The 54,403-nt window shown below is 71.8% G+C and carries 54 protein-coding genes and 2 pseudogenes (1 of these 56 only partly in view); 29 read left to right on the top strand and 27 right to left on the bottom strand.

The features are described 5' to 3' along the window. Positions 1–8: 8 nt before the first annotated feature. Positions 9–710, top strand: a complete 702-nt coding sequence (locus ACFYO9_RS30440; protein ID WP_358776524.1) for an RDD family protein — start codon at positions 9–11, stop codon at positions 708–710. Positions 711–837: 127 nt separating this feature from the next. Here the strand turns inward: ACFYO9_RS30440 and ACFYO9_RS30435 are convergent, their stop codons facing one another. Further along, entirely contained in the window at positions 838–1,521 is a 684-nt protein-coding gene (locus tag ACFYO9_RS30435) for an ABC transporter ATP-binding protein (RefSeq protein WP_358776522.1), read from the bottom strand. Further along, positions 1,518–2,612, bottom strand: coding sequence for an ABC transporter permease (locus ACFYO9_RS30430; protein ID WP_358776520.1), 1,095 nt, complete (start codon positions 2,610–2,612; stop codon positions 1,518–1,520). Before ACFYO9_RS30430 ends, ACFYO9_RS30435 begins: the two co-directional genes overlap by 4 nt. Before the next feature lie 181 nt (positions 2,613–2,793). Between ACFYO9_RS30430 and ACFYO9_RS30425 the strand changes: the two genes are divergently transcribed. Then, complete coding sequence (locus ACFYO9_RS30425; protein ID WP_358776518.1) at positions 2,794–4,032, top strand: sensor histidine kinase; 1,239 nt, start codon at positions 2,794–2,796, stop codon at positions 4,030–4,032. Continuing rightward, positions 4,029–4,667 (top strand): response regulator transcription factor, encoded by a 639-nt coding sequence (locus ACFYO9_RS30420; RefSeq protein ID WP_358776516.1) that lies wholly within the window; start codon positions 4,029–4,031, stop codon positions 4,665–4,667. Before ACFYO9_RS30425 ends, ACFYO9_RS30420 begins: the two co-directional genes overlap by 4 nt. Here the strand turns inward: ACFYO9_RS30420 and ACFYO9_RS30415 are convergent. Then, positions 4,654–5,760 (bottom strand): alpha/beta hydrolase, encoded by a 1,107-nt coding sequence (locus ACFYO9_RS30415; RefSeq protein WP_358776514.1) that lies wholly within the window; start codon positions 5,758–5,760, stop codon positions 4,654–4,656. The genes ACFYO9_RS30420 and ACFYO9_RS30415 overlap by 14 nt on opposite strands. Positions 5,761–6,438: 678 nt before the next feature. Between ACFYO9_RS30415 and ACFYO9_RS30410 the strand changes: the two genes are divergently transcribed. Further along, complete coding sequence (locus tag ACFYO9_RS30410) at positions 6,439–7,044, top strand: RNA polymerase sigma factor (protein ID WP_388666712.1); 606 nt, start codon at positions 6,439–6,441, stop codon at positions 7,042–7,044. A 363-nt stretch (positions 7,045–7,407) separates the two neighbouring features. On the opposite strand, the gene ACFYO9_RS30405 is transcribed toward ACFYO9_RS30410, so the two are convergent. Further along, on the bottom strand, positions 7,408–7,812 hold the full coding sequence (locus tag ACFYO9_RS30405) for a hypothetical protein (RefSeq protein WP_355815384.1): 405 nt from the start codon (positions 7,810–7,812) through the stop codon (positions 7,408–7,410). A 256-nt stretch (positions 7,813–8,068) separates the two neighbouring features. Here ACFYO9_RS30405 and ACFYO9_RS30400 point away from each other — a divergent pair, with 256 nt between their 5' ends. Both ACFYO9_RS30400 and ACFYO9_RS30395 read left to right on the top strand, forming a co-directional pair. After that, on the top strand, positions 8,069–8,680 hold the full coding sequence (locus ACFYO9_RS30400; RefSeq protein ID WP_355815387.1) for a hypothetical protein: 612 nt from the start codon (positions 8,069–8,071) through the stop codon (positions 8,678–8,680). Between the two features lie 137 nt (positions 8,681–8,817). Beyond that, the gene (locus ACFYO9_RS30395; protein ID WP_358776512.1) at positions 8,818–9,303 is read left to right on the top strand and encodes a hypothetical protein; all 486 of its coding nucleotides are present in this window, start codon (positions 8,818–8,820) and stop codon (positions 9,301–9,303) included. Between the two features lie 4 nt (positions 9,304–9,307). On the opposite strand, the gene ACFYO9_RS30390 is transcribed toward ACFYO9_RS30395, so the two are convergent. After that, the gene (locus ACFYO9_RS30390; RefSeq protein ID WP_358776510.1) at positions 9,308–10,000 is read right to left on the bottom strand and encodes an SMI1/KNR4 family protein; all 693 of its coding nucleotides are present in this window, start codon (positions 9,998–10,000) and stop codon (positions 9,308–9,310) included. A gap of 364 nt (positions 10,001–10,364) precedes the next feature. Here ACFYO9_RS30390 and ACFYO9_RS30385 point away from each other — a divergent pair, with 364 nt between their 5' ends. The 3 genes from ACFYO9_RS30385 (at position 10,365) to ACFYO9_RS30375 (ending at position 13,295) form a co-directional block, all read left to right on the top strand. Then, on the top strand, positions 10,365–11,867 hold the full coding sequence (locus ACFYO9_RS30385) for an MFS transporter (protein WP_358776508.1): 1,503 nt from the start codon (positions 10,365–10,367) through the stop codon (positions 11,865–11,867). 191 nt (positions 11,868–12,058) lie between these two features. Continuing rightward, on the top strand, positions 12,059–12,406 hold the full coding sequence (locus tag ACFYO9_RS30380; RefSeq protein WP_358776506.1) for an EF-hand domain-containing protein: 348 nt from the start codon (positions 12,059–12,061) through the stop codon (positions 12,404–12,406). A gap of 220 nt (positions 12,407–12,626) precedes the next feature. Next, complete coding sequence (locus ACFYO9_RS30375) at positions 12,627–13,295, top strand: hypothetical protein (protein ID WP_355815402.1); 669 nt, start codon at positions 12,627–12,629, stop codon at positions 13,293–13,295. A 37-nt stretch (positions 13,296–13,332) separates the two neighbouring features. Here ACFYO9_RS30375 and ACFYO9_RS30370 read toward each other — a convergent pair whose 3' ends face one another. The 4 genes from ACFYO9_RS30370 to ACFYO9_RS30355 all read right to left on the bottom strand — a co-directional run bounded on the left by ACFYO9_RS30370 (position 13,333) and on the right by ACFYO9_RS30355 (position 16,803). Then, on the bottom strand, positions 13,333–13,959 hold the full coding sequence (locus tag ACFYO9_RS30370) for a TOPRIM nucleotidyl transferase/hydrolase domain-containing protein (RefSeq protein ID WP_358776504.1): 627 nt from the start codon (positions 13,957–13,959) through the stop codon (positions 13,333–13,335). Positions 13,960–14,053: 94 nt separating this feature from the next. Further along, positions 14,054–15,208, bottom strand: a complete 1,155-nt coding sequence (locus tag ACFYO9_RS30365) for a serine hydrolase domain-containing protein (RefSeq protein ID WP_358776502.1) — start codon at positions 15,206–15,208, stop codon at positions 14,054–14,056. 96 nt (positions 15,209–15,304) lie between these two features. Further along, on the bottom strand, positions 15,305–15,871 hold the full coding sequence (locus ACFYO9_RS30360) for a putative immunity protein (RefSeq protein ID WP_358776500.1): 567 nt from the start codon (positions 15,869–15,871) through the stop codon (positions 15,305–15,307). Between the two features lie 110 nt (positions 15,872–15,981). Then, entirely contained in the window at positions 15,982–16,803 is an 822-nt protein-coding gene (locus ACFYO9_RS30355; RefSeq protein ID WP_358776498.1) for a methyltransferase domain-containing protein, read from the bottom strand. A gap of 362 nt (positions 16,804–17,165) precedes the next feature. Between ACFYO9_RS30355 and ACFYO9_RS30350 the strand changes: the two genes are divergently transcribed. The 3 genes and pseudogenes from ACFYO9_RS30350 to ACFYO9_RS30340 form a co-directional block, all read left to right on the top strand. Next, positions 17,166–17,753 carry a hypothetical protein gene (locus tag ACFYO9_RS30350; RefSeq protein WP_388666709.1) on the top strand — a complete coding sequence of 196 codons (588 nt, stop codon included), beginning with the start codon at positions 17,166–17,168 and terminating at the stop codon, positions 17,751–17,753. Continuing rightward, complete coding sequence (locus tag ACFYO9_RS30345) at positions 17,750–18,121, top strand: peptidase inhibitor family I36 protein (RefSeq protein WP_358776495.1); 372 nt, start codon at positions 17,750–17,752, stop codon at positions 18,119–18,121. Before ACFYO9_RS30350 ends, ACFYO9_RS30345 begins: the two co-directional genes overlap by 4 nt. A 6-nt stretch (positions 18,122–18,127) precedes the next feature. Further along, positions 18,128–18,376: pseudogene (locus tag ACFYO9_RS30340) on the top strand (cupin domain-containing protein); the annotation flags it as partial. A gap of 109 nt (positions 18,377–18,485) precedes the next feature. Here the strand turns inward: ACFYO9_RS30340 and ACFYO9_RS30335 are convergent. Beyond that, the gene (locus ACFYO9_RS30335; protein ID WP_358776582.1) at positions 18,486–18,929 is read right to left on the bottom strand and encodes an Lrp/AsnC family transcriptional regulator; all 444 of its coding nucleotides are present in this window, start codon (positions 18,927–18,929) and stop codon (positions 18,486–18,488) included. A gap of 86 nt (positions 18,930–19,015) precedes the next feature. On the opposite strand from ACFYO9_RS30335, the gene ACFYO9_RS30330 reads away from it, so the two are divergent. Beyond that, on the top strand, positions 19,016–19,942 hold the full coding sequence (locus tag ACFYO9_RS30330) for an SMP-30/gluconolactonase/LRE family protein (protein ID WP_358776493.1): 927 nt from the start codon (positions 19,016–19,018) through the stop codon (positions 19,940–19,942). 28 nt (positions 19,943–19,970) lie between these two features. On the opposite strand, the gene ACFYO9_RS30325 is transcribed toward ACFYO9_RS30330, so the two are convergent. Together ACFYO9_RS30325 and ACFYO9_RS30320 are read right to left on the bottom strand one after the other, a co-directional pair. After that, positions 19,971–21,422 carry an MFS transporter gene (locus ACFYO9_RS30325; protein ID WP_355815424.1) on the bottom strand — a complete coding sequence of 484 codons (1,452 nt, stop codon included), beginning with the start codon at positions 21,420–21,422 and terminating at the stop codon, positions 19,971–19,973. Further along, positions 21,419–22,366, bottom strand: coding sequence for a nucleoside hydrolase (locus ACFYO9_RS30320; RefSeq protein WP_355815427.1), 948 nt, complete (start codon positions 22,364–22,366; stop codon positions 21,419–21,421). Before ACFYO9_RS30320 ends, ACFYO9_RS30325 begins: the two co-directional genes overlap by 4 nt. Before the next feature lie 267 nt (positions 22,367–22,633). Between ACFYO9_RS30320 and ACFYO9_RS30315 the strand changes: the two genes are divergently transcribed. Continuing rightward, positions 22,634–23,740, top strand: coding sequence for a LacI family DNA-binding transcriptional regulator (locus ACFYO9_RS30315; protein ID WP_358776491.1), 1,107 nt, complete (start codon positions 22,634–22,636; stop codon positions 23,738–23,740). Positions 23,741–23,869: 129 nt separating this feature from the next. Next, complete coding sequence (locus ACFYO9_RS30310; RefSeq protein ID WP_358776489.1) at positions 23,870–24,403, top strand: DinB family protein; 534 nt, start codon at positions 23,870–23,872, stop codon at positions 24,401–24,403. Positions 24,404–24,471: 68 nt separating this feature from the next. Here the strand turns inward: ACFYO9_RS30310 and ACFYO9_RS30305 are convergent, their stop codons facing one another. Continuing rightward, on the bottom strand, positions 24,472–25,848 hold the full coding sequence (locus ACFYO9_RS30305) for a M64 family metallopeptidase (protein ID WP_355815436.1): 1,377 nt from the start codon (positions 25,846–25,848) through the stop codon (positions 24,472–24,474). Between the two features lie 149 nt (positions 25,849–25,997). On the opposite strand from ACFYO9_RS30305, the gene ACFYO9_RS30300 reads away from it, so the two are divergent. The 4 genes from ACFYO9_RS30300 (at position 25,998) to ACFYO9_RS30285 (ending at position 31,938) form a co-directional block, all read left to right on the top strand. Further along, positions 25,998–27,461, top strand: coding sequence for a helix-turn-helix domain-containing protein (locus tag ACFYO9_RS30300; protein WP_388666707.1), 1,464 nt, complete (start codon positions 25,998–26,000; stop codon positions 27,459–27,461). Between the two features lie 307 nt (positions 27,462–27,768). After that, entirely contained in the window at positions 27,769–28,896 is a 1,128-nt protein-coding gene (locus ACFYO9_RS30295) for an FAD-binding oxidoreductase (RefSeq protein WP_358776487.1), read from the top strand. A 104-nt stretch (positions 28,897–29,000) separates the two neighbouring features. Then, positions 29,001–30,392 (top strand): 2-oxoadipate dioxygenase/decarboxylase family protein, encoded by a 1,392-nt coding sequence (locus ACFYO9_RS30290; protein ID WP_358776580.1) that lies wholly within the window; start codon positions 29,001–29,003, stop codon positions 30,390–30,392. A 19-nt stretch (positions 30,393–30,411) separates the two neighbouring features. Then, the gene (locus tag ACFYO9_RS30285; protein ID WP_358776486.1) at positions 30,412–31,938 is read left to right on the top strand and encodes an aldehyde dehydrogenase family protein; all 1,527 of its coding nucleotides are present in this window, start codon (positions 30,412–30,414) and stop codon (positions 31,936–31,938) included. Positions 31,939–32,019: 81 nt separating this feature from the next. Here the strand turns inward: ACFYO9_RS30285 and ACFYO9_RS30280 are convergent, their stop codons facing one another. From ACFYO9_RS30280 to ACFYO9_RS30270, 3 genes are all read right to left on the bottom strand, one after another. After that, the gene (locus ACFYO9_RS30280; protein ID WP_358776484.1) at positions 32,020–32,397 is read right to left on the bottom strand and encodes a hypothetical protein; all 378 of its coding nucleotides are present in this window, start codon (positions 32,395–32,397) and stop codon (positions 32,020–32,022) included. Between the two features lie 178 nt (positions 32,398–32,575). Then, positions 32,576–34,300 (bottom strand): acyl-CoA dehydrogenase family protein, encoded by a 1,725-nt coding sequence (locus tag ACFYO9_RS30275; RefSeq protein WP_358776579.1) that lies wholly within the window; start codon positions 34,298–34,300, stop codon positions 32,576–32,578. 93 nt (positions 34,301–34,393) lie between these two features. After that, the gene (locus ACFYO9_RS30270; protein WP_358776482.1) at positions 34,394–34,957 is read right to left on the bottom strand and encodes a PadR family transcriptional regulator; all 564 of its coding nucleotides are present in this window, start codon (positions 34,955–34,957) and stop codon (positions 34,394–34,396) included. Between the two features lie 153 nt (positions 34,958–35,110). Between ACFYO9_RS30270 and ACFYO9_RS30265 the strand changes: the two genes are divergently transcribed. Then, on the top strand, positions 35,111–35,848 hold the full coding sequence (locus ACFYO9_RS30265; RefSeq protein ID WP_358776480.1) for an alpha/beta fold hydrolase: 738 nt from the start codon (positions 35,111–35,113) through the stop codon (positions 35,846–35,848). Positions 35,849–35,962: 114 nt separating this feature from the next. On the opposite strand, the gene ACFYO9_RS30260 is transcribed toward ACFYO9_RS30265, so the two are convergent. Beyond that, positions 35,963–36,469, bottom strand: a complete 507-nt coding sequence (locus tag ACFYO9_RS30260; protein ID WP_358776478.1) for an Rrf2 family transcriptional regulator — start codon at positions 36,467–36,469, stop codon at positions 35,963–35,965. Between the two features lie 107 nt (positions 36,470–36,576). On the opposite strand from ACFYO9_RS30260, the gene ACFYO9_RS30255 reads away from it, so the two are divergent. Next, positions 36,577–37,317 carry an NAD(P)H-binding protein gene (locus tag ACFYO9_RS30255; protein ID WP_358776476.1) on the top strand — a complete coding sequence of 247 codons (741 nt, stop codon included), beginning with the start codon at positions 36,577–36,579 and terminating at the stop codon, positions 37,315–37,317. Position 37,318: 1 nt separating this feature from the next. Here ACFYO9_RS30255 and ACFYO9_RS30250 read toward each other — a convergent pair whose 3' ends face one another. Next, a complete protein-coding gene (locus ACFYO9_RS30250; protein WP_355815459.1) occupies positions 37,319–37,789 on the bottom strand; it encodes a peroxiredoxin in 471 nt (156 codons plus the stop codon). Between the two features lie 196 nt (positions 37,790–37,985). On the opposite strand from ACFYO9_RS30250, the gene ACFYO9_RS30245 reads away from it, so the two are divergent. Continuing rightward, a complete protein-coding gene (locus ACFYO9_RS30245; protein WP_388666727.1) occupies positions 37,986–40,265 on the top strand; it encodes an FUSC family protein in 2,280 nt (759 codons plus the stop codon). 78 nt (positions 40,266–40,343) lie between these two features. Here ACFYO9_RS30245 and ACFYO9_RS30240 read toward each other — a convergent pair whose 3' ends face one another. Beyond that, a complete protein-coding gene (locus ACFYO9_RS30240; RefSeq protein WP_358776474.1) occupies positions 40,344–40,883 on the bottom strand; it encodes a hypothetical protein in 540 nt (179 codons plus the stop codon). Positions 40,884–40,939: 56 nt separating this feature from the next. Continuing rightward, complete coding sequence (locus ACFYO9_RS30235; RefSeq protein ID WP_355815464.1) at positions 40,940–41,512, bottom strand: XRE family transcriptional regulator; 573 nt, start codon at positions 41,510–41,512, stop codon at positions 40,940–40,942. Positions 41,513–41,608: 96 nt separating this feature from the next. Here ACFYO9_RS30235 and ACFYO9_RS30230 point away from each other — a divergent pair, with 96 nt between their 5' ends. Further along, on the top strand, positions 41,609–41,890 hold the full coding sequence (locus tag ACFYO9_RS30230; protein ID WP_358776472.1) for a hypothetical protein: 282 nt from the start codon (positions 41,609–41,611) through the stop codon (positions 41,888–41,890). A gap of 224 nt (positions 41,891–42,114) precedes the next feature. Here the strand turns inward: ACFYO9_RS30230 and ACFYO9_RS30225 are convergent, their stop codons facing one another. Together ACFYO9_RS30225 and ACFYO9_RS30220 are read right to left on the bottom strand one after the other, a co-directional pair. After that, positions 42,115–43,539 (bottom strand): FG-GAP and VCBS repeat-containing protein, encoded by a 1,425-nt coding sequence (locus ACFYO9_RS30225; protein WP_358776470.1) that lies wholly within the window; start codon positions 43,537–43,539, stop codon positions 42,115–42,117. Positions 43,540–43,679: 140 nt separating this feature from the next. Beyond that, entirely contained in the window at positions 43,680–44,360 is a 681-nt protein-coding gene (locus tag ACFYO9_RS30220; protein ID WP_358776468.1) for a DNA alkylation repair protein, read from the bottom strand. A 146-nt stretch (positions 44,361–44,506) separates the two neighbouring features. On the opposite strand from ACFYO9_RS30220, the gene ACFYO9_RS30215 reads away from it, so the two are divergent. After that, positions 44,507–45,268 (top strand): PIG-L family deacetylase, encoded by a 762-nt coding sequence (locus ACFYO9_RS30215; RefSeq protein ID WP_358776466.1) that lies wholly within the window; start codon positions 44,507–44,509, stop codon positions 45,266–45,268. A gap of 104 nt (positions 45,269–45,372) precedes the next feature. Here ACFYO9_RS30215 and ACFYO9_RS30210 read toward each other — a convergent pair whose 3' ends face one another. Beyond that, positions 45,373–47,340 (bottom strand): M13-type metalloendopeptidase, encoded by a 1,968-nt coding sequence (locus ACFYO9_RS30210; protein WP_355815477.1) that lies wholly within the window; start codon positions 47,338–47,340, stop codon positions 45,373–45,375. Positions 47,341–47,650: 310 nt separating this feature from the next. On the opposite strand from ACFYO9_RS30210, the gene ACFYO9_RS30205 reads away from it, so the two are divergent. Continuing rightward, positions 47,651–48,784, top strand: a complete 1,134-nt coding sequence (locus tag ACFYO9_RS30205; protein WP_388666724.1) for a hypothetical protein — start codon at positions 47,651–47,653, stop codon at positions 48,782–48,784. 168 nt (positions 48,785–48,952) lie between these two features. Further along, positions 48,953–49,984 carry a tetratricopeptide repeat protein gene (locus tag ACFYO9_RS30200; RefSeq protein WP_358776464.1) on the top strand — a complete coding sequence of 344 codons (1,032 nt, stop codon included), beginning with the start codon at positions 48,953–48,955 and terminating at the stop codon, positions 49,982–49,984. On the opposite strand, the gene ACFYO9_RS30195 is transcribed toward ACFYO9_RS30200, so the two are convergent. Continuing rightward, complete coding sequence (locus ACFYO9_RS30195; protein WP_358776462.1) at positions 49,974–50,360, bottom strand: PPOX class F420-dependent oxidoreductase; 387 nt, start codon at positions 50,358–50,360, stop codon at positions 49,974–49,976. The genes ACFYO9_RS30200 and ACFYO9_RS30195 overlap by 11 nt on opposite strands. A gap of 117 nt (positions 50,361–50,477) precedes the next feature. Here ACFYO9_RS30195 and ACFYO9_RS30190 point away from each other — a divergent pair, with 117 nt between their 5' ends. Both ACFYO9_RS30190 and ACFYO9_RS30185 read left to right on the top strand, forming a co-directional pair. Further along, the gene (locus tag ACFYO9_RS30190; protein ID WP_358776460.1) at positions 50,478–51,092 is read left to right on the top strand and encodes a CGNR zinc finger domain-containing protein; all 615 of its coding nucleotides are present in this window, start codon (positions 50,478–50,480) and stop codon (positions 51,090–51,092) included. Positions 51,093–51,180: 88 nt separating this feature from the next. Beyond that, positions 51,181–52,116: a TioE family transcriptional regulator gene (locus ACFYO9_RS30185; RefSeq protein ID WP_358776458.1), complete on the top strand. Its 936-nt coding sequence runs from the start codon at positions 51,181–51,183 to the stop codon at positions 52,114–52,116. A gap of 23 nt (positions 52,117–52,139) precedes the next feature. On the opposite strand, the pseudogene ACFYO9_RS30180 reads toward ACFYO9_RS30185, so the two are convergent. Together ACFYO9_RS30180 and ACFYO9_RS30175 are read right to left on the bottom strand one after the other, a co-directional pair. Beyond that, positions 52,140–52,388 (bottom strand): annotated as a pseudogene (locus ACFYO9_RS30180) (DUF952 domain-containing protein); the annotation flags it as partial. A 74-nt stretch (positions 52,389–52,462) separates the two neighbouring features. Further along, complete coding sequence (locus tag ACFYO9_RS30175; protein ID WP_358776456.1) at positions 52,463–53,335, bottom strand: ABC transporter substrate-binding protein; 873 nt, start codon at positions 53,333–53,335, stop codon at positions 52,463–52,465. 327 nt (positions 53,336–53,662) lie between these two features. Between ACFYO9_RS30175 and ACFYO9_RS30170 the strand changes: the two genes are divergently transcribed. Further along, positions 53,663–54,241, top strand: coding sequence for an NAD(P)H-dependent oxidoreductase (locus tag ACFYO9_RS30170; RefSeq protein WP_355815496.1), 579 nt, complete (start codon positions 53,663–53,665; stop codon positions 54,239–54,241). A 95-nt stretch (positions 54,242–54,336) separates the two neighbouring features. Here ACFYO9_RS30170 and ACFYO9_RS30165 read toward each other — a convergent pair whose 3' ends face one another. After that, positions 54,337–54,403, bottom strand: the 3' portion of a protein-coding gene (locus ACFYO9_RS30165; RefSeq protein WP_358776454.1) for a hypothetical protein. Its footprint extends 1,043 nt past the window's final position; the window shows 67 of its 1,110 coding nt (coding positions 1,044–1,110); its start codon lies off the right edge, out of view — the gene reads right to left on this strand; it ends in the stop codon at positions 54,337–54,339.

Here is a 54,403-nt window from a genome sequence, read left to right as displayed (position 1 = left end):
GTTACGACATGACCTACCCGTATCCGCCACCCCCGGGAAGTACGCCTCAAGGGCCGTACGGCTATCCGGCGGCACAACCGCCGATATCCGAGGCTCCGCAGCAGTACCTCAACCCGCAGTACCCGCAACATCCGCAGTACCCCCAGGGCCAGTACCCGCAGTACCCGCAATACCCCCACCCTCAGTCCCCTCACCCTCAGCACACGCCCTACCCGCAGTACCCGCAGTACCCGCACTCGCAGAACCCGGAGTACACGCCCTATGCGGGGTGGGGTCAGCGGGCAGGAGCGTTCCTCCTGGACTGCGTGATCAACTTCGGGCCGCTGTGGTTGTTCATGGAGGCCGCTGACGTGATCGGGGATGGCAATACCGGTGAGGGCCCGGCCCTTTACGTGAGCTGGATGGGCATCGCCTACATGATCGGCGCATGCATCGTGCAAGCGATCCGTGAGGGCCGTACCGGGCAGAGTGCGGGCAAAACAGTCCTGGACATCCGCGTTGTCCGAGCGTCTGACGGGCACGCGCCGGGCGGATCCCTGGCCTTCGCCCGCCGGCTCTGCCAGTTCCTCAACTTCCCCGCGCTCTGCCTGGGTTGGCTGTGGGCGAGCTGGGACCCCAAGGCGCAGACCTTCGCCGACAAGATCACTGGCGCCGTGGTCATCAGTGCCGACGCCGCAGTCGCACCGCATCCTGGTGCAGCAAGTTGGTGAGAACTTCGGGGAGAGCTGGGGCGGCCACGGGCTGACCTCACCGCGTGCCGGGGCGTCTCCACGGCCCATGTCGAGTCACCATCCGCCCCCGGGCCCCGCAAGCCGACCCCCTACCCGGTCCTGTCCCCTACCCGGTCCTGGACGTAAGGCCCAACCGTCCGTCATGGACCTCCGCGACCTGGTCGACCGCACTGAGGTGCGCGCGGTCGTGGGTGACCAGGATCGTGGCGGTGGCCCGCTGGTGGGTGAGGTGGGTGATGAGGTCGAGGACCGCGGCGCCGCGTTCATGGTCGAGGGCGCTGGTGGGTTCGTCGATCAGGAGGACGGTGGGGTCGTTCATCAGCGCGCGGGCGATGTTGACGCGCTGGCGCTGGCCGCCGGAGAGCTGGTGAGGGCGGCGATGGGCCTGGTCGGCGAGGCCGACCGCGTCGAGGAGTTCCATCGCGCGGGTGCGGGCGGTGCGGGGTTTACGGCCGTCGATCTGAGCCATGACCTGTAGTTGTTCGGCGGCGGTGAGGGAGGGAAGCAGGTTGGGCTGCTGGAAGACGATGCCGATCTTGTGGCGGCGCAGTTCGGTCAGTTCCCCGCGGGTGAGGCCGGTGGTGCGCTGACCGTCGATGGTGACGGTGCCGGTGTCGGGGGTGATCAATGTGGCGGCGACCGCGAGGAGGCTGGACTTGCCGGAGCCGGAGGGGCCCACCACTGCGGTCAGGCTGCCCTTGGCGACCTCCAGACTGACCTGGTCGAGAGCGGTCAGGCGGGTTTCGCCGTCGGGGTAGGTGAGGGTGATACCGGTCAGGTTCAGGCTCATCGGGCGCTCCCCAGGGCGGTCAACGGGTCGACGGAGGTGATGCGACGGATGGACAGGGCGGCCCCGAGCGCACCGAGAAGGATGATCACGGCCGCCGGGACCAGGACGGTGCCGGGCGTAAGGAGGAACGGCACGGCGGAGCCGGATATGAGTGCGCCGAAGGCCGCGGCGATGCCGGTGCCGATCATGGTGCCGCCGACGAGCAGGACGACTGCCTGGCCAAGCGCGTCCTTGAGCAGACCGGCGGTGGAGGCACCCAGGGCCTTGAGAACGGCGACGTCACCGCTGCGCTGAATGGTCCAGACGGTGAAGAAGGCCCCGATGACGAGGGCGGAGATGGCGAAGAGGAAGCCGCGCATCAGTTGCAGGGAGCCGTTCTCGGAGGCGTAGGAGCCGATCGCGGACAGCGAGTCGTCGGTGGAGACCGTCTTGGTGCCGGCCCGGTGGTCGGTGGCCGCCGTATCGGCTTCGGAGGTGGCGCTCAAGGCGATGACGGTCGCGGTTGCCGGCGGGCCGTCGTCGTTGCCGGTGGGTGGGGCGGTCTCGCGCCAGGTGTCCAGGCTGGCCCAGATCACCGGGGTGTGGCTGTAGTGGGCGTCCCCCTGGACGGCGGCCACCTTCAGCCGCCGGCCCGCCAGGGTGAGGGAGTCTCCGGCCCGTACGCCGAGGTCGGCGGCAGCCGTGGTGGACAGCACCGCCGTACTACCGGTGATCTTGTCGCCCTCCGGGGCGAGGCGGGAGCCGGGCTCGACGCCGAAGACCGAGACCCCGGCGCTCGTGTCCGCCGCGGTGGCCCTGGTCGTGGCGATCCCCAGTGGCTCAGCGCTTTCGACACCGGGCGCCTCGGACCACTTCCTCCACTGCGCCCGCGTGACGGTGGAACGGGAGTACGACAGGTCCTGACCGCCGCCGGGATCCTGGAAGGCGATCTTGTCGGCGGGCAGGGACGTGATCGCGGAGATGTTCTGCAGGCCCAGTCCGGCCGTCAACCCGGACAACAGCCCGACCAGCAGGGTGATCAGCACGATGACGGCCCCCATCAGGGCGAAGCGCCCCTTGGCGAACTTCAGGTCTCTCCAGGCGACGAACACGGCCTTGGCCTGTCCTTTCCGGCGGTGGGAAGCGGTGGGCGGTATGCCTCCACCGTCGCCGCCGGCCCTGGGTGCGCGCGTCTGGCGCAGGAGGGCTCTTGGTGGACCGAAAGGCGGAACCCGGTTTCTAACTTTTGATGGAGGCTCCGCGGACGTCGGCTTTCGTAACCTTGGACGCACTGTGAACAACGCCGCCCCCGCCCTGACCCCCACCACCCGGACCCTGGCCTGGTGCCTGCACCTGCTGATCATCGGCCTGCTGGCCCTGGCCGCCGGCCGAGCCCTGACCGCCGGCCGGGCCGTGGCCGACGACGGGCCCCACACCGGATGGATCATCGCCACGGCAGCCGTGTGCGGTCTGGTGTACGCGGCCGGGCCCACGCTGCCGTCCGTACGCCGCTCGCAGCGGGCCGCCGCCCTGTGGCTGGGCACGGTGGGTACCTGCTGGCTGGTGCTGCTGGTCCTGTCCCCCGACGCCGTGTGGGTGGCCTTTCCGCTCTACTTCCTCCAGCTGCACCTGCTGCCCCGCCGCACCGCACTGGCAGCCGTGGCCGCCACCGCCGCCGCGGCCATCGCGGGCTACGCCGCCCACCAGCACTCCTTCAGCCCCGCCATGGCCATCGGCCCCGCCCTCGGCGCCGCCGTGGCCGTCGCGGTGGTGTGGGGTTATCAGGCCCTGTACCGGGAGAGCGAACACCGCCGCCGGCTGATCGAGGAACTCACCGCCACCCGCGCCGACCTGGCCACCGCCCAGCACACCGCGGGCGTACTGGCCGAACGCGACCGCCTGGCGCGCGAAATCCACGACACCACCGCCCAGGGCCTGGCCAGCATCCAGTTGCTGCTGCGCGCCGCCGATCGAGCGCTCCCCCACGCCCCGGAGAACGCGGCCCGCTACGTCGACCAGGCCCGGCAGGCCGCCGTCGACAACCTCGCCGAGGCCCGCCGCTTCGTCGCCGCCCTCACCCCGCCCACGCTGGAAGGCACCACCCTGGCCGGCGCCCTGGAACGCCTGTGCTCCACCACGTCCGCCCGGCACGGGATCACCGCACGCTTCCACCTCACCGGCGACCCCGCCCCGCTCACCACCGCGCACGAGGTCGCACTGCTGCGCATCGCCCAGTCCGCCCTGGCCAACACCGTGCAGCACGCCGAGGCCAGCGCTGTCGACGTCACCCTCAGCTGCCTCGACGAGCACGTCGCCCTCGACGTCGTCGACGACGGACGCGGCTTCGACCCGGCCCTCCTGCCCTCCCCCGACCCCGAGACCGGCGGCTTCGGGCTGGCCGCGATGCGCGCCCGCACCCAGGCCCTCGGCGGCACCCTCACCATCGAGTCCGACCCCGGCCACGGCACCGCCCTGGCCGTCCAGTTGCCCTTCACCCCGCCCGTCGCCGCCGAGCCCGAGGACCGCCCGTGACCGACGACGCACCCATCCGTCTGCTTTTGGCCGACGACCACCCGGTCGTACGGGCCGGACTGCGCGCCGTACTGGAGACCGAGCCCGGCCTCGTCGTCACGGCCGAAGCCGCCACCGCCGAGGACGCCGTCAACCGCGCCGCCGAAGGCGACATCGACGTCGTCCTGATGGACCTGCAGTTCGGCAGGGGCATGGGCGGCGCCGAGGCCACCGCCCGGATCACCGCCCGGCCCGGAGCCCCCCGCGTACTGATCGTCACGACCTACGACTCCGACGCCGACACCCTGCCCGCCATCGAGGCCGGCGCCACGGGCTACCTCCTCAAAGACGCCCCGCCCGAGGACCTTGCCGCCGCCGTACGTACCGCAGCCGCAGGCCGAACCACACTCGCGCCCACCGTCGCCGACCGGCTGATGCACCGGCTCCGTTCCCCCGGCGCGGCCCTGACGCGGCGCGAGACCGAAGTGCTCACCCTGGTCGCCGACGGCCTGTCCAACCAGGCCATCGGCGCACGGCTGCACCTGACCGAGGGCACGGTCAAATCCCATCTCGCCCGCATGTACGCGAAACTGGACGTCGACTCCCGCACCGCCGCCGTCGCCACGGCCACGGACCTCGGCCTCATCCGGCGTTGATGTCGGCCTGGAGAACTGGCGGGATCGGCTTGCCCTGATGAAGGGCGAGGAGCCGTGGCTCGGTGTCGCCGAGGAGGTGGCGGCGGAAGAAGGCGCCGAGATACGTGGCGGCGACATGGCGCTGTTGCGGCTCGGTCAGCTGTCTGGCCGGCGCCGCACCCTCACGGTCAGTGCACTGCCCGGGATGTCCTTCCACCGGCATGGCGTCGTCGGAGGCGGCGACCTGACGGCTCTGCGGCGACCACTGCGTGTTGAAGTAGTTGTGGTTCGCCCCGTGGATCGCGAATTGGTAGAAGCCGCTCCGGTTCCCCTTGGCCGCGTCGGCCGCGAACCAGAGTGCCTCACCGCCGACCTGTCCGTCGCATGTTCCTCGGAAGGCGGCGAAGGGGGTCTTGGTGATCGTGTAGTTGGACATGTCCTCCGTCATCACGTTGTAGGCGGGCGCCACAGCGGCCACCGCCCTGACCTCGACGCCCTTGGGCCACTGCCCCCGATGGCTGTCGGCCGCCTGCCAGGTGACCCCGGCCCCGGCCCTGGAATGCCCCATGAGCCCCACATGGCGCATGTCCACGTGGTGGGTGAAGTCGACACGTCGCGCCGCTCCGGTCGCCGGGTCGGCGAACTTCCCGGCCAGTTCACCCTTGCCCGTGGAGCTGAGCTTCTGCCACATGCCCAGATGCCGGTTGATGAGATCCGCGCGCGCGGCAGCGTTGTCATCTCCTGTCACGGAGGAGGCGTTGATGCCGTTTGCGCCGACCGAGACCACGACAAACCCCTGGGCGGCCAACTTGCGGCCCAGATAGTCGTATCCGCGCTCGCTGGGCAGGGCCGGTGTTCCCGGCGCACACGGCCAGGCGGACAGCTTGGCATTGGCAGCTTCATACGCGGCGTCATCACCGTCGTGCTCGGCAGCTGTGCGCGCTGCGTCTGCCTTCCGGTCGGCGCAGGTGTCGTGCAGACCGTGCAGCATCACGATCAGTGGATGCCGCCCCGCGCCCAGATCTGCGGGGTAGTGCACCACCCCGGTCAACTCGCCCGGTTCACCGGTCTGCGGCAGTCGCCAGGCATCATTGCCCAGGTCGTAGCGCACCATCCTGGTGGCCCCGGACGAAGGGACCGCGTCGCGTCCCGCCGCCTCGGTCTGTGCCGCGGCGCCGGTTGCGGCCGTGTACGTGAGGGCCGCTGCTCCGGCGGACAGCACCGCTGCCGACAGGCCCAGCAGACGAGCCGAAGTCCTCGTGCGCTTGTGGCGCTTCATCATGTCTCCCTTGGTGAGTACGGGTCCGTCCTGGACGTCCGGTCTGGTGGCGCCGGGCGACACCACGAGGAGCGGCGGAGCCCTCAGCTTCCTCACCGCGGCCACGCCGTCGGCGACGTGTCCCGCGCGTACCGGACACGCACGTCCGCACCAGCTCGGAACGTCCCTTACGCCTTCACAGACGTGCGGACCTGGCCGAGGTTGCGGGCCGCGACGATCGACGTTCCGGCAGCGGGTGACGGACAAACAGGCCACGCCACAACCGCATGTACGCGCGGCGCGGTGGACTGCAACCTGCTGACGCCCCACACGTCCTTCCCAGTAGAGGACGCCCCCTCAAAGCCCTGAACCGCTCGGTCACGCACCTAGGTTGACGCATATGCCAGAAATTGCCCGCTGGGACACCATCCATGGCGGCAGACGCCCGACGTCCTCACGGCGCCCCGGGCCGAATGACGGCCGACGCACGAAGCGTCCGGACGTCACCGCCCCGCCCACGAGGGACAAGCACTGATGGCAGCCGTTTCCGCCGGTGAAGTCGCTGTCAGGCCCAGTCGGTTGCGGTGGCTCCTGGCCCGGCTCTCCCAGAGCGGACGGAGATCGGACCCCACGGGCCGGTCGTCCGTCACGGCCTCGGGAGACATCGACATGCTGTACCGCCACCGCAGGCTCGACCTCGTGCGCCTGGCCGTCCTCCTTGTCGACGACATTCCCACAGCCGAGGACGTCGTCCAGGAGGCCTTCGCAGGCCTCTACCGACGTCACGGCAACGCGTTCGACCGCATCGTCGACCCCGAAGCCTACGTACGGCGCAGCGTGGTCAACACCTCCAGGGATGTCCTGCGCAGGAGGCGCACCGTGCGTGCCTACATCCCGCCGCGCGTCCTCCCCGCACCACCACCGGAAGAGGAGATTCTCCTCAAGGAAGAACACCAGGAAGTGCTGCGCGCGCTGAGACTGCTCACCGTGCGCCAGCGGGAGGTTCTCGTCCTCAGGTACTGGTCGAACATGTCCGAGGCGGACATCGCGGCAGCCCTGGGCCTGTCCCGGGGCGCGGTGAAGTCCACAGCGAGCCGGGCACTCACTGCCCTGGCCAAAAGACTCAAGGAGACGCCATGACAGCCGTCGAGGACCGCCTCCGCGCGGCGCTGTACGCCCGGGCCGGCCAAGTCACCGCCCTGAGCCCGACGTCTGCGCCATCGACCCGCGTACGGATGGTCATCCACCCCGGACTGCGCAAGGCCGCGGTAGTCCTTCTGGCCGCGGTACTGGCAGCCGTTCTCCTGTTGCTGCCGCGACTCCTCACACACGACGACCCTTCAGTCCCCGCCGACACTCCCCCACCGGCCGGCCCGAGCAACAGCGCGTCACCATCACCCGCCCCTTCCTCGCCGGACGAGACGCCTGGGCCCGTCGCACCGTAGTGCGTCCACAGGTCGCCGTCGACCGGGACGGCGCTGACGGGCACATCCGGCGGAACTGCTAGACCAGTGGCCTGTGTTCGGGCCACCACCGCTGGACGGCCTCGACCGTCGTCGTCGGGCTCACGTTGAAACAGAGCTTCGCGCCGGGTGCCAGTTCGCGGGTGGCGTCGACCAGGACCTCGAGCACCGGGGTCAGCACCGGGTCCAGCCGGATGCCGGCGCCGATCACCACGATGTCGTAGTTCTTCCGGGACAGCGCGGCGCGGTAGACCGCCTCGGCCGTGCGACCGTAGTCGAGCAGGCAGAGGTCGACGGTGAATCCGAGCTCGTGGAGCCGGGCCCGCTCGGCGGCCACTCCGGCCCGGACCGTTTCGGCGTCGAGCTCGGGGAAAGCCGCCCGCGACGAGGGCGCGGCGTCCACCAGGGCGGGATCAAGTCCGACGGTGAGTATGGACGGTGACATGCCGCGATACCTCCTGCGCCCGTGCTTCTGCCTTCCGGACTGAGGATAGGCATGGGGGCAGCCACGTGGGCACCCCGTACTTCCGCGGATACCACTCGACCCGTGGGTTCCGGCTGCACATCACCGCGACCACGCTGTGCCGCTCAATGGCGGGCCCCGAAGGCGTACGGCCAGTCCACCGTGACTGCTTGTCGTGGAGGGCGCCGTATCGGGTGTCGCCGCAGTCGAGGCGGCTGCCACCGCGCGTGGGGGCGCCGTGGCCGAACCGGTGGCCGGAGACGACGCCACCGCCGCCGTCCTTCGGGCCCGTCTCGCGGACAAGCGCGTCGAGGTCGTCGGGGAGCGCACCGAGACCAGGACCGTGTGGGCCAATCCCGACGGGACGCTCACCGAGGACCAGGCCGCGGGACCGGTGCGGTTCCGCGCCGATGACGGGGACTGGACCTCCGTGGACATCGGCCTGGCCAAGCTGGCAGACGGCCGGGTCGGACCCAAGGCGCACCCGCTCGGGTTGACGCTGGCAGGGGCGACGCCCGAGCGCAGGGACATCGCCGCCACCCGCCGCCTGCGCGCCGCCGAGGCCGTGCCCGCCGCGACGCCCCTGGTCTCGCTGACCACGGAGAAGGGGCAGCGGGTCGAGCTGGGCTGGCGCGGCGCGCTGCCCGCGCCGCGCATCGACGGCACCAAAGCCACGTACCGTGACGCCTTGCCGCACGCGGACCTCATCGTGGACACCACCAGGACCGGCTTCGAGCAGTCCGTGGTCCTGAACTCTCCGAAGGCCGTGGCCGAGGCGGGCACGCTGCGGATGACGCTCACCGCCAAGGGGCTGACCGCGCCCCCGCGATCCTTCCTGCCGCATCGGTGAACGACACCCCTCCGCCGGGCTCCGCCTTGGCAGATCTCCATCACCGAGCACGGCAGCAAGAACCACACCACGCTCAGCCAGTGGCTCAAGCCCAAGAAGATCACGGCCGTGAGCATCATCAGGCCCGGGAGGCGCAGTTGAGACGCGAAAGCCGATACGGGCGGGGGCGGGGCCGCCCCCTCGCCGCCGCGGTCGCACGTGCCGCCGTGGTCGCGACCACGGCCCTCCTGCTCGGGGCGTGCACGACCGATCACACGCCCCCGCACGTCAAGGACGGCAGAGCCGACCTCGACCTCTCCGTGACCGGGCAGCCCTCCTCGGAGGCCCTGGCCCTCGTCGAGAAGGCCCTCGTACGCATCCAGCGGCACGACGAAGAGGGGCTGGCGAAGCTGTCGTACGACGGCGAGGACGCCGAGAAGGCCGCGGGGAAGTGGGTGGCGAAGTGGGGTGACGCGGCGCAGCGGCCGATGACCGCCGACTTCGCCGTGGACCCGAAGAAGTACGTCACCGTGACGATCCGCTTCCGTGGTGTGCGGGCCGTCCTGCCCCTCACCCTCGAAGCGGACACCGACGACGACTGGGCCTACGGAATCGTCACCGGCAAGGAGGACGACAAGCGGTAGAGGGCTAGGCGCCGGTTTCCCCCGCGCTCTCCGGCGCCTGCCACGCCAGCCGTTCCGCGCGGGTCAACCAGTGGAGGTACCACTGGGCGAACGTGACCCGGTTCGTGCTGTCGAGGAACCGAAACGGGATCATGCCCTCGGCCGCCGCGCGGACGTCCTGCCACATCGTGCCTCGCTCGGGACCGGTCAACACCAGCAGCGTGTAATAGGCGCAACCCTGATGGGTCACGTAGAGCGCGCCGTCGGCCAATGATTCGAGGAGTTCGTCGTCGCGCTCGTCCCAGGCGGCGTGGGCGGCGCGGAACCGCTCGTCGTCCTCGGCGGAGTCGCCGTAGGCCGACCGGTAGGGCTCCGCCGCCTGGTGCTCCTCCCACTCCGCCGTGGCCTCGGGGCGGAACGGCGGGGCGGAGGACGGGGCGGTCGCGGCCTCGCCGGGCTCAGGCGGCTCGATCGGGAACAGCCCGTAGTCCGGGCCCGCACCGCCCGCCCCCACCTCGAGCAGAAAGCTCCGGTACTCCGCGGGAAAGCGCACCCCGCGCTGCCGCTCCACCGCGTCCACCTGCTCCTCGGTCAGGACCGGCCGGAGCTCGAACTCGTGCCCGGACTCCTTGAAGTACGCGCCGAACACCGCTCGCCGGTTCGGCGCGTACCGAAGCGCGAGCACGCGTTCCCTCACGCCGGTCCATGTCTCGCCCACCCCGTGCACCTCCCAGCTGTGGTCCTTCGCAATTCGACGTGCGGAGGACCCTTGAGGTGTCGTAGAGTAATCAGGCTTCGGCGTCGGATACCACGGTGGTCGAGGCTCCTGTTCCTTCTGTATCGATCTTGAGGTGACGACCTATTAACCAGGCCATGTAGTCGTCCGCGTTCCCCGCGTGCTGTCTTGTCGCACGTGTCCGGGGGCGGACGTCGCGCTGGCCTGAGTTGCGTCACCCCCCGCAGTTTTCTGTCTTTTCCCCGGGTGCAGCTCTGCCGTCTGCCCCGGGTTTCGTGTTGTCCGGCCCCGGTGTGGCTGTCTGCAGTGCTCCCCGATTCCTCTCCCATGGATCAGGAGTCCCGTCGTGTCTTCCTCCGCGCTCGACAACGAGCCGCAGCACACCACCCAGTCCCCGGCCCAGCCTCCAACCCGGTCCCCGTCCCGCCCCGCGCCTGGTCTGTCGAAGATGGGCCTGGCTGCCTGGATCGCTCTCTTGGTGCTGCTCGGCGCCGAGCTGATGGACATGATCGACCAGTCGGTCGTCCTCACCGCCCTGCCCGCCATCCAGGAGTCGACCGGCGCAGGGCCGGCCGCGGTGCAGTGGCTGACCACCGGCTATTCACTGCCCATCGCCGTCGGGCTCATCACCGGCGGACGCCTCGGCGACCTCTACGGCCGGCGCAAAATCCTGCTCATCGGCACCGTCGTGTTCACCACGGCCTCACTGCTGTGCGGCCTCGCCACCGGCCCGGGCGTGCTGATCGGTGCCCGCGCGGTTCAGGGCGCGGGCGTGGCCCTGATGATCCCGCAGATCCTGGCCACCCTCCATGTCACCTTCGAGGGGCAGAACCGCAGCAAGGTGTTCGGCCTGTACGGGGCCGTCATGTCCCTCGCCAACGTCCTGGGACCTGTTATGGGCGGTCTGCTGACCGAGGCGGACCTGTTCGGGCAGTCGTGGCGGCCGATCTTCCTGGTCAACGTGCCCGTCGGCCTCGCCGTCATGCTCCTGGGGCGCCGGTTCATCCCCGAGTCGTCCGTGCGGAAGGCCCACCGGCTCGACCTCGTCGGCATGCTGCTGTCCGCGGTGGCCGTCGTCCTGATCGTCTTCCCCCTCACCGAGGGGCACCTGCGTCACTGGCCGCTGTGGTGCTTCGCGATGCTCGCCGCGGGCGTTCTCGTCCTCGGTGTCTTCCTGCGTCATCAGCAGCGCAAGCAGAACACCGCGCCCCTCGTGGCCCTGTCCCTCTTCCGGAGTCGGTCATTCTCCGGCGGCATGGCCGCGCAGCTGATGCACGGCCTGCTGTGCGGGCTGTTCTTCATGACCTGGACGCTCTACCTCCAGCACGGACTGGGCATGACCCCCTTCCACGCGGCCCTGGCCTTCGTACTGCTCTCCCTCGGCGAACTGGCCGGCGCGACGGTCACGGCGAAGAGCGGCGGACGCTTCGCCCGTCGGTTGCCCCAGGTCGGAGTCCTCGTCACGCTCGCTTCGATGGCCGCCTACGGGATCCAGGCCACCGCAAGTGAGGCGGAGTTGACCCTGGCGGCGATGACCGCTCCGGTGGTACTGATCGGGTTCGGCCTCGGCATGGTCAGCGGCCCGCTCGCCGACATGTCGCTGGCCCGCGTCCCGCACGAGGACGCCGGATCGGCCTCGGGCCTGTTCAACACCGTCATGCATCTGGGCATCGCCCTCGGCACCGCGCTGACCGCCCTGGTGTTCTTCGCCACCACCGGCGGCGCACCCGACGCCGCGCTCAACCGCGACGCGTTCATCACGGTGCTGTGGTGGGTCGGTGGCCTCCTCGCCCTGATGTGGGTCCTGATGTTCTGCCTGCCCAAGGAGGCGAACGAGCAGGCCGACTGAGCCATCCCCCGATCCCGTCTCCAGGCTGGGCCGCGCCTTCGTGACGTTGACGGCGACGGTCTGCTGGAGCTGCCGGATGTGACGAGCCGGGCCGAGAAACTGCTGGCCGGCATGGGTGAGAGCCCTGACTCGCCGCGTGGCACCGCCGTGCTGCGGGGGGGGGACGGGCGTACTGGGATCGCCTCGCCGAGATGGCGGGTGTCGACGAGCACGGGAAGCTCACCGAGCAGGACTTCGTCGACACTCTCGTCCGGGCACGCGAGGCAGGGGTGCTCGACGAACTGGTGCGGCCGTCGGTCGAGGCGCATGTCGCCCTGGTGGACGGCGACGGCGACGGTGCCGTCAGCCTGGAGGAGTTCAAGCGGTCCCAGGCAGCTGTCGGGATGTCGGACGAGTCGGCCACCACCGCCTTCCACGCCCTGGACCGTGACGGCGACGAGCACGTGTCCGTGGACGAGTGGCAGAAGGCCGTCGTCGACTTCTACACGGGCGCGGAGGCCGACGGTCCCGGCAGCCTCATCATGGGCATGCGGGCCTAAGGGCGGTCGGCAGGCGGTGCGGCCCGGGGCGTCGCCGCGTACGGCCGTACGCGTACGGCCGTGGACACGGCGGCCTGACCGGCGCCGGCCCGGTTCCGTAGGCGAGCCCCGTCCGCCCCCCCCTGCGCCCCCGCTGCACCCTGGACGGGCCCCGGTGCCTCCTCGACGGTGGTCGCAGGACCACCCCGCAGCGCCGTTCCTGAAGGCTCCGGAGGCAACTGTGATCCACATCAGTGAGACCCTGGCTCTGCAGACCGTCGAGGAGTTCCTGACCCCCGACGAACTCTCCCAGCTCCGCAAGATCATGGACGTCGAGCAGCGCAGCACCGGTTGGACCCCGCGATTCCAGGCCGAGGTGCTTCCCGCGCCCGCTGCGGCCCAGGAGATCCTCGGGTTCGCCACCGAGCGGGCCCTGCCGGCGATCCGCCGGTCGATGCCTTCCATCGGCGCCGCGGCGCCGTGGGGTTACACCGAACTGGCTCCCGGCGCGGCGGTGCCCACCCATCTCGACGGGATCCCCGCGCCCGGCACCGCCCCCCGCCGTCTGGGGCGCCTCGGCGTCGTGCTCCAAGACGCGGAGCAGGGCGGCGAGTTCTACATCGAGACGACGTCCGGCACCAGCGTCTGGACCGGCGAGGTGGTAGGTGAAGCGGAAGGCTTCCTGCCCGGCACCCCGCTCACCCAGCGGCTCCCGCACGCGCCCTCTCCGGACACGCACGTGCACGACAGCGAACCCGCCTGGCTGCGAGCGGCACAGCGCACCCGCTGGATCACCGACGCCGGAGCGGGTACGGGTGTCGCCTACGGCTCCCAGGTCATCCACGGCGTGCTGCCCGTACGGGCAGGCCTGCTGCGGAAGTTCGTCACCGACCTGCTGGACACCCCGTAACGCGACCACCTGGTAGTACGTGACCTCGTCGGCGCCCTCACACGCTGGTGAGGAGGTCGTCGAGGGGGGCGGGTGCCTGCTCCGGGGCCAGCGCCTCCACCAGGAGGCGGCCGTAGCGGATCTTGCGGCCCTTCTTCGTGCCCAGGAAGCGCCGAAGCTGCTGTTCCCGGGGGCGGCCGTGTTGTGCGGGCTGGCGTACGAATGTCTGCCACGCCCGCAGGTCGCCCTCGACCCGGACGATCTCCTCGACCGTCTCGGTGCCCAGCGCGCGGATCAGCTCCTCCTCCAGGTCCGCGTCGCACACGTAGAAGTCCTCGTGCGGCGCGCCCGCCCGCTCCAAGCCCCTTTCGTAGAAGCCCTGTTCGTTCGCGTCGCACAGGCCCGTAAGGCGCAGACCCAGTCCGGGCGGGCCGAGGAGGGATGCGTAGCGGCCGATGCTCATCGCGCCGCCCATCGGCAGCACGCACACGCCTTCGGCGGCCAGGTCACGGCCGCGCCGTTCGGCCAGCGCCTCCACCGCCTCGAAGTCGCTCGGCCCCTCCAGCAACACCACGGTCCGCACCCCGAGTCGCCCGGCCAGATCCCCCGCCGCTGCATCGGCGCCGTCGGCACCGCCACTCGCCCACGCGCCGACCGCGTCCCGGAACGCCTTCATGTCCGCCATGGGGCGAGTCTGCACCTCCGGCGCCGGGACGGCACGGGATATTCCGCTCGCGAGGCGGCGGGCGGCAGACGACCGGCGGCACTCAACTCCGGTGTCAACCGGCCTGGATCTCCGCCGCGCTCCTCCAGAAGTCCCGCATCAGCGGTGTCGGCGTGGGGCTCTCCATGCCCACCTGCGTCAGCAGGATCGCGGCCGTGCCCCTGGACGGGACGATGTACGCGGTCGTCCCGGTGCCGCCCACCCAGCCGTAGCGGCCCGGGACGCTCCAGGGGTCGGCCGAGGTGACGTCGACCTGACCCCCGTAACCCCACCCCTGCCCCTCCAGGAAGAGGGTGGCCTTCTCCCGCTGTCCGGTGGTGAGGTGATTGGTCGTCATGCGGGCGACCGAGGCGGGGGTGAGAAGGCGTCGGCCTTCGCTCTCGCCGCCGTTGAGCAGCATGCGGGCGAAGGCCAGGTAGTCGTCGGCCGTGGAGGCGAGGCCGCCGCCACCCGACTGGAAGCGGGGCACGCTGCTCCACTCCCCCGCAGGCCCGTCCGCCAGTTGCAGGCCGCCCTCCGGAGCGGGGGTGTAGAAGGAGGTGAACCGGTGCCGCTTCGCCACCGGGACGTCGAAGGCCGTGTCTGTCATGCCGAGCGGCTCGAAGACGCGCTCCGCGAGGAAGTCGGCGAACGAGCGGCCCGAGGCGCGGGCGACCAGAATGCCCTGCAGGTCGGACGACGTCCCGTACAACCAGGCCGCGCCCGGCTGGTGCAGCATCGGCACCTCGGCGAGCCGCCGCAACCAGGTGTCCTGGTCCGGCCACCCCTGCAGGGCGCGTCCGTCCTTCTGCACGGTGAACAGGGCCTGCACCGCCGGGAGTCCGAAGTCGTAGGGGAAGCCCCAGCCGGTGCGGGAGGTGAGCAGGTCCTCGACCGTGATCGGCCGGGCCGCCGGGACGACGTCCTCGACCGGGGAGCCGGGGGTGCGCACCACGTCCGGCTTCGCCAGCTCCGGCAGCCATGTCTCGATGGGGGCGTCGAGGTCGAGTCGCCCCTCCTCCACCAGCATCAGGACGGCCGCGGCGGCGATCGGTTTGGTGATGGACGCGATACGGAAGATCGAGTCCCTGGCCATCGGGGCGGTGCCCGGCACGTCCATCGAGCCGACCGTGACCACGTCGACGTCGTCGCCGGTGCTCAACAGGCCGAGGGCGCCCGGCACCGTGCCGTTGGCCACGTAGTGCTGCAGGGTGTCGCGCAGAGCGTTCATCGGGCGGCCGGCCTTCCGGTCGTGGGGTGTGATCGTGTCGTCATGGGGACGACTCCCGCGGACACGGAAAGTCATCGGTGACGCAGGCGCGGACGGTCACGAAGGGTCGCGCGCGGCGCGCAGGGAACCGCGTGCGCGGAGGTCCGCGTCCAGCATGCGGATCAGGTCGCCGACCCGGCCCCCGCCGCCCGGCGCCGCCGGAAACCGTGCGAGCACGTCAACCACGGCGACGGTCGCCCGGGGTGCCGTTTGCCGCGCGTGTTCGGCGCCGACGATCCGGTCGTCCCCGGCGACCAGTTCGGCCGCTCTGGCCGCGTGCGCCCCGGCACCGAGGATGTGCTTGACCTGCGTGGCCTTGGCCAGGGGGTGCAGGTAGGCCGCGCCTGCGGCGGCCATCGCCGCCCGGGCCGCCTCGCGCGCGGCAGGCGTGTCCGTGTCGTTGGCGGCCTTGAGCGCGGCCCACGCCGTGTCGCGCAAGGACTTCCCGCGCTCGCCGCCCCGGGCGAACGCCCACGCCGCGTCGATCGCGTCGCGCGGGCGCGGATCGTCCGGTCGATCGGCCTCGAACACGTCGAGGACGGCCTCCGCGCACGCCGCGGCGAAGGCGGTGACCGCACGGAGATCCTGCTTGCTCAGGACGATGTCATCGGCTTCCGCCGCCATGCCGCTCTCCTCTCCCCTTCAGCCACCACCACGAGTTGCCCTCCACGACTGACCTCCACGACTTCCCCGCCACCACGGCTCCCCTGATCCACCGCCCCGATGCCCCGCCGCTACGGCCTGCGTCCCCACGCGGAGATCATCGGCGCGGTGGCGAGGTCGAGGGTCCCGGTGGCCACGTTCGCCAGGTGGCGGTCGATCTCCTCGTCGGTGGCCAGGCCTTCGGCCACGAGCAGCCGGCGGATCTGTCGTACGGTCGCGGCCTCCAGGACGACGCAGGCCGGCGACGTGATCGGGAAGTACGCGTCGGCCCGCACATCGTCCAGGCCGGCCTCGCGCAGCAGCCGGGGCAGGGTCCGCCCGTACGCGAGATCCGCGCCGCGCGCCGCCATCAACGCGCGGAAGCCGGACCGCAGCCGATTGGCGAGCCGCTGCTCGGGGCCCGACTCGTCCGGGCACAGCAGGGGTTGCAGCCCGGGGTCGGCGTCCTCAAGGAGCAGCCGGCCGCCCGGGCGCAGGGCCTGGACCATCCTGCGCAGCGCCTCGGCGCGGTCGGCGACGTGGACGAGGACGAGACGGGCGTGGACGAGGTCGAAGCCGCCGGGCGGCGGCGGGTCGGCGGCCACGTCGTGGCGCAGCACCTCGATCGCGCCGCCCGCGATGCCGCGGGTCCAGGACACGTCGATGTCGGTGGCGACCACGGCTCCGGTGGGCCCGACGCGCTCGGCCAGTCCGAGGGGTACGGACGGGCCGCCGGCGCCGATCTCCCAGCACCGCATGCCCGCCGTGAGGCCGAGCCTGTCGATGTGCCGGAACGTGACCGGGTCGAACAGCTCGCTGAGCGCCTCGAACCGGATTCCCGCCTCGGATTGCCGGTTGTCCAGCAGGTACCCCTGATCCACCCGGTGCCCGTGATCCGTGTCGTGGTCAGCCATGGGGCGATTCTGACAGAGGGGCGGCAGGCCGCCGATTGTCCGGTGTGTCATAGGTCACCCCGTATGCGGCGGTCGGTCCGGAACAACCCGGGACCGAGCGTCGTTCTTTCAGGTGTGGCTGCGGAGGGGACAGTGTCCCCGGGCCTCACCTATAGCCCATGGGGACGATCGTTCGGCTGAAGCCCCATGGAGCCTTTCGCCGAGAGGCGACCGCCCTCCGCGTGCCACCTTTCACGGCCCCGGCTGGTCTCCCCCGTCCAGCCGGGGTCTTTGATCTTTTCTGAGCGGGACGCCCGCCACGCTCACGGATGACGTCGGGCGAAACACCGTGCCCCGCGCGGCCTTCACACCGTTCACCGCAGGTGAAGCGCCAGCAGAGGGAGCCGAGGACCGAGCCCGTGGCCCCCGCCTCCAGGAAGCCGGGAGCGCGCCGGGCGGCGACCCTGCTCCCCCTCCTCTGCTTGCCGTTGACCGGCTGCTCGTCCGGCACGCCCGAGCCGGCACCGGCACCGGCACCGGACGAGGTGATCAAGGCAGCCACACAGGTGCTCACGGACGCCTGTCTCACGCACCGGGGACTCACCCCGCCCCGCCCCGGTCGGAGCTCACCCCCGGCAGATGAGCGGCGGATCGCCGCCGCCCTGTTCGGCACCGGACCGGCGGAACTGTCCCTCACCCTGCCCACCGGGTATGCCGTACGCGCTCACACCGACGGATGCCTCGGCGCCGCTCAGCAACAGCTCTACGGCGATCAGCGCCGCTGGTTCCGCGTCTCGGTCATCGTCAACAACCTCGGACCCGAGGCCGACCACACCCATTGCACCTTGAACGAGGTCTGCGGCCGGCACCGCGCCGACATCGCGGACTGGAAGCGCATGCGCAGCCGTGCGCTCGCCGAAGCGACCACCGTGCTCAACCAGCCTTCACCCCAAGGAGACACCCCTCGATGAAGCGCCTCACCGTTCTGCTCGCCACCGCCGTCCTCTCCACCGCCGCGGTCCTGGCCAACGCCGCCGCCTCGCAGGCGGCCGACTGCCGACGCGGCTACTTCTGTGTCTGGACCCACGCGAACTTCGACGGCATGAAGATCGAGCACTCGGGCGACGACCGCTGGTGGGAGGGTGACATGTCCAACCAGGACTCCTCCTGGGCCAACCACGGGGTCTCCGGCCCCGGCGTCAAGGACCACGTCAAGGTCTACGACGGACGCGAGCTCACGGGCAGGGTCACCCTCTGCCTCGCGCCCGGCCAGGAGGTCGGCTACAACAGCGGCGCCAACGACAAGGGCAGCTCCCACACGTGGACCTCGGGTTGCTGAATTGACCACCGCTCCACCTTCGCCAAGGGCGCGGTCGGCGCTCCCGCGCATTTCCACACCAGAGCGTCGGAGATGTTCTTCGTCGTCGACGGCGCCCTCCAGGTGTTGGTCGACGACGAGGTGAAGCTCCTGGAGAAGGGCGACTTCCTGCCGGTGCCGCCGCACACCCCGCACGCCTTCGCCGCGGCGCCGGGCCGGGAGGCGGACGTGCAGTTCGTCTGCAGCCCGGGCATGCCTCGCTTCGACCATCTGCGAGCTCGACCTCGTCCGACGGCTCGAGGACCGTGACGTCACGCACCTCCGCTACCGGGTGCGGCGGCCCGAGAAGCCCGCGTGAAGACGCTTTCGCGCGATGGAGTGCGGATCAGTCGGGGAGAGGTGACACCGGGCGCTCGAAGAACGTCTCGAGGGAGACCGTGGCGTGCGTGCCGCTGACGCCCTCGATCGCGTACAACCGCCTCAGCACGTCCTGGAGTTGGGCGGTCGTCCCGGTGCGGACCTTGACCAGGATCGACGCGCTGCCGGCAATGACGTGCGCCTCCTGTATCTCGGGGATGGCCGCGAACGCGTCCGCGGACTCCCCCATCCACGCCGTCGAGTCGACCATCACGAAGGCCAGCACCCCGCGGTCGAGCGCCGCGGGGTCCACCTCGACGGTGGTGCGCCGGATGACCCCGCGCTCGCGGAGCTTGCGCACCCGCTCGTGGGCGGCGCCCGCGGAGAGGCCGGCGCCCTTGCCGAGTGCGGCGTACGAGATGGTCGCGTCCTCTTGGAGGAGAGCGATCAGCCGGCGGTCCACGTCATCCACATTCACCATGGTGCAACCATACAGCGTTCTGGCATAGTCATGATCGACCGAACAACATTCACACAAACACCCACCAAGGGGCATCCATGTCCGGCAACGACAGCACCTCTCCGTACGAGATCCTGGACGAGCGGTTCCGTACCGGGCGGTGTGCGAACGGGGACAACCGGCTCGAGAAGCTGTACGGGGACTGCCGGTGGGCCGAGGGGCCGCTGTACCTGCCCGCCTGGCGTCAGCTGATCTGGAGCGACATCCCGAACGATCGGCTGCTGCGCTGGGACGAGACGGCCGGCGGCGTCACGGTCTTCCGCTCCCCCGCCGGGCACGTCAACGGCAACACGATCGACCGCGAGGGCCGGCTGATCAGCTGTGAGCAGGGCAATCGCCGGGTCACCCGCACCGAGCCCGACGGCCGGATCACCGTGCTCGCCGACCGGTACGACGGCAAGCGGCTGAACAGCCCGAACGACGCGGTCGTCCGCTCCGACGGCTCGGTGTGGTTCTCGGACCCGGACTTCGGGATCACCAGCGACTACGAGGGTTTCCGCGCCGAGCCCGAGATCGACGGCCTCAACGTGTACCGGATCGATCCGTCCACGGGCGAGGTGCGGCTGGTCGCGGACGGCTTCGGGGCGCCGAACGGCCTCGTCTTCTCGCCGGACGAGCGGCAGTTGTACGTGTCGGACACGCGGGGCGGTTGCATCCGGGTCTTCGACGTGCGCGAGGACGGCACGCTGTCCGACGGGAAGGTCTTCGCCGAGGCGAAGGACGGCGTCAGCCGGTTCGACAACATCCGCTTCGACGACGGCGGCCGGTTGTGGGCCGCCGCCATCGCGGGAGGCGTGCACTGCTACGACCCCGACGGCACCCTCATCGGGCGGCTGCGGGTGCCCGAGCCGGTGTCCAACATCGCCTTCGGCGGGCCGAAGAACAACCGGCTCTTCATCACGGCCACCACCTCGCTCTACTCGCTGGTGATGTCCGTGACCGGGCTGCCGAGGGTGCGCGCCTGACCGGCCGCCCGGCCGCCGGCGCGCGCGCTCACTCCGTGGCTTCCGCCTCCACCGGCTTGGGGATGAGGAAGGACGTCGCGAAGGCCGCCGCGATGAGGACGACTCCGGCGATCATGCCTGCCGTGTACCCCGCGGGCGAGGTCTTGTCCGCCGGTTCCGCGGCGGTCTGCACGGCGTACAGGACGGCGAAGCTGAGCCCCGCGCCCAGGTTGAAGGCGCCCGCGTTCAGCCCCGGCAGGAAGCCCGGGTTCTCCTTCGGGGAGAGCACGATGCCGAGTCCGTTGAGGACGATGTTGCCCACACCCGCGTAGGTGACGCCGATGAGGACCGAGGCGAGCAGGAGCAGCAGCCGCGAGTCGGCGTGCAGCGTGAACAGCATCAGGGCGACCGTCACCGCCGAGCCGATGAGCCCGAGGCGCAGGATGCGGCCGTAGCCGTACGTGGCGGCGAGGCGTCCGGCGAGCGGGCCCATGGCCAGGCCCGCGAGGGCGTACGGCGTCAGGGTCCACCAGGCGGACTGCTCGGCGCCCATGCCGAAGCCTGCCTGGGCGTCCTGGGCGAAGGCGGGGATCATGCCGTTCATCACGGCGAAGACGCCGGTCATGGTGAGGACCGTGGTGAGCAGCAGCGCCCAGGTGGAGCGCCGGCGCAGGTGCCGGGTGGCGACCAGGGGGTGGCTGCTGCGGTCCTCGGTGCGCCAGAACAGGGCGAAGGCGACGGCCGTGACGACGAACAGGGCGACGACGAGGATCCAGTTCGCGGCGCCGAGCTTGCCCGCCTCGTTCAGGGCGATCAGGGCCGCGCCGACGGAGATGACCAGGAGGGTGACTCCGGGCCAGTCCATGCGGGTGTCGGTGGCGCCGGCGGCCTTGGACTCGGGGGTGAGGGTGGCGACGAGGAGCGCGGCGATCGCGGCCACGCCGGCCATCGCCCAGAACACCGCGCCGAAGCCGTAGTGGTCGGACAGGAAGCCGCCCGCGAGGGAGTCGAGACCGGCGATGCCGCCGTTGACGGCGGTGATGACACCGAGCAGGGTGCCGTACTTCTTCGGCTCGTGGACCTCGTTGCGCAGCATGATGAGGCAGAGCGGCACGGTGGGTCCGGAGATGCCCTGGATGACGCGTCCCGCGAAGAGCATCGGCACGCTCTCGGCGAGCGCGGCGACCACACAGCCGACGACCATGAGCGCCAGCATCCCGGCGAGCACCTTGCGGCGGCCGACGAGGTCGCCGAGGCGCGGCAGGAAGAGCGAGAAGAGCGCGGCCGAGGTGAAGAACGCGGTCTGGGTCAGGCCGACCTCGGCGGAGGTCGCCCCGAGGGAGTCCTCGATGTTCTTCAGGGCGGGGCTGAGCATGCTCGCGTTGAGCTGGAAGGCGAAGCAGGCCGCGAGGAGCGCGGCGACCAGGACCCCGATGCGCACCGGCCGGGAGGCGCGGGGGCCGCCGGGCGCGGCGGCGGGTTCGGTGAGGGAGGCGTTCATGCGCGCACGTCGCCGATCCGCTCGAGCGCGTCCACGATCAGGTCCCAGAAGCGCTGGTGGTCCAGGTCGACGGCGACCTGGGTGTGGCAGTCCTCGGGAGCGATGGCGCGCAGGTCCGTCACGGTCATGCCGAGCGTGAGGGTGCCGGTGAGCTCGATGTCCACGGGGGCCTTGCGGACCGTCATGACACTGGGGTCGATGACGTAGGCGACGGCGCACGGGTCGTGGACGGGCGGGGCGTCGAAGCCCTGGGCCTCCAGGTACATGGCGCCGAAGAAGTCGAGGAGCTCGTTGACGAAGAGGGCGGGGGCGGTGCCGACCTTGCCGATGCGCTCGACGACCTCGGGGGTGGCGAGGGCCTGGTGGGTGAGGTCCAGGCCGACCATGGTGACCGGCCAGCTCTCGTTGAAGACGATGTGCGCGGCCTCGGGGTCGATCTTGATGTTGAACTCGGCGACCGGGCTCCAGTTGCCCGTGTGGTAGCCGCCGCCCATGAGCACGACCTCGCGGACCCGCTCGACGATGCGGGGCTCCTTGCGGGCGGCCAGGGCGATGTTGGTCAGGCCGGCGGTGGGCACGATGGTGATCTCGCCGGGCTCGTGCGCCATGACCGTGTCGATGATGAGGTCCACGGCGTGCCGCTCGTCGAGGGCCAGGGTCGGCTCGGGCATGACGGGGCCGTCGATGCCGCTCTCGCCGTGGATGTCCGGGGCGGTCTCGACGTCGCGTACGAGGGGACGGGGGCAGCCCGCGGCGAAGGGGACGCCGGTGATGTTCGCGATGCGGGCCACCGAGAGGGCGTTGCGGGTGACCTTCTCCAGGGTCTGGTTGCCTACCACGGTGGTGACGGCGACCAGCTCGACATCCGGGTTGCCGTGCGCCAGGAGCATGGCGATCGCGTCGTCATGTCCGGGGTCGCAGTCCAGGATGATCTTTCGGGGCATCGCGGAACCTCTTTGTTCGGCTGAGCGTCGCCGCACGTGCGGCGACGCTCGGGAAAACGTTCTCCCAAGACTGTGTGCACCGGCGCGAATTATGTCAATGGTCAACGACACACCCCAGCAAACTCGCCCGGAACGGACAGCGGTCCGGGGCCCGACGGCCTACACAGAAATGGGCCAACCGGGAGAATACGCCTGGAAAATCGGGCCTGGTGACGGCGGTGGGCCGCTGATAACGTTTGCCGAAACCTATCGGAGGGTGGGCGCGGCGTGGCCGACGTAACGCTGAGAGATGTGGCCCGGGCCACCGGCTGCTCCGTCGCCACGGTCTCCCGGGTCCTGGCCGGCACGCGCCCCGTCGGCGCCGAGACCGCCCGGCGCGTGCGCGAGGCCGCCGAAGCGCTCGGATACCGTCCCAACCACGCCGCCCGCGCGCTGCGCAGCCGCTCGACCGGCACGGTCGGCCTGGTCCTGCCGCAGATCACGAACCCCTTCTACCCCACGCTGGTACGGGAGTTGACGCACGCCCTGCACGCCGAGGGCCGGGCCGTGCTGCTGGCCGACTGCGACGACGACCCGACGGCCGAGGCGGAGTACATCGCCGACCTCCTGGGCCGCCGGGTCGACGCGCTCCTGGTGATTCCGGCGCACGAGGAGCGCAGCAGGGAGGCGGTGACGGCGGCGGCGGAACGGGTCCCGCTCATCCTCATGGACCGTGGCTGCGGGCCGGCGGTCGCCGACTCCGTGGCGGTCGACAACGCCGCGGGCATGGCCCTGGTCCTCGACCACCTGGCGGCGACGGGCCGCCGCCGGATCTGTTTCCTCGGCGCCGCCGGGACGGCCTCGGCCGCGGCCGAGCGGCGCGCGGCCTACGCGGCGGGGGCCTGCGCGCTCGATCCCGGAGCGCCGGAGCGGGTGGCCCTCGGCGACTTCTCCGTGGAGTGGGGCAGGGCCGCGGTCGACGAGGTGTGGCCCGCGCGGCCCGACGCGCTGGTCTGCGCCAACGACCTGATCGCGATCGGGGCACTGCAACGCCTGCAGCAGCTCGGCGCCGATGTGCCGGGCGAGGTCGCGGTCACCGGTTTCGACGACATCCCGATGGCGGCGCTCTCCGCGCCGGGCATCACGACGGTCCGCCAGCCAGTGGCCGAGCTGGCGGCGGAGGCGGCACGGCTGTTGGGTCGACGTCTTGGCGGGGGCTCGGGGGCGGCGGGGGCCGGCGCCGGTGCGGGTATCGGTGCGGGGGCCGGCGTCGGTGCCGGGGCGCGGCATGCGATTCGGCTGGCGCCCGAGCTCGTCGTACGAGAGTCGAGCGAGTGCGGGGGTGTGGCCTCCGTACGCGGGGATGTGGGTCGGCAGCGGATTCCTGCTCCCTAGGTGGTGCGGCGTAGGGAGGGCTGCGGATGGTGCCGTGTAGGGCGGGCTGCGCAGGTCGTGCTTCCTGGAGCCTGCCTCTCGGTGTCGGAGGTGCGTGCGCTCGGCTAGTGGCCGCGCTACGTTCGCGGGATGCAGCAGCCCCCGGACAAAGTTCCCGCTCCTCTCGACGGGCCGGCCGTGGACGTCTCCGACGCCCGCGAACTCCTCCTCGGCTATCTGGACTGGTACCGCAAGGCCCTGATGCGAAAGCTCGCCGGCCTGTCCGACGACCAGCTCCGTGCGCCTGTGGAACCGCTGGGCTGGTCGCCGCTCGGCCTGGTCCAGCATCTCGGCTGGGTCGAACGCCGTTGGATGCGGTGGGGGTTCGACGCCCAGGACGTCGTTGCCTATCCCGCCGGCGAAGACGCCGAGGAGTGGACGATCGTGCCCGGCACGTCCGCCGCACAGGTCGTCGCCGCCTACGAAGCAGAGGTGGCCATGGCGAACTCCCTGGTCGCCGATGCCGTGTTGACCGACAAGGCGCGTCTCGGAGGCCGCTTCAAGACGCCCGACCAAGCACCCTCCCTCGGCCGGATCCTCTTCCACCTTCTCCAGGAGTACGCCCGGCACGCCGGGCACCTCGACATCGCGCGCGAACTCGTCGACGGCCGGACCGGCGAGTGAGTCGTCAGCAGCGCCGCTCCTCGACCTCGCGCGGGACGGCCCCGTGGGTCGCCCCGCGCTTCAGTCCGTCAGCGGCGCACCTTCCACGTCAGGGTGTTCGTCAGCAGGGTGCGCAGGGCCGGGTCGCGGATCGCCTTGGTCGGGTCCGTGGCGCGGAGTGACAGCGTGTGGGGGCGGCCGTCGGCCGGTGTGCCCAGGGAGCGGGGTGTCACCGTGGCGTCGCCTCTCGCCTTTTTGGCCTCGCGGCCGTCCACGCTCCAGCGCAGTTGGATGCCGTCCGCCGCCCGCACCCGGACCTTGTCGCCGCGCCGCACCGCACGGTCCGTGGGGGTCTGCGCGGTGACCACGGACGCGTGCCGGTGAAAGCCCGCGATCATGGCCTCGCGGCCGGGCAGGTTGAACTCGCGGCCGAGCGTCCGCATGATCGAGTCCTCCGTCGGGCGGTAGAGACCGCGCGGGTAGTACCCGCCGCCCTCGTACGCGCCGACCGTGCCGCCGTCCGGCGAGGTCTGGCCGATCCACCGGTACCACTTCTTCTGCTGCGCGGTGAGTTCGTCGGCCGTCAGCTTGCTGGTGTTGGCCTCCCAGGGCTCGGCGCCCGTGTACGTGCCGTACTCGTCGTACCAGTACTCGTCGGCCAGCTTGCCCAGCGAGTGGCCGGTCTCGTGGACGGCGACCTGGTCGGACTGTGCGTTGTCCGAGGAGGCGGTGGCGATGCCGTCGTAGCCGGACGGCGAGGTGATGTCGTTGTAGCCGGCGCCGCCGTACTTGGAGGAGTTGCCGAGGACGATGACCAGGTCGGGGTCCTCGGCCTTCGTCGCGTACGACTCGACCTTGTTGGTGTCCACGCACAGCAGGCGTTCGATGCCGTCGCAGAAGAAGGCCGACCCGAGGGCGGTGTCCTTGACGACGTCGGTCGTCGGGTCGCCGGAGACGCCGGACTGCCGGGAGACCGCGTCCACCGCCCACACGTTGAAGAGGCCCTTGTACGAGGCGTACGGCTCGACGGCCGAGATCTTCGCCCACTTGGCGCGCACGTCGGCGTGGAAGTCCTCCTGCTGCGAGGCGGTGTAGCCGTCGCCGATGAAGACGACGTCGAGCTTGTCGGCGGTCGGCCCGGCCTGCACGATCGGGACGACGTCTCCGTCGCCCTTGATCTTCGCGCGCTGCTTCGCGGACAGCGCCCGGGGCGCGGTGACCTGGGTGTGCCGGGGGTGGGCGTCGGGGCCGGTGAAGTACTCGACGCGCTGGGTCTGCGAGGCGGTCGGTTGCGGATCGGGATCCGCAGCGGTGGCGGTGCCCGCGGGGCCCATGGTGACGGCCGCCGCGGTGAGCGCGATGCCCGCGGCCAGGGCGATGCGCAGCGGAGTGCGTCTGGCACGGCCGGGTGTTCCGGGTCCTCCAGCTGCTCCGGGTGCTCCGGGTATTCGGTGTGTGGGGGGCATGGGCGTCCTTCCGAAGTCCGCGATATAAATGGCGGGTTAAGCGGGGTTAAGGCGCGGATCAACGTAGAGGCTTCCGAGGCGCCAGGCAATGGGTGTGCGTCAAGTTGCCAGTGTGGTCAGTGAAGTGACGTACGTACGGAGAGGCAGCGGTGGCTCAGAACGTTCCCCAGGAGGGACCCCCCGAGGGCGTACGGCCCGACGGCCCGGCCGAGATCGGACGGCGCGTCCTGCGGTTGCGAGGTGAACGCGGCCTGACGCAGCGGCAGTTGGCCGAGCCCGCCTACACGCCCGCGTACGTCTCCACCCTGGAGTCGGGCAAGGTACGGCCCTCCGAGGCCGCGCTGCGCCATCTCGCCGAGCGCCTCGGTGTCGGCTACGAGGAGCTGGCCACCGGCCGCCCCGCCCACCTGGCCGCCGGGCTGCGCCTACGGCTCACCGACGCCCGACGCGCCCTGGCCACCGGCGCGCCCGAGGACGCCGCCGAGCTCTACCGCACCCTGTACGAGGAGGCCCTCGCCCACACGCTCACCCAGGAGCAGGCCGACGCGCTCCTCGGCCTCGGCGACTGCCTCCTGGAAGCCGGTGAACTCGCCGACGCCCGCGACCGTTTCGCCGCCGCGGAACACCTCCTCGCCGATGAGCCGCTGCCGCGCCGCGTGCCCGCCATCAGGGGCCGCGCCACCGCCCACCTCCTCACCGGCGAACTCCGGTACGCCTGCTACCTCTTGGAAAGCACCCTCGATGAACTGAACGCCGCCGGACTGCACGACCCGGAGGCGCTGCTCCTCCTCTACACGGCGTCCATCGCCCCCTATATGGACATGGGCGCCCACGCCCGGGCCGCGCACGCCGCCGAGCTGGCCCTCGCGCTGGCCCCGCGCGTCGACGACCCGGCGCTGGTCGCGGGCATGCACCGCGGGGTGGCCCGTACGCTCATCGCCGAGGGCCGCATCGCCGAAGCCGACGCCTCGCTCACCAAGGCGCAGGAGCTCTACCGCCATCTGCACATCCGTACCGAACTCGCGCACTGCCATTGGATGCGCGGCTATGTCCACGCGCAGGACGGCGACTTGGAGCGCGCCGAGAACGAACTGCGCACGGCGCGCGAGATTCTCGCCTCCAAACGGGCCGCGCTCTTCACCGAACAGGTGGAGGTCGAGCTGGCCGATGTGCTGCGGCGCCGCGGCAAGACCGAGGAGGCGGAGGCTCTCCTGCGACCGCTGCTGCTCACCTCCGGCGCCGACGACATGGGCGGGACCGAAACGGACGAGGCCCTCGCGGTCGAGGCCGGCGGGGACGAGACCGGTGCGGGGACGCTCGGCGCCCGGCGCGGGGCGGTGCACGCGGGCGGTGCGCACCGGCTGCTCGGGCTGATCGCCGAGGAACGCGGCGACACGGAACGTGCCGAGGAGCACTACTGCGCCGCGCTCTCCCTCCTCGAACGCTCCAGTGCGGTGGGCGACTTGGCCGATCTCTGTCGCCTCCTCGGCGACTTGCTGCGGCGCACCGGACGGGTGGAGGCCGCGATGGACGCGTACCGCACGGGGCTCGGACACCGGGCCGCGCCGGGTACGACGACGCTGGGGCCCGCGCCCGCCGCTCCCCTCATGTGAGTCGCCCGCAGAAGCCCGGTAGGGAACCGGACCCCGTGAGGCAGGATGCGGTGACCGCTCATGGACGCCGGCGGGCGGTGTGCTGCACCATGGCGGGCAGACAGCTGTTCAGCGTTCCGCGTCACGCCATGACAGTCCAGGCCAACGCCTGGAAGGGAGCGGCCACTTGGCCTCGCCGGCCCCCGCACCACAGCCCACGTCGTCGCCCTCCTCACCGTCCTCACCGTCTTCGCCGTCCTCGTCGCCCTCACCGCCTCCCTCCCCCGCTTCCGGCGCGTACCGCGCCCTCCCCGACACGGCCGACGTCGTGATTGTCGGTGGTGGTGTGATGGGCGCGAGCATCGCCTTTCACCTCGCCGAGGCGGGCGTACGCCGCATCGTCGTCGTCGAGCGCGGCGAACTGGCCGGCGGCAGCTCGGGGAAGCCGATCGGCGGTGTGCGGGCGCAGTTCTCCGATCCCCTCAACATCGAGTTGGGCCAACGGAGTCTGCGGGCGTTCCGCGACTTCCCGGACCGTCCCGGCGCGGACATCGGACTGCGGACCGTCGGCTATCTCTTCCTGCTGACCAGCGCCGGCCAGGCCGCGGAGTTCGCGGACAGCGTGCGGACGCAGAACGCTCTCGGCGTCCCGAGCCGCATGATCGGCCCCGCCGAGGCCCGGGCCCTCTGCCCCTACCTCAGCACCGAGGGCCTGGTGGCCGCCGTGTACTCGCCCGACGACGGGCACGCGCGACCCGCACACGTCGTCCGCGGGTACGCGCGCGCCGCGGCGCGGGCCGGTGCCGTGATCGCGACGCACACGTCCGTCGTCGGCATGGACACCGCCGGGGACCGCGTCACCGTCGTCCACACCGACCGCGGCTCGGTGACCTGCTCTGCGGTGGTCTGCGCGGCCGGCGCCTGGTCCGCGCGGATCGGCTCCATGGTCGGCGTCGAACTGCCGGTGCGGCCACTGCGCCGCCAACTCGCCTTCACTGTGCCCCTGTTGCCCGCCGCGCCGCGCATCCCCTTCACGATCGACTTCACGTCATCGGCGTACTTCCACAACAGCGACGACGGGCTGCTGTTCGGGCTCGCGGACCCCGCGCAGAGGGAGGGCTTCGACACCACGTGGACGCCGGAGTGGCTCGACCTGTTCCGGGCGGTGGCACGGCGCAGGGCGCCCGCCCTCGCGGAGCTGGCGACCGCCGGGGGCTGGGCGGGCCTCTACGAGGTGACTCCGGACCACAACGCCCTGATCGGCCGCTGCACCTCGCCGGTCAACTTCCTCTACGCGACCGGGTTTTCCGGCCACGGGTTCCTCCAGGCACCCGCGGTCGGCGAGATCGTGCGCGATCTGTATCTGGGCAGGACACCCTGCGTCGACGTCACCCCACTCGGCGCCGACCGGTTCCGTACCGGGACGCGGAGCCGCCCGGAGGCCCACGTGGTGTGAGCCGAGCGATGTGAAGCGTGTGACGCGTGACGTGTGGCGTGTGTCATGTGTCGTGCGATGTGGGCTGAGCCCCGAACCGAACCGGAAGGACGGTCTCCGTGCCGATGGTCGAGCAGTGGCAGCTGCGCGCCGCGTTCGCCGCGCGACTCTCGCGCATGTACGGGCGTGAAGTCCCCGCGTACACCACGCTGGTGGACGTCTCGCGCGAGGTCAACGAGGACGTGCTGCGCACGCGGGGAGCCGACGCCGAGCGTCTCGGGGCCATCGCCCGCGTCACCGCCGAGCGGCACGGCGCCATCCGGGTCGGCACCCCGCAGGAGCTGGGGCAGGTGGCGCGCGTGTTCGGCGCCCTGGGCATGCGCCCGGTGGGCTTCTACGACCTGCGCGACACTCCCGGCAGTACGCTGCCCGTGGTGTCGACGGCGTTCCGACCCGTGGCCGAGGACGAGTTGGCCCGTAATCCGTTCCGCGTCTTCACCTCCATGCTCACCGTCTCGGACGCACGCTTCTTCGACCCGGAGCTGCGCTCGCGGCTGACCGCGTTCCTCGCCGGACGTGAGCTGTTCGGGCCGGAGCTGCTGGCCCTGGCCGACCGGGCGGAGGCGGAACAGGAGTTGCCCGCCCCGGACGCCGAGCGGTTCCTCGAACTGGCCGTGGAGACCTTCGAGTTGTCCGCCGAGCCCATCGACGCGGACTGGTACGCGGCGCTGGAGCGGGTCTCCGCCGTGGCCGCGGACATCGGCGGCGTGCGCAGCACCCACATCAACCACCTCACCCCGCGCGTCCTGGACATCGACGAGCTCTACCGGCGCATGACCGGGTACGGCATCGAGATGATCGACACCATCCAGGGGCCGCCGCGCTGGGACGGGCCGGACGTCCTGTTGCGGCAGACCTCCTTCCGGGCGCTCGCCGAGCCACGGGCCCTGCGCGCCGCGGACGGCAGCGTGACCGAGGGCGCGCTGCGGGTGCGGTTCGGTGAGGTCGAGGCCCGCGGCATCGCCCTCACCCGCGAGGGCCGTGCGCTGTACGACCGGTTGCTCGCCCTCGTCGACGAGCGGGCCGCCGGCCGGACCGCGGCCGAACGCTCCGAGGTCGCCCGCGCCGTATGGACCGAGCACCTTCCCGAGACGGAACACGGCTTGGCCAGTCGGGAGTTGGGGTTCTTCACCTACCACCCCGCCGTGCCCGACCGCCCCGCGGACGGTGGCCGCCCGCCGGCCGATCTCGGCGGGCTCCTGGACCAGGGCTGGCTGCGGGCCGAGCCGATCGTGTACGAGGACTTCCTGCCCCGGTCGGCCGCCGGCATCTTCCGGTCCAACCTCGGCGAGGCGGGATCCCGGCACAGCGGGCAGGAAGGCAGTGCGTACGACGCCGGGCGGCTCTCCGAGGCGATGGGCCGGGACGTCCTCGACCCCTACACGCTGTACGAGCGGCAACGCGACCGCTCCCTCGCCCGACTACCGCGCGACCTGCGCCCCCAGGCCGTCTCATGACCGCAGTCCAGGGAGTCTCATGACCATCGTCGTGCCCGCCACCGACGCGCTGCGCACCCGTGCCCGCGCCGCGCTCGACCGTGTCGGCGTCGCTCTCCCCGAGGGCGACGCGCTCCGGGCCCGTACCCCGATCACCGGCGAGGAGCTCTTCGGTCTTGCCGTGCCGGACGCGGCCGGGACCGAGGCGGCGCTCGCCGCGGCCCGCGCCGCGTTCCTCACCTGGCGGGCCACGCCTGCCCAGCGCCGGGGCGAACTGGTGCGGCGGCTCGGTGAGTTGCTGCGTGAGCATCAGGAGGACCTGGCCGACCTGATCAGCGTCGAAGCGGGCAAGATCCGCTCCGAGGCGCTCGGCGAGGTCCAGGAGATGGTCGACATCTGCGATTTCGCCGTGGGCCTGTCCCGGCAGCTCTACGGCCGCACCATCGCATCAGAACGTCCTGGGCACCGGTTGGCGGAGAGCTGGCATCCGCTCGGCGTCGTCGGTGTCATCTCCGCGTTCAACTTCCCGGCCGCCGTCTGGTCGTGGAACACCGCGGTCGCTCTGGTCTGCGGTGACACCATGGTGTGGAAGCCCTCGGAGCTGACCCCGCTCATCTCACTGGCCTGCGACCGTCTGCTCGCCCGGGCCGCCGAGGATGTCGGGGCGCCCCGCGACGTGCACCGGCTGCTGCTCGGCGACCGGGCCGTCGGCGAGCGGCTCGTGGACGATCCGCGCGTCGCGTTGGTCAGCGCCACCGGTTCGACCCGCATGGGGCGCGAGGTCGGCCCGCGCGTGGCCGCCCGCTTCGGCCGCTGTCTGCTGGAACTCGGCGGCAACAACGCGGCGGTCGTCGCGCCGTCCGCCGACCTCGAACTCGCCGTGCGGGGCATCGTGTTCGCCGCGGCCGGCACCGCGGGGCAGCGCTGCACGACGCTGCGGCGGCTCATCGTGCACCGCGACGTCGCCGACACACTCACCGAGCGCCTGACGGCCGCGTACCGGAAGTTGCCCGTCGGCGACCCCTTCGACGACGGCACGCTGGTCGGTCCGCTGATCTCCACGCGGGCGCTGGACGCGATGCAGGGGGCGCTCGACCGGGTGCGCGGCGAGGGCGGCGAGCTCCTCGCGGGCGGCGCCCGCCGATCGGTCCCGGCCGCGCCGCACGCCGCGTACGTCGAGCCGGCCGTGGTGCGCGTCCCCCGGCAGAGCGACACCGTCCGCGAGGAGACCTTCGCGCCGCTCCTGTACGTCCTGACGTACGACACGTTCGAGGAGGCGATGGCCCTGCACAACGACGTGCCCCAGGGCCTGTCGTCGAGCATCTTCACCCGCGACCAGCAGGAGGCCGAGCGGTTCCTGTCGTCGGAGGGCTCCGACTGCGGCATCGCCAACGTGAACATCGGGACGTCGGGAGCGGAGATCGGGGGCGCGTTCGGCGGCGAGAAGGAGACCGGCGGCGGCCGCGAGTCGGGGTCCGACGCGTGGCGGGCGTACATGCGCCCGGCCACGAACACAGTCAACTATTCGAGCCACCTCTCCCACGCCCAGAACGTCAGCTTTCTCTGAACGACCGTGCCTGTGGCGGGAGTTGGGCCTGCTGCCCGGGCCCCGCCCGCTCGACCGCGCTACGTCCGCGCTACGTCCGCGCTACGTCAGGACGAGGGGCACGGTGACGGTGAGGTGTTCGTCGGTGGTGGGCACGGCGGCGAGGGCGTTCATCCGGGCTGCGAGGTGGCCGATCACCCGGCCCGTCAGTTCCTCGTCCCACTCCGCGGTGCCCTCCGGCGGCAGCCGCGACTCCGCCTCCGCGGGCGGGTTGCCGCCGAGAAAGCGCGCGGTGTCCTTGTTGACGACCCAGCAGGCCAGTGCGATCTTCGCCTGCCCGGGTGCCGCCCACTGCGCGCGGACGTGCGCGCACATGGTGAAGTCGTCCCCGCCGAAGGTGACCGTCGTGGCGAACGGCCTGCCTCGGGGATACTGCCGCAGCAGTTCGAGCACCGCAGGCTCCACGACGGCTCTCGCCATAGGTTCCGTGTACACGGTCTGCCCCCCCCTGTCGGGTCCGGCCTTCAGCATCCCAGACGAAGCCTGCGAGAGGCGCCTGTCGGCAGCGGGCGCTCCAGGAGGAGTGGACGGCCGATCGTGGTGTCTCCCGCTGTGCGGCGGGAGACACCACGATCAATTGGCGGTCCTGGCAGCGGAGTTACGGCGCCATCTCGTACGTCCCCGCCAGCGCCTCGACCCGCTCCCACACCCGCGCGAAGCGGGCGTCGTCGACGACCGGGCGGCGTACCGCGCCCAGCGCCCAGGCCTGCTGCTGCTCCGTGGCGGAGTCCTTCCCGTGCAGCTCGACGGCGTGCGCGGAGAAGTCCCGTACCAGGACGGCGAAGAGCTCGTCGAGGACGTCCTCGGGCAGGTCGGTCAGGCGGGCCTGCTCCAGGATCAGTTGGCCGTGCACCACCAGGGCGAACAGCTGGCCGACGGCGAGGAGCAGGTCGAGGTCGCGGCTCTGCTTCTCGTCGGGCGCGGCCGTGGTGACGAACTCGCAGAGGGCGTCGGCCTGTTCGCGGAAGCGGGCGACGTTGGGCAGCTCGGCGTAGGCGTCGAAGGCGGTGCGCCAGTCGTGGAAGCGGATGGCGCCGAGGCCGCGGGCCGGGCCCTGCTCGAAGAGGAAGGCGTCGTCGGCCGCGTCGAGGCGGGTCGGCACCGTCTCGTACTCGGCCGGGTTCAGCAGGTGGTTGCCCATGAACTTCAGGATCAGGGCGAGGTTGACGTGGACCGTGCCCTCCAGCTTCGGCAGGCCGCGGATCTCGACGGCGGCCTGCGCGAAGTAGTTGTCCTTCTCGAAGCCCTTGGCGGCGATGACGTCCCACATCAGGTCGATGACCTTCTCGCCCTCGGTGGTCACCTTCATCTTCGTCATGGGGTTGAAGAGGAGGTAGCGCCGGTCGTCGGGGCTCGCCGAGCGGAAGTAGTCCACGGCGCGGTCGCTGAACAGCTTCATTCCGACGAGGCGCACGTAGGCGTCGGTGAGTTCGCGGCGCACGTGCGGGAAGGCGGTGACGGGCCGGCCGTAGAGGATGCGGCCCGTGGCGTGGGTGACGGCCTCGTACATCGCGTGTTCGCAGATGCCGATGGAGGCGGTGCAGAGGTTGAACTTGCCGACGTTGACGGTGTTCAGCGCGGCGTCGAAGGCGGCACGGCCGGTGTGCAGGACGTCCTTCGGGCCGACCGGGTAGTCCTCCAGGCGGAACTCGCTGACGTACTTGGAGGAGTCGACGACGTTCTTGACCAGGTGGTACGCCTCGTGGCGGCTGTCGGCGGCGAAGAAGACGTAGCCGTCGGGGCCCTCGACGTCGGTGCGGCGGCCGAACACGGAGACGAGACCCGCGGCGTTGCCGTTGCCGATGTAGTACTTGGACCCGGTCGCGCGGAAGCCGCCGGCACCGTCCGGTTCGAGGAGCATGTCGGTGGAGTAGATGTCGGCGCCGTGGGCCTTCTCGGACAGGCCGAACGCGAATACCTCGCCCTGGTCGAGGAGTTCGGCCGCGCGGGCGCGGGCCGCCGCGTTGTCGCTCTGCCAGACCGGGCCGAGGCCGAGGATGGTCACCTGCCAGGCGTACCAGTAGTCGAGGCCGTAGAAGCCGAAGATCTCGTTGAGCGCGGCGATGCGGGCGGTGTCCCAGCGCTTGTCGCCCTGCCCCTCCCCCGCGGCGGCGGCCGGGGTAAGGAAGGTCGCGAAGAGGCCCTCCTCGGCGGAGAACGCGAGGAAGTCCGCGAGCCAGGCGCGGGTGCGGTAGTCCTCGATCAGCTTGCGCTTGCCGCGCGCCTCGAACCAGTCGACGGTGGCGCGCAGCAGCCTGCGGGTCTCCGCGTCGAAGTGCTGCGGGTCGTAGGTGTGCGGGTTGAACAGCAGCGCGTCGGCCATGCTCATCTGCCTTTCGGATGGGGGGCGTTGGGAGGGAGGGGTGAGGGACGAGGCCCGGCTGGGGCGGAGTGGAGGGCCTGAGGGTGGGCCGGTTCAGCGTTCGGCACCGAGTAGGCGGAGGGTGGCGAGCACGTCGTCGAGCCAGTCGAGCGTCATGCGTTCGTACGCGATGCCGCCGCGCAGCACGACGTGCTGGAGTTCCCGTCCGACGTCCGGTGTCTTCGGGGCCGGGGCCTCGGGTCCGGTGAAGTCGCGCCGCTCCCCCGCGAGATAGTGGGCGAGCCGGTCGGCGTGTGCCTTGCGGTGCCGCTCCACCTCGTGGATGAGCGAGGCCGGGTCGTCGAAGGCGGCGCCGCGGATCTTCACGGCGAGCTCGTGCCGGACGCTCTCGGGTTCGATCGGCTCCTGTAGCCACCGCGAGAGCACCGTCCGCCCGAGGGCGGCCACCGAGTACTCCTTCTTGTCCGGCCGGTCCTGCTGCGCCACCTCGCGGGCGGCGATCCAGCCGTCGCTCTCCATGCGCTTGAGGACACGGTAGATCTGCTGATGTGTGGCGGCCCAGAAGTAGCCGATGGACCGGTCGAACCGCCGGGCCAGCTCGTATCCGGAGCCCGGCTTCTCCAGCAGGGAGACGAGGATCGCGTGCTCAAGCGCCATGCCCGAATCCTTCTATGCAACTAGTTGCATAGACAAGCCGCGCCGGGCAGGTGAGACACGGCTCACGACGGCCCGCTGCTCGCCCGCCTAAGACGGCGACGAACCCCGCGACAACGCCGGGCCTGTCGCGGTGCGCGCCGCTACGCTCGCCCGATGGACGACATCGCAGTGGTGCGTACCGGCTCGGGGCCCGAGGTCCTGCTCGTGCACGGCGGCGCAGGGCCGCGGACGACGTGGGGCGGACTGTCTGCGCTGGGCGAGCGGTGGACACTGGCGTACGTCCATCGGCGCGGCTATCCGCCGAGTCCCGCGCCGCGGGCGGGGCAGGACTTCGAGGTGGACGCCCTGGACCTGGCACCGCTGCTCGCCGGCCGGCCGCACGTCGTCGCCCACTCCTACGGCACCCTCGGGACGTTGGCCGCGGTCGCGGCCGCACCGGGCGGCGTGCGCTCGCTCACCCTGATCGAGCCGCCGCTCGCCTTCCTCGTACCGGACGACCCTGATGTGGCGCGGCTCCTGCGCGTCGGCGACGCGGTCCTCACCCACGGCATGGACACCGACCCGGCCGAGCTGCGCGAGTTCCTCCGCCTCGCGGGCGCCCCCGTCGACGACGGCCCGCTCCCGGACGCAGTGATCGCCGGGGTCCGTCGGGCGCAGGGGGCCCGGCTGCCCGGCGAAGCGCGTCCAGCGCTCGATCGCATCCGCCGGGCCCGCGTCCCGGTGCTCGTCGCCTCGGGAGACCACACGGCCGCGCACGAGCGGATGTGTGACGCCCTCGCGGTCGCGCTCGACGGCGAGCGCGCCGTACACCCGGGCGCCGGGCACTTCGTCGCCGCGGCACCGGGCTTCGCCGACCGGCTCGACACCTTCCTGCGCGAGAGCGAGACCTGACGCCCTCACGCCCGCGGCCCGCGGCCCGCGGCACCCGGCATTCGGCATTCGGCATTCGGCAAGCGGCATTCGGCACACGGCATGCAGCGCCCCCTCCGTCACCGCCTCCCGCCGCTACCCCTCGCCACCGCCCTCCCCAGGGGCACCCCCCGTGTTCAGCCACGCCCCGATGCGGGGCAGGGCCTCAGGGCCGCTGTCCCGTCGCACCGATCCCACCAGGTCGGCGATGGTGACGCCCCGCAGGGACGCCCGCCAGGCGGCGTCGGCGGCGCCCATCGTGCGGGCGATGGGGCACTGCTTGGTGCAGTCCTCGGGCGGCGTGCCGAACGGACCGCGCTGACGGATCTCCGTACAGGTGAAGGCCGAGCTCGCCCCGTCCACGGCCTGGACCACGTCCAGGACGGTGATCTCAGCGGCGGCCCTGGTCAGGACGTACCCGCCCGTCTTGCCCTGGATCGACTTCACGAGCCCCGCCCGGGAGAGCGCCTGCATCTGCTTGGCCAGATAGCTGGGCGAGACGTCGTGCAGCTCCGCCAGGCGGGCCGCCGGGACCGGCTCGGTCGCCGCCGTGAGCACCACGCAGCAGTGCAGCGCCCACTCGACGCCACCGGACAGTTTCATGCGCCCTCCCGATTCATGCGCCCCCCGATTGACTCGGACACACAATATCCGAGTATTATCTCGGACATCAGGTATCCGAGTTTGAAGGTTCACAGGAGGGCCCCCTCATGAAGATCACGGTCATCGGCGGCACCGGACTGATCGGTTCCCAGCTCGTCACCCGGCTCCGCGGGGCCGGCCACGAGGCGACCCCCGCGTCCCTGTCGACCGGCGTGGACCTGCTCACCGGCGCGGGACTCGACCAGGCGCTCGACGGCGCGGACACGGTCGTGAACGTGTCGAACTCGCCCACCTTCGACGAGGCCTCGCCGGAGTTCTTCCGCACCACCGTGGGTCAGCTGCTCGCCGCGGGAGAGCGGGCGGGCGTCCGCCATCAGGTCGCGCTGTCCATCGTCGGCGTCGACCAGGTGCCGCAGCTGGACTACTACCGCGCGAAGACGCTCCAGGAGGACCTCCTGAAGCAGGGGCCCACGCCGTACTCCATCGTGCGCGCGACGCAGTTCTTCGAATTCATGGACGCGGTCATGTCGTGGACCTCCGACGAGAGCACCGTCCGGCTGCCCGCCACGCCGGTCCGGCCCATCGCGACGGCCGACGTGGTCGCCGCCCTCGCCGACGTCACGACGGGGGCGCCGCTGAACGGCACGCTCGACGTCGTCGGCCCCGACACCTTCACCCTCGACGAGCTGGGCCGCGTCACGCTGGCGGCGCGCGAGGACGACCGCACGGTCGTCGTCGACGACAAGGCGGGCATGTTCGCCGCCGTCGACGGTGACGTCCTCGTCGGGGGCCGGGGCGCGCGCGTGGCGCCCACCCGCTACGAGGACTGGCTCGCCACGACCCGGTAGCTCAGCCCTCGCCAAGACGCCGCACGGCGGCCAGGGCACGGTCGGCGTGCGCGCTCATGCGCAGTTCGCTGCGGACCACTTCGGCGACGACGCGGCCTCGGCCGATGACGAAGGTGACGCGCTTGGTGGGCGCGAGCGAGAAGCCGCGCGTCACACCGAACCGGCCGCGCACCGCACCCTCGGGGTCCGAGAGCAGCGGGAACCCGAGGGTGTGCCGCTCCGTGAACTCGCGCTGCCTGTCCACCTCGTCGCCGCTGATCCCCACCGGTCGCGCGCCCGCGGCGCCGAACTCGGCGGCCAGGTCACGGAAGTGGCAGGCCTCGGCCGTGCAGCCGGGCGTCAGGGCCGCCGGGTAGAAGAAGAGCACCACGGGGCCATCCGCCAGGAGTTCGGAGAGCCGCCGGGGCGTGCCGGTCTCGTCCGGCAGCGTGAAGTCCTCGACGGTGTCCCCCACCGCCACGCGCGCCGTCATGCCCGACTCCCCTGCGACGTACGGTCCATCGGCGACACGATGCCTCCTCCAGTGGCGGGAGCGAAACCCTACTCGATGGCCGGGGCCGCCCTCCACAGCCCTCCCGACCAGGCTTGATCCCCTCGAATGCCGTCGTGCGATGCTGGGGCAACGCCGGAGGCACGACGAGAGCGACGACGGGGAGCACGGCATCACGATGGCAGTGGTACGACGGACGGCGAAGGGCATCTGGGACCGTTACTCGGCATCCGACCCCGGACTGCTGCGGCTCATGGCGGGGCTGCGCACGGTCGGGGCGATCCTTCTCGCGCTCGCCGTGCTCGCGCTGCTCGGCACCTCGGTGACCCATCTCGTCGCGGGCGCGATGACGGCCATGGTGGCCACGTTCGCGATCCAGGAGAAGGAGACGCGGGGGCAGGCGATCACGCTGGCGCTCGGCCTGCCGGTGGCCCTCGCGGCGATCTCGCTGGGGGCGTTGCTCAACCACCGGGTGGTGGCCGGGGACGCCTTCTTCATCCTGCTGATCTTCGGCGCCGTCTACTCCCGCCGGTTCGGCGACCGGGGCACCGCGCTCGGCCTCATCGGCTTCCAGGTCTACTTCGTCTCGCTCTTCGTGAGCGCGACCGCGGGCAAGCTGCCCGGGCTCTTCCTCACGCTGACCGTGGCCTTCGCGTGCAGCGCGGTCGTACGGTTCGCCGTCGTGCCGGAGACGCCGGAGCGCACCCTGGCGCGGCTGCGCGAGGCGTTCCGGGCCCGCCTCGCGCAACTGATCGCCCACCAGATCGACCTCCTGGACGCGGACGCCGGCTCCTCCGACGGCCCCGAGAAGGTCCTGGACGACCTGCGGCGCAGCACCGCCCGGCTGCACGAGGCGGCGCTGATGATCCAGGGCCGCCTGGAGGAGGGCACGCGGGACGCGGCCGCGGCGGCGCTGCTGCAACGCAGGGTCGCCGACGCCGAGATCGCCGCGGAGCGCCTGGGCGTCCTGCTGCTCAACGCCCGCAGCGCGGAGCGCGTGGAGACCCTCACCCTGCACCTGCCGAGCGCCCCGCTCGCCATGCCGCGGCGCGCCCAGATCGGCCAGGACGCGGGCACGGCCCTGCGCCGCGATCTCCGGGCACTGCACCTGCTGGTGGTCCGCCTGGTCCCCGACGACCACGGCACCGCACTGCCGTACGTACGCAACAGGCTGCTCGGCTACCGCGAGGAGCAAGGGCTCCCGCAGGGGTCACCGGCGATCCAGGACTGCTTCCGCGCGGTCGGCGAGGCGGCCCGTGCCATCTCCGGTCTGCGCCTGGCCGTCGACGGGGCGCAGGACGAGGAGTACGACAGCCCGGAGGCCGCCCGGTCCCGCGAGGAGTTCGAGGCCGAGGAGATCTCGATCTCCGGCGAGGCGGCGGAGGCCGAGGAGGAGGAGCCCGCCGGTCTGCGGCGCCCCACCACCAGGGCCGCCGTGCAGGTCTCGGTCGGCTCGGCGCTGGCCATCGTCGGGGGCGAGTTCCTGTCCACGCAGCGGTGGTACTGGGCGGTCCTGACCTGCTGGGTGGTCTTCCTCAACACCGCGTCGACCGGCGAGATCATGGTCAAGGGCTACCGCCGCCTGGTCGGCACGGTGCTCGGCGTGGTGGCCGGGGTGGCGCTGGCCGGCGCCGTCGGGAACCACACGTGGGCCGCGTTCGCCCTCGTACTGCTCTGCGTCTTCGGGATGTTCTTCACCGCGCCGCTGTCCTACGCGCTGATGTCCTTCTTCGTCACCGCGATGCTGGGCCTGCTCTACACGCTGCTCAACACCTACAGCCTCGACGTCCTCGTGCTGCGGATCGAGGAGACGGCGCTCGGCGCGGCCTGCGGCATCATCGCGGCGGTCGTGGTGCTTCCGGTGCGCACCTCGCACCGCACCGACGAGGAGCTCGGCACCGTCCTCGCCCGGCTGCGCGACGTGGTGTCCGCGGCGGTGTCGCAGCTCAGCGGCGGGCCCGCGATCGACCTCGTGGACCTGGCACGGGACTTGGACACGGCACTGGACGATCTGCGCAAGTCCACCAAGCCGTTGACGCATCCGATCGCCCCGCTGCGGGCCCGGCGGCAGACCGCCCGTTACATCGTCGCGCTCCTGGAGACCTGCGCGTACCACGCCCGTTCGCTGGCGGCGACGGCCGAGTTGGTGCCCTCCAGCAAGAGCGTCGCGGCCGACGCGCGGCTCGCGCTCGCCGGGCGGCGCATCACGCACAACATCGATCTGATCGCGGCGCGGGTGCGTGACGAGGAGACCGACGGCACCATCGAGTCGGGTGCGAGCATCGCGTCGATGCTGGACAGCGGCGGCCACGAGGTGCTGCGCACCGGGTCGGTGGCCTTCCGCGTGCTGCGGCATCTGCAGCGGCTCGACGAGGGGATCGTGGGTCTGGCCCGCCCGCTCGGGGTGCCGCTCGCGGCGCCCGACGAGAGCGGCGCGGCGGCCTCGCGCGGGGCCTGAAGGCATGGAGCCGCGCGGGACTTGAGGGCAGGGAGCCGCGCGGGACTTGGGGCGCGGGGCTTGAGGCGCGGCACCCTCTTACGCCTCGCGCAGCTCCGCGACGACCTCGCGCAGTACTGGGGCGGGGACGTCCGGCAGCAGCATCGCGAAGGCCAGCACGAACTTGCCCAGCAGGAAGGTGGTGTCCGGCGTTCTGCGCACGATGTCCTGGACCTCCGTCACCTTCCCGGCCGCGACGGCCTCCAGGAGCTCTGCCGCGGCCGGTCCCGTGCCGTCCTCCGTGAGCACGGACCGCTCGCCGAAGTCGGCCCGGCGCGCCATGTGCCGCAGCACCCGGTCGCCCGCCTCCGGCAAGTACGCCTTGCGCACGCCCTCGTTGGCGATCCAGCACAGCGCGGAGATCAGATCGGTGGTCGGCTCGTCGGTGTCGAACTCCGCGACGAGGGCGTCGTACGCGACCTGGTTGCCGTGCCGGAACGCGAGCAGCAGCCGCGCCGCCCGCGCCTTGGCCTCGGCCACCTGCGCCACCGACACCTGTTCGTCGGAGAGCCGCGCCCCGGGCACCCGCGCCGCGGTCGCCTCGACCTGATCGCCCGATTCCTGCTTGTTTACGCCCATCTGGCACATGTTAACGATCAACGTGCCGGGCGGCGATGCACCGCTCGTGCCCTGTGTCAGACGTCGGCCACATGCACCCGTTCGCCCTGCTGACCGTAGAGGGCGATGGTCTCGGCCGGGATGTCGTCGCGGGCGTTGCCGATCCAGTGCGGGGTCTCGGTGTCGAACTCGGCCGCCTCGCCCGCCGCGAGTTCCGTCCGGGTGTCGGTCAGGACGAGTTGGACCGTGCCGCGCAGCACGTAGAACCACTCGCGGCCGGGGTGCACATGGAACTGCGGCGGCGGAAGCTTAGACAGCGGCGGGTAGATCACCTTGTACGCCCGCATCCCGCCCGTCTTGACGCCCAACGGCACGAACGTCAGGCCGTCCTTGCGGAAGGGACGCAGATGGACGCGCGGATCACCGGTGGCCGGTGCGGCGACGAGTTCGTCGATCGGCACGGCGTAGGCGCGCGCGAGCGGCAGGAGCTGTTCCAACGTCGGGCGCATGTGGCCGCGTTCGAGGCGGGAGAGGGTGCTCTGCGAGAGCCCGGTGCGCTCCGCCAGGGTGGCGAGGGTGAGGCCGAGGGCCTGGCGGAAACCGCGCAGCCTCGGCCCGACGTTCCGCAGGACCACCTGGTCATCCGTCACTGCCGAGTTCTCCCTCGCCCTTGATCCGCACACGCCGCGTCTTGCAACCCTGCAAAAAACCGCGCCGTTCCGCAAGGCTCCTCTGAGGATCACGCCATGACACCGACAGCACGGACGACACCGAACCGAAGCAAGCAACATCCCCTCCTCCGCCGCCGCCTGGCCCTCGGCGCGGCGGCTTCGTACGACGCCGCGACCAAGTACGACAAGGCGTTCAACGCGACCTTCCAGCACAAGTTCGCCACGGCGCGCGGGGTGCGCATGCACTACGTCACGGGCGGCAAAGGCCCCGCGCTGGTGCTGCTGCACGACCGGATCGGCCTCGACGACTTCGGCCTGGTGGCACACGACCTCGGCGCCGGTGTCGGGGCGCAGTAACCCAAGTCGCTTACGGCGGCTCGGCGTTCGGCGGCACGCGGACCCGGCCGCCCTTCACCGGGGCGGAGACCGACGAGTACGTCCGCACCTACGGTCGCCCGGCCGCCCGGCACGCGGGGTTCGAGCTCTACCGCACCCTGGACGAGGACGAGCGCGACAACACCGCGGCCGGAGAATCCCGCGGCGGTGACCCGCGAGATCCTCTCGTTCACCGCCGAGTGACGTCAGGAACCGTACGCACTGGTCGGCATGGACCGGCCGAAGTACGTGTACGGGGCCGTGGAGAGGCCCAGCGTCGCCGCCGAGAAGCTGACGCTGTGCGCGGAGCTCACGCCGGAGGCGGAGCCGCGCAGGCTCCACAGCGCGCCGTTGCTCGTGTTCTCCATGGGCGCGGCGGCGGCCAGGTCGGCGTGGCCGTCCCGGTTGGTGTCGGTCAGCCGCACGGCGGAGCCGAACCGGTCGTACGCCTCGTTCGCACCCGGCACTCCGTCGCTTCCCTGGTGCACGACCTGCGCGCCGGCGCCGGTGAGCCCGTCGGCCGAGCCGCGCAGGACGACGACCTCGCCGGTGTCGGCGACCGAGCCGACGGTCTCGAACTCGACGCCCACGGCCGCGTCGGCGCGCCCGTCGCCGTCCACGTCGCCGGCCGCGACGGCCTCGCCGAAGGCGTCCCCGTCCTCGGTGGCGCCGGGCACGCCCGTGCTGTCCTGGGTGAGGGTGCGGCGGTGGGACACCGTCAGGCCCTCGGCGCCGCCCGCGTAGGCGGTGACGGCGTCGGCGTCCGGCGAGCCGAGGAGCAGGTCGTCGCGGCCGTCCCCGTCGAAGTCGCCGGCGGCCGCCGAGTGTCCCTCGTCCGGCAGGGCGGTGTACGCGCCGGCCGCCCCCGGGTAGACGAGTGAGGCCCCGTCGAAGCTGCCGTCCTCGTCGTAGCGGCCGGAGACCACGAGGTCGTCCTTGCCGTCTCCGTCGAAGTCACCGGCCGCCAGGGAGCGGTAGTACTCGGAGCTGTCCCCGACGATCGCGGTCTTCAGCTGACGCTGCCCGTGGGCGCCCGACTTGGTGACGCCGCCGAGGATCCACACGTCGTTGCTGCCGGTGCCGACGGCCAGGTCGGGGCTGCCGTCGCCGTCGAAGTCGCCGACGGCCAGACGGTTGCCGAAGAGGTCGTGGGCGGCCGGGGCCGGGTCGGCCAGCGTCGTACCGCCGGACAGTCCGGACTTGGAGCCCCACAGGACGGCGACGGTCCCGCCGTCCACGTCGTCACCGACCTTCTCGTGCGGCGTGCCGGCGACGACGTCGGTGTAGCCGTCGCCGTTCAGGTCACCGGTGGCGAGGGCCGATCCGAACCGGTCGCCCTTCTCCGCGGCGCCGGGAACACCGGCCGAGTTCTGCGTGACGATCTGGGCGCGATCGGCCGAGACCCCGCCGGACGATCCGGTGTTCACGACGATCGCGCCGGCGTCCTCGACGCCCGACACGGTCGCTTCGGACGCGGTGACCAGGTCGCCGTAGCCATCGCCGTTCACGTCGCTCCGGCCGCTGGGAGAGGCGGCGGGCGCGGCGTGAGCAGCGGGTACGGCGACGAAGAGGCCGGCCGCGAGAGCGACGGCGAGGGCGGGGGCGGTGCGGTGGAGATGGCGGTTGTACATGGACCCTTCTCTGTCGGTGGGTGCGCCGACGGCGGTCGCCCGAAGTCCTGGTGCTCTTCGGTACGACAGCTGCGGCATGGACAAGACACACACCGATGTCGAAAGGTTGTACGAGTTAATCAGGCCGGTCGGCTGGTGGCTCAGCCGGACTTCTGTCGCCGCACCATCTCGGCGATCCAGGTGGGCGCGTACGGAGACGTGCACCCCGCGGGGGTCGGGTAGTCCTTGAGCACCGCCAGGCGCTCACCGATGCCGACCACCCGGTCGCGGTGCTCCGGGTGCTCGATCCCGATCTGGGCCAGGCAGTGGTTCATCGCCCACTGCAGACGGTCCGGGGCGCTCTTCAGCTCCGCCTCGATGGTGTCGAGCAGCCTGTCGAGGTCGAGGCCCTCGGGGTTCTTCGCCACGCGGTCGGTGGTCAGCGCCCAGCCCGCGGCGGCGACCACCGGATCCGGATCGGCGAGCCAGGCCGAGCGCAGCTCCTCGCGGTGCGGGCTCTTCTTCACCACGTAATTCACGAGCCAGTCGTGCACCTTGGGCCCGCGCGCCGCGCGCAGCATGCCGTCCAGCTCGGCGCGCTCGAACAGCTTCGGCCGGCAGATCAGGGTCGCGAGCAGCTGCGCCGCCGTGTCGTCGGTCGTCCAGAGCACGCGGGCGAGCTCGTGCCGCGTCTTCAGCCGCTTGGCGAGAGCGCGCAGCTTGCCGAGGTTCACCCCGTGATCGTCGCCGTGCCTCTCGTTCACCCGGCGGATCTTCGGGTCCTCCAGCTCGGCGAGCTCGGCCATGACCTCGCCGACCTCGGCCACCGTCGTATCGGCCATGTCGGCCTCCTCCCGTACCTCGACTGCGGACTTCAGCCTACGAGCCGTCTTCCGGCGGCGACCGCACAGCCGCACCGGCACCAGCACCAGTACCAGCACCAAATCCCGCCTATGCTGCGCACTCCCTTCGGAGAGGAGCCCCTCCCATGTCCGCCGAACCCAGTCTGCTGGCCGTCTTCGCCCACCCGGACGACGAGTCCCTGGCCGCCGGCGGCGTGCTCGCCCGGCACGCGGCCACGGGCGCCCGCACCGCCGTCGTGACGGCGACCTGGGCCGAAGGAACGCACCGCGCGGCCGAGCTCGCCGAGGCGCTGCGCATCCTCGGCGCGGGCGGTCCGCGGCTGCTCGGGTACGCCGACGCGCGCGTCCCCGAGTCGGCCCCCGGCGCGCCCCGGTGGTGCGACGCGCCGCTCGACGAGACCGTACGACGCCTCGTGGCGCACATCCGGGAGTTCCGCCCGCAGATCCTGGTCACCCACGACGCGTACGGCGGGCCCAGCGGCCACCCGGACCACGTGCACACCCACCGGATCACCGTGCTCGCCGCCCAGGCCGCCGGGCTCGGACAGCTCTACCCGGACGCCGGCGAGCCCTGGCAGCCGGGCGCCCTCTACCTGGCCACGTTCCCGGCCTCCGCCGTGGCGGCCCTCGGCGACGTGGCCGGCGCGCGCAAGGCGGTGTACGGCGTGCCGGACGAGCAGGTCACGGCGACCGTGGACGTCGGCGCCTGGCTGGAGCGGAAGCTCGCCGCGGTCTTGGCGCACCGCAGCGAGGTGGAGCGGGGAGCCCTGCCGGGGCTCGTCGCCGCTCTGCCGCAAAGTGAGCGGGAGCGGCTGTTCTCCGTGGAGTGGTACATCCGTCATGACCTCGCCCCGGTCGTGGGGCCGCAGACGGCTCTCACCCCGTGAACGACGCGGTGGCGCCGCGGGACGAGCCCCGCGACGCCACCGTGTCCGTATGACCGCGCGCGTATCACCGCGTGCGCCTCACACCATGCGCGTCTCCATGCGCGTCACCAGATCCGGACGCGCTCCGCGGGGTCGAGCCAGAGGCCGTCACCCTTCGCAGTACCGAACGCCTCGTGGAACTCGTCGAGGTTGCGCACGATGTTGGCGCGGAACTCCGGCGGCGAGTGCGGGTCGATGGTGAGGTACTGCTGCTCCTGCTCCGTGCGGCGCTTGGCGCGCCAGCAGTACGCCCAGTTCATGAAGAGCCGCTGCGAGCCGGTGAGGCCGTCGCTCTCCGGCATCGGCGCCCCGTCGAGCGAGATGAGGTACGCGGTGTGGCCGATGGTCAGGCCGCCCAGGTCGCCGATGTTCTCGCCGACGGTCAGCGAGCCGTTGACGGACTCGCCGGGGAGGTTGCGCGGCGAGAAGCCGTCGTACTGCTCGACGAGCGCCTTCGACTTCGCCTCGAAGGCGGTCTTGTCGGCGGCGGTCCACCAGTCGTTCAGGTTGCCCTTGCCGTCGTACTGCGCGCCCTGGTCGTCGAAGCCGTGGCCGATCTCGTGGCCGATGACCGAGCCGATGCCGCCGTAGTTCTCCGCGGGGTCGGCGTCGGGCGAGAAGAACGGCTTCTGCAGGATGCCCGCGGGGAAGCAGATCTCGTTGGTGCCCGGGTTGTAGTACGCGTTGACGGTCTGCGGCAGCATGAACCACTCGTCGCGGTCGACCGGCCCGCCGATCTTGGCGACCTGCCGGTCGGTCTCGAACGCGGCGGCCGCCTGCGCGTTGGCGAGCAGGTCGTCGGCCGAGACCTCCAGCGCGGAGTAGTCGCGGAAGGTGTCCGGGTAGCCGATCTTGGGGCGGAACGTGGCGAGCTTCTCGTACGCCCGCTCCTTGGTCTCGTCGGTCATCCAGTCCAGGCGGGCGATCGACTGGCGGTAGGCCTCCAGGAGGTTGGCGACGAGGTCGTCCATGATCGCCTTGGAGGACGGCGGGAAGTGCCGCGCGACGTACTCCTTGCCGACGGCCTCGCCCATCGCGCCCTCGACGAGGGCGACGGCGCGCTTCCAGCGGGCGCGCAGTTCGGGGGTGCCGTTCAGCGTGCGGCCGTAGAACTCGAAGTTGTTCCGGACGAATTCGTCGGACAGGTACGGCGCGCAGCCGCGGAGCACCCGCGTCATCGCCCAGTCCCGCCACTGCTCCATCGGCACCTCGGCGAGGACCGTGGAGAGGTGGGCGAGGTAGGACGGCTGGCGGACGCACGTCTCGGCGATGGTGGCGTCCGAGCCGCCGAGTCCGGCGACGAAACCGCGCCAGTCGAACTCCGGCGCCAGCGCGGTCAGTTCGTCGAGGGTGGTGAGGTTGTAGGTCTTCTGCACGTCACGGGTCTCGGCCCGCTCCCAGTGCCCCTCGGCGAGCCTCGTCTCCAGCGCGAGCACGGTCCGCGCGGCAGCCGCGGCGTCCGGGTGCTTGCCGAGGGTGAGGAGCTCGGTGAGGTGGGCGAGGTACTTCTCGCGGATCTCGGCGAACTTCTCCTCGCGGTAGTACGACTCGTCGGGCAGGCCGAGGCCGCCCTGGAGGACGTTGAAGAGGTAGCGGTCGGAGTCGCGGTCGTCCGTGTCGATGTACGAACCGAAGAGGCCGGAGCCGCCGACGCGCTCGAAGCGGCCGAGGAAGGCGGCGAGCTCCCGGGTGTCCCGCAACGCCGCGACCTCGTCGATCAGCGGCTGGGCCGGCGCCAGGCCACGGGCGGCGACGGTCTCCTCGTCCATGAAGGAGGCGTAGAGCGCGGCGATCTTGCGCGCGTCCTCGGAGGCCGCGGCGGGATCGGCCGCCGCCTGCGCCGCCAGTTCCTGGATGATCGTCTTGACCTGCTGCTCTGCGGTGTCGGCCAGCTGCACGAAGGGGCCCCAGCTGGAGCGGTCGTCGGGGATCTTCTCGGTGTCCAGCCACACGCCGTTGACGTGGCCGAAGAGGTCGTCCTGCGGCCGGATCTCGGGGTTCATGCCCGGGCGGGCGTCATCCAGAATGCTCATCCGGGCAGCCTATGCGAGCGGCCGCCCCGGCACGACGGCCATCCTGGCGGTGACCGGGAGGAGCCGCAGGTTACGGGGAGGAGCCACAGGTGACCGGGAGGCGTTGCAGGTGACCGGGAGGGGGCACAGGTCACCGGGGCGGGGTCACAAGAGCACGCCAACTCGCGCGCAAACCATCCCAATAGGAGCGATAAGGTATTGCGTCAACCTCCGTACGCCTGTGACACCCAGGAGAACCCCCGTGACCGTAGCCTTCTCCCCCTCCGAGGATGCCACCGCCTCCGAGGCCGGCGCCGCCCCCGAGGAAGCCATGTGGTCCGCGGAGCCCGACGCGGCGGAGCTGATCGCCGAGGACGCCCGTGACTTCGGTGTCTACGCCCGCACCGGCGGCTGGGCCTTCGGCCTCAAGGTCGCCCGCAGCGTGCGGCCGGGCGGGCAGGGTGCCGACGAGACGCCCAAGGTCTCGGCCAAGGCGTTCGCCGAGCTGGCCGGCTGCTCGGCCGACCGCGTCATGCGCTACTACAAGGCCTGGGACAAGGCCGCCGACGACGGGATGGTGCCGCACTTCGAGGCGCTCTCCCCCGGCATGGAGGTCGAACTCCCCGACGCCGACGTCTGGTTGTCGTACTACACCGCCCGCTCCAGCGCCCTCACCCGGCGCGGCGAGGCGATCTCCGAGGCGGCCGAGGCCGAGGGCATCCGCCCCACCAAGGCCCTGGAGGTCGCGGAGAACCCCACCGCGCTGCGCGCCGCCATCCTCGCCGACCCCGGCACCGCCGAAGCAGCCCGCAAGGCCCTGATGGACCGCCTCGACGAGGACCCGGCCCTGCGCACCGAACTGGTCCGCGACATCGTCCGCACCGACGACCTCAAGAAGGCCGTGGCGGCCGAGGCGAAGGCGGGCGACCGGGTCGGCTACGTCCGCCAGATCGTCGAGAAGGGCCAGGTCAAGACGCCCGCAGGGCAGATGATCGACGCACCGGCCGAGCTGCGCGAGGAGGCCGAGCGCCATCTGTCCCTCATCGACGAGCTGGACGAGGGCGAGGAGTCCGGCGAGTGGGCGCGCGAGGCGTACGACACGGTCAGGGACATGGTCGCGCAGACCGTCCAGAGCGACCCGGAGCTGCGCGTGCAGGAGCGGCGCGCGAAGTTCTACAGCAGCCTGCAGAAGGCCACGAAGGTCTTCGAGGAGCTGACGTTCGACGACGTGGAGGAGATCGACGACATCTACGAGGACGACATGGTGCGCCGCCTCGAAGACCTCCAGCAGGCTATCGGCGCGTGCATCAGCGCCCTGCAGACGGCCACGGCCCAGCAGGCCGCGACCGCCCACCAGTCGGAGCCCGCCCAGCAGTCGGAGCCCGCCCCGGAGTTGGAGCCCGCTCAGCAGTCGGCACCGGGCCAGCAGGAGCAGGACGCTTCGCAGGAGCAGAGCGCTTCCTGACGGCGTCCGCGCGCTCGCGTCCCGTACGTCCCGAGGTTGATCACGGTCCCCCTGTGTAGCACTCGAGTCGTACTCGATGACCCGTAGCGGGAGGGATTCGCCGCCCCCGCCCCGGCTCGTAGCTTCTTGATCACGTCACCACGCCACCGATCGAGAGGCCTCGGATCCATGGACGTCAAGGCATTCGCGCCGGAGTACCAGGGCGAACTGGGCTCGGAGCTGTCCGTCAACTCCTCGTACGAGGACGTGCGCGCGACAGCCCGGCGCGCGCTCGCCCGGGCGGACGGTCCCGCCGAGCGGGCGCGGGCCGCCCTCGCGCTCGCCGAGGCGAACCGGCGCCTCGGACGGGTCGACGACGCGGGCGCGGCGTGGCGGCAGAGCTACCGCAGCGCCCGCACCACCGGGGAGGCCGGACCGATGGCGTGGGCGCTGTGGAGCGGCGGCACCCTCGCGCGCCAGTGCGGGGCGCTGCCGCTGGCCCGGCGGCTCCTCGCGCACTCCGTCGAGCTGGCCAGGCGGGGCGGCGACCGGCTCGCGCACGGGTACGCGCTCGCCGGGCTCGCCGAGACGGGGCGCATCCAGGGGGACTACACGGCCGTCGCCGCGCTCCACGAGGAGTTGCTGGAGCAGGGGCGGGCGCACGGTGAGGCGCGGCACATGGTGTGGGCGATGACCGGGATAGCGCAGATGCACCGCAACCGCGGCGACCACGCGAAGGCTCTGGAGCTGTTCGAGGAGTCGGTGCGGATCTCCACCGACGCGGACGACGCGCGCGGGCGCGCCTGGTCGCTGCGGGGCGTGGCCGACGTGCTGTCGCTGCGGGGCGAACCGGACCGGGCGCTGGAGCTGCTGTCCGAGGCCGAGGTGGTGTGCCGCGCGATGAACCTGGCGAGCGCGCTGGCCTACAACCACAAGATGCGTGGCAACGTCCTCTACCGCGCCGGGCGTTACGCGCAGGCCGAGGAGACGTACGGCGTCGCGCTGGCGGAGTTCGACGCGATGCGCGAGCCGCGCGGCTCGGCGCTTTCGCGGCTCGGTCTGACGAAGTCCCGGGCAAGGCTCGGGCGGGGCCGGGAGGCGACACTCGCCGAACTGGCCGAGTTGGAGGCCGACTTCGGGCGGATGGGCCTGCGGCACGCCCGCGAGACGGTGGTCGCCTTCCGCGCCGAGACGGCGGCGCCCGCGGCCGTCAGCGCGTGAGGGTGATGCGGATCCCGACGGTGCCGTCCAGGCCGCGCCGGACGCGGCTGCCGAAGAGGGTGACGAAGCCGAGTACCCCGTACTTGTGCAGGATGAGGCTGCGGTAGCGGGCGGTGACGTCCGGGTCGCAGATCTCGGCGGTGGCGGGCACCTGCTCGCCGGTGGGGTTGCCCCGCCGGTCGCACGGTCCGACCATGACGTCCACGCGGCGGCGGATCCGCTTCACCTTCCACGAGTCGCCGGGCGTCCAGATCCCGAGCCCGTCGTCGTCCGCGACGCCCCAGACCGGGGTCGGGACCGGGGTGCCGTCCTTCCGGTAGCTGCTGACCAGCAGGTATTTTCCGGCGCTGAGCTGTGTCAGCAGGGTGTCGACCATGCCGAGAGTCTAGGACCGCCCCGCACCCGGCCGGCGACCACCGGCCACCAGCCACCAGCCACCAGCCACCAGCCACCAGCCACCAGCCGGGGACTCGTAACTTCTTATATTGGTTACATGGAACCCCCCGGCATCACGATGCGCTCCCGCAGCGGTTCCACGTACCGCTTCGATCCCGGCGCGCTCAGCCTGGAGCTGCTGACCACCGGAGGCCCGGGCGAGTTCCGGCGTTACGAGGTGCTGCACGCGCCCGGCGATCTGGTGGCGTGGGCGGAGCGGTCGCGCCTGACGCCGACGCCCGCGCTGAAGGTGACCCGGGCCGAGGTGGCATTCGCCCGGCGACTGCGAGACGCGCTGTTCCGCGTGGCGACCGCGCGCGCCTCGGGCGGCGCCGACGAACCGTACGACATCGACACCCTCTCCGACATCGGCACCCTCAACGAGGCGGCCGCCCACGCTCCGCTGATCCCCACGATCACTCCGGGTGGCGCGCGGGGCTGGGCGGACGGCGCCGACGGCACCCGGCTGCTCGCCACGGTCGCGCGTGACGCCGTGGACCTGCTGACCGGCCCGTTCGCCCACCGCATCCGGATGTGCTCGGCCGAGAACTGCGCCCTGGTCTACGTCGACACCTCCCGCCCCGGCCGCCGCCGCTGGTGCTCGATGGAACACTGCGGAAACCGCAACAAGGTACGGACGCTGCGCGCCCGCCGCTCGGAGGGGAGTGAGTGAGCGGGCCCGGCCCCGCTCATAGGATTCCGGGGACGTCATGCAGCCCCGGTACCGACCGGCCGGGAGAACGTCGCCGGGAGGGTCACCGATGAGCAGTCAGAGCACGGGGCGACGGGCGGGGGCGGTCGCCGGGAGCGCCGGAGCGCGCAAGTACGCCCCGCGCGGCGCAGGTGACAGGGACTCCTCATCCGGCGCCGGTGCTCTCCGGTCCGTCGATCTGGCCCGTACGGCCGGCGTCTCCCCGCAGCAGATCCGGAACTACGCCGACGCGGGCATCCTGCCGGCCGCCCCGCGCTCCCCCGCCGGGTACCGCAGGTTCGACGCGGGACACCGGGCGGCCCTGGTCGCCTACCGGTCCCTTGCCCGCGGGTACGGTTCGGGCACGGCGCGGGCGGTCATGCGGGCCGTGCACGCGGGTGACGTGCCGGGGGCGCTGGCCCTGCTGGACGCCGGCCATGCCGAGTTGCACGAGCAGCGCGGGTCCCTGCGGGCGACCGGGGAGGCGCTGCGGGCCGTCGCGGAGGACGGGCCGTCCGCACCGCCCTTGCCGCGCGCCCGGCTGCGCATCGGTGAGGTGGCCGCCCACCTCGGCGTACGCACGTCGGCCCTGCGGGTCTGGGAGGCCGCCGGGCTCCTGGCGCCGTCACGCGACCCCGGCACGCACTACCGCTCCTACCTCCCCGCCGACGTCCGTGACGCCCGCATCGTCCACCTGCTCCGGCAGAGCCACCACCTGCTGCCGCAGATCCGCCCGGTCCTCGACGACCTGCGGCGCAGCGGCGGCGTCGGCGCGCTCCGTACGGCCCTGGCGCAGCGCGAGAGGGCACTGAACCTGCGGGCGCGGGCGATGCTGGAGGGGGCGGCCAGGCTGCACGACTACCTCGCCGACCGCCCTTCGGGCGAGGAGCCGTCCGCCTCTTCCGGGTCGCGGGGTGCGGCCGCGGGAGTGCCCCCGGCACCGACGCCCGGGGACGACGGCCACGGGGACACCTCCGTCACCGCGTCGACCGGCAACGGGCCGTAGATGTGCGGGAATTCGGCGCCTCCGGGCTCGGCGGCCTCGTAGCGCAGCGGAGCCGTGAGGCGGTCGCTGTCGATGGTGAGGACCACGAGTTCGTCGGGGCCGTCGTAGCCGCCGTAGAGAAACTCGGCGACGCCGCGCAGCTGGGCCGCCGTCGAGCAGTGGATGAAGCCCACCTCGCTCAGCGTCTTCCCGCGCGTCGACCTCTCGTACGTCCCCGAATCCCGGGCGGCGTCCCACAGGGCACGCTCGGTGATGTGCAGCAGTCGCGTCATGGATCAACGGTACGTGCCGCCCGGGGGACATCCGGTGCGGACCTTCGCGCGGCACTGTCTGTCTGCCTGCCGGGTCAGGCCTTGAGGGGTTGCGCCGCCTCCAGGGCCTCGGCGACCAGGGTCAGGTAGCGGGCGTGTTCCCTTGCGCTGGGCGGCAGTTCAGGGTTCCACGGCAGGACGGGGACGCCCGGCCCGAAGGCGTCCCCCAGCACCGCGGCGTTGCTGCGCACATCGGTCAGGACGATGTCGGGCTCCAGCGCGGCCGCCTCCGCCCAGCCCGTGGTGGACCAGTTGGCGCCCTGTCCCGGCTCCGGATCCACGAGGCCGACCCCGGCTGCGGCAAGCGCGGCGAGGTCCGGCCAGGCGTACGGCCTCGCCAGGTGGACGGAGTCGGGCCCCGCCGGGGAGAGGGCGAGCACGCGCGGTCGTGCGGGGCCCGCGGCCGCGGCCGTCAACCGCCGCTCCGCCGAGGCGAGTTCGGCATCGGCTTCGGGCTGGGGCTCCGCGCCCAGGCTGCGGGCGAGCGCGGTGAGCCGGTCCCTGATCCCGGTGAGGCTGCGCCCGCCGCCGACGTCGAGCACCACGAACGGCACCTGTTCCTCCAGGTGTTTGGCCGCCTCCGGGTCGATGCCGTACACCTGGCCGGTGCCGTAGGTGAGCGCCACGATCAGGTCCGGGGCGGCGGCGAGGAGGGCGTCCAGGTCGAGCGCCGAGCCCGCGCCGAAGTAGGGCAGGTCCGCGATCGGGAGGCTGCCGGCCTTCGCGGGGTCGGGCACGGCCGGGTCGTCGTGCGCGGAACCGAACAGTCCGGCGAGCCCTATGCCGTGGTCGTGCAGCGCCGCGCCGGTCGGCAGGTAGGCGACCGGCCGGGACGGGCGGCGCGCGGTCCTGACCAGGTGGTTCCGGTCGTCGGTGAACTCCCATTCCCGGGCCGTGTCTTGTGCCATGATCTCCGACTCCTCCTGCCGTCCCGGGCCGCGGCCCGTCGCGCCGCGACCGTTGCGGTGCTACCTGCCCGGGCGCACCCCGGAGTACACGGCGACGGTCCCGCGCGCCCCTCGACGACGCCGCGCGCCGCAGGGCGGGCTCGTCCGGTCGACCTAGTCCTCGCGTGGTTCAGGCCTAGTACTTGCGCAGGTACCGATCCCGGTCGTGCGACAGATGTGGCAGAGGGGCACCCCTTCGTAACTTTCTCGGTGTCCGCACCGCGAAGCACAGCACAGCACCGCACAGCACAGAACCGCACAGCACCGCACCGAGGAGACGGAACAGACATGAGCAGCACCCAGCAGACCCTCAAGGTGGCCGTCGTCGTCGCGAGCACTCGGGAGGGCCGGTTCGCGCCGACCATCGCCGACTGGTTCACCGGACTCACCGCACAGCGGCCCGATCTGGAGGTCGACGTGATCGACCTGGCCGAGGCGGGCCTCCCCGACCGCCTCTCCAAGAACCCGGGCCCGGAGGTCACCGACATCACCCGCCGACTCGACGGCGCCGACGCGTTCGTGGTCATCACACCCGAGTACAACCACAGTTTCCCGGCGTCGCTGAAGACCGTGATCGACTGGCACTACACCGAGTGGCGCGCCAAGCCAGTGGGCTTCGTCAGCTACGGCGGGCTTGCGGGCGGTCTGCGCGCGGTCGAGCATCTGCGGCAGATCTTCGCGGAGCTGCACGCGGTGACGGTGCGCGACACGGTCAGCTTCCACGGGGTGTGGGACCACTTCGACGCGTCCGGCGCGCCGAGGGAACCGGCGGGAGCGGAGGCCGCGGCCAAGACGATGATCGACCAGCTCATCTGGTGGGGCCACACCCTGCGCGACGGCAAGTCCGCCCGCCCGTACGCCGCGTGAGGCCTCGGGCCCTCTGTCCGGGGCGGCGCGTCGCCGCGCACCTGGCCTGCGGAACAGGGCCTCGTACCCCCGATCCGCCGACCAGGCCCTCGCTCTCACTCGAACCGCAGGATGCGCGGCGCGAACGTTCCCTCGGGGCCGTCCGCCCTGCCCACCGACCAC

Source organism: Streptomyces sp. NPDC005863, assembly GCF_042871345.1.
Classification (GTDB): Bacteria; Actinomycetota; Actinomycetes; order Streptomycetales; family Streptomycetaceae; genus Streptomyces.
The sequence above is the reverse complement of the archived record's forward strand: the minus strand, read 5'-3'. Positions and strand labels throughout refer to the sequence as shown.

Bases quoted from the DNA above. Each gene is read 5' to 3' on its own strand.
- ACFYO9_RS30440 (WP_358776524.1), top strand. From the start codon at position 9: ATGACCTACCCGTATCCGCCACCCCCGGGAAGTACGCCTCAAGGGCCG.
- ACFYO9_RS30435 (WP_358776522.1), bottom strand. From the start codon at position 1,521: ATGAGCCTGAACCTGACCGGTATCACCCTCACCTACCCCGACGGCGAA.
- ACFYO9_RS30415 (WP_358776514.1), bottom strand. From the start codon at position 5,760: ATGGTGCGCTACGACCTGGGCAATGATGCCTGGCGACTGCCGCAGACC.
- ACFYO9_RS30410 (WP_388666712.1), top strand. From the start codon at position 6,439: ATGGCAGCCGTTTCCGCCGGTGAAGTCGCTGTCAGGCCCAGTCGGTTG.
- ACFYO9_RS30405 (WP_355815384.1), bottom strand. From the start codon at position 7,812: ATGTCACCGTCCATACTCACCGTCGGACTTGATCCCGCCCTGGTGGAC.
- ACFYO9_RS30380 (WP_358776506.1), top strand. From the start codon at position 12,059: ATGGCGGGTGTCGACGAGCACGGGAAGCTCACCGAGCAGGACTTCGTC.
- ACFYO9_RS30370 (WP_358776504.1), bottom strand. From the start codon at position 13,959: ATGGCGGACATGAAGGCGTTCCGGGACGCGGTCGGCGCGTGGGCGAGT.
- ACFYO9_RS30365 (WP_358776502.1), bottom strand. From the start codon at position 15,208: ATGAACGCTCTGCGCGACACCCTGCAGCACTACGTGGCCAACGGCACG.
- ACFYO9_RS30360 (WP_358776500.1), bottom strand. From the start codon at position 15,871: ATGGCGGCGGAAGCCGATGACATCGTCCTGAGCAAGCAGGATCTCCGT.
- ACFYO9_RS30355 (WP_358776498.1), bottom strand. From the start codon at position 16,803: ATGGCTGACCACGACACGGATCACGGGCACCGGGTGGATCAGGGGTAC.
- ACFYO9_RS30345 (WP_358776495.1), top strand. From the start codon at position 17,750: ATGAAGCGCCTCACCGTTCTGCTCGCCACCGCCGTCCTCTCCACCGCC.
- ACFYO9_RS30330 (WP_358776493.1), top strand. From the start codon at position 19,016: ATGTCCGGCAACGACAGCACCTCTCCGTACGAGATCCTGGACGAGCGG.
- ACFYO9_RS30325 (WP_355815424.1), bottom strand. From the start codon at position 21,422: ATGAACGCCTCCCTCACCGAACCCGCCGCCGCGCCCGGCGGCCCCCGC.
- ACFYO9_RS30320 (WP_355815427.1), bottom strand. From the start codon at position 22,366: ATGCCCCGAAAGATCATCCTGGACTGCGACCCCGGACATGACGACGCG.
- ACFYO9_RS30310 (WP_358776489.1), top strand. From the start codon at position 23,870: ATGCAGCAGCCCCCGGACAAAGTTCCCGCTCCTCTCGACGGGCCGGCC.
- ACFYO9_RS30305 (WP_355815436.1), bottom strand. From the start codon at position 25,848: ATGCCCCCCACACACCGAATACCCGGAGCACCCGGAGCAGCTGGAGGA.
- ACFYO9_RS30290 (WP_358776580.1), top strand. From the start codon at position 29,001: ATGGTCGAGCAGTGGCAGCTGCGCGCCGCGTTCGCCGCGCGACTCTCG.
- ACFYO9_RS30285 (WP_358776486.1), top strand. From the start codon at position 30,412: ATGACCATCGTCGTGCCCGCCACCGACGCGCTGCGCACCCGTGCCCGC.
- ACFYO9_RS30280 (WP_358776484.1), bottom strand. From the start codon at position 32,397: ATGGCGAGAGCCGTCGTGGAGCCTGCGGTGCTCGAACTGCTGCGGCAG.
- ACFYO9_RS30275 (WP_358776579.1), bottom strand. From the start codon at position 34,300: ATGGCCGACGCGCTGCTGTTCAACCCGCACACCTACGACCCGCAGCAC.
- ACFYO9_RS30270 (WP_358776482.1), bottom strand. From the start codon at position 34,957: ATGGCGCTTGAGCACGCGATCCTCGTCTCCCTGCTGGAGAAGCCGGGC.
- ACFYO9_RS30265 (WP_358776480.1), top strand. From the start codon at position 35,111: ATGGACGACATCGCAGTGGTGCGTACCGGCTCGGGGCCCGAGGTCCTG.
- ACFYO9_RS30260 (WP_358776478.1), bottom strand. From the start codon at position 36,469: ATGAAACTGTCCGGTGGCGTCGAGTGGGCGCTGCACTGCTGCGTGGTG.
- ACFYO9_RS30255 (WP_358776476.1), top strand. From the start codon at position 36,577: ATGAAGATCACGGTCATCGGCGGCACCGGACTGATCGGTTCCCAGCTC.
- ACFYO9_RS30250 (WP_355815459.1), bottom strand. From the start codon at position 37,789: ATGACGGCGCGCGTGGCGGTGGGGGACACCGTCGAGGACTTCACGCTG.
- ACFYO9_RS30245 (WP_388666727.1), top strand. From the start codon at position 37,986: ATGGCAGTGGTACGACGGACGGCGAAGGGCATCTGGGACCGTTACTCG.
- ACFYO9_RS30240 (WP_358776474.1), bottom strand. From the start codon at position 40,883: ATGGGCGTAAACAAGCAGGAATCGGGCGATCAGGTCGAGGCGACCGCG.
- ACFYO9_RS30230 (WP_358776472.1), top strand. From the start codon at position 41,609: ATGACACCGACAGCACGGACGACACCGAACCGAAGCAAGCAACATCCC.
- ACFYO9_RS30225 (WP_358776470.1), bottom strand. From the start codon at position 43,539: ATGTACAACCGCCATCTCCACCGCACCGCCCCCGCCCTCGCCGTCGCT.
- ACFYO9_RS30220 (WP_358776468.1), bottom strand. From the start codon at position 44,360: ATGGCCGATACGACGGTGGCCGAGGTCGGCGAGGTCATGGCCGAGCTC.
- ACFYO9_RS30215 (WP_358776466.1), top strand. From the start codon at position 44,507: ATGTCCGCCGAACCCAGTCTGCTGGCCGTCTTCGCCCACCCGGACGAC.
- ACFYO9_RS30210 (WP_355815477.1), bottom strand. From the start codon at position 47,340: ATGAGCATTCTGGATGACGCCCGCCCGGGCATGAACCCCGAGATCCGG.
- ACFYO9_RS30205 (WP_388666724.1), top strand. From the start codon at position 47,651: ATGTGGTCCGCGGAGCCCGACGCGGCGGAGCTGATCGCCGAGGACGCC.
- ACFYO9_RS30200 (WP_358776464.1), top strand. From the start codon at position 48,953: ATGGACGTCAAGGCATTCGCGCCGGAGTACCAGGGCGAACTGGGCTCG.
- ACFYO9_RS30195 (WP_358776462.1), bottom strand. From the start codon at position 50,360: ATGGTCGACACCCTGCTGACACAGCTCAGCGCCGGAAAATACCTGCTG.
- ACFYO9_RS30190 (WP_358776460.1), top strand. From the start codon at position 50,478: ATGGAACCCCCCGGCATCACGATGCGCTCCCGCAGCGGTTCCACGTAC.
- ACFYO9_RS30185 (WP_358776458.1), top strand. From the start codon at position 51,181: ATGAGCAGTCAGAGCACGGGGCGACGGGCGGGGGCGGTCGCCGGGAGC.
- ACFYO9_RS30175 (WP_358776456.1), bottom strand. From the start codon at position 53,335: ATGGCACAAGACACGGCCCGGGAATGGGAGTTCACCGACGACCGGAAC.
- ACFYO9_RS30170 (WP_355815496.1), top strand. From the start codon at position 53,663: ATGAGCAGCACCCAGCAGACCCTCAAGGTGGCCGTCGTCGTCGCGAGC.